Below are 53,040 nucleotides of genomic sequence, written 5' to 3' on the forward strand. Positions count from 1 at the left end.
ATGGTCAGGACTTCGAGCCGCACGACGCGGTCGAGGCCGTGGTGCCGGTGATCCCGATCGTGCTGCCCATGGTCGGCGCGGCGCTGATGTTCCTGCTGGCCTTCATCGCCATCTACATGGCCTGAGCCTTCCCACTTCGCGCGAAAGCCCCGGGCAGTGATGCCGCGGGGCTTTTTCTTTGGCGTCGCCGAATCCGCGCCTCGGACGACCGCCACGCAGCACCGCACGGTCGAGCCAACCCGCATAAACCTATGCAGGTTTTGCATGGAATCACGCGCGGACGCACCCTCCGCCGGAGTCGGCCTCCCTACAATGATCTCCCCAGCCGACCCAGCGGTGGCGACCCGCAGCCGACTGACCGAGGCCTGTTTTGAAAGGGCGCGCATCGGGCTGCCACCCCTACGCTCCTTTGAAAACACGCTTTTCAAACTAGGAGCTTCGAGGATGAACTCACCCGTGATGCGCGGCCTGAACCTGCAGGTCCCCTCTTACGTCAAGAACGCCCGGCTGATCGCCTGGGTTTCCGACATGGTGGCCCTGTGCAAGCCGGACCAGGTCTACTGGTGCGACGGCAGCAAGGAAGAGTACGACCGCCTCTGCCAGCAACTGGTGGACGCCGGCACGTTCAAGAAGCTCAACCCGGCCAAGCGCCCCGGCTCCTTCCTGGCCAACTCCGACCCGAGCGACGTGGCCCGCGTGGAAGACCGCACCTTCATCTGCTCGAAGAAGAAGGAAGACGCCGGCCCGACCAACAACTGGGTCGATCCGAAGGAAATGCGCGCCACCCTGCAGCCGCTGTTCGACGGCTGCATGCGCGGCCGCACGATGTACGTCGTGCCGTTCTCGATGGGCCCGCTCGGCTCCAACATCGCCCACATCGGCGTGGAGCTCTCCGACAGCGCCTACGTCGCCGTGAACATGCGCCTCATGACCCGCATGGGCAAGGCGGTGTACGACGTGCTCGGCGTCAACGGCGAGTTCGTGCCCTGCCTGCACACCGTGGGTGCGCCCCTGCAGCCCGGCGAGAAGGACCAGACCTCCTGGCCCTGCAACAAGACCAAGTACATCGTGCACTACCCCGAGACGCGCGAGATCTGGTCGTACGGCTCCGGCTACGGCGGCAATGCGCTGCTGGGCAAGAAGTGCTTCGCGTTGCGCATCGCCTCCACCATGGGCCGCGAGCAGGGCTGGCTGGCCGAGCACATGCTGATCCTGGGTGTCACCAACCCGCAGGGCAAGAAGTACCACGTCGCGGCGGCGTTCCCGTCCGCCTGCGGCAAGACCAATTTCGCCATGCTGATCCCGCCCAAGGGCTTCGAAGGCTGGAAGGTCACCACCATCGGCGACGACATCGCCTGGATCAAGCCGGGACCGCAAGGCCGCCTGTACGCGATCAACCCGGAGGCAGGCTACTTCGGCGTCGCCCCCGGCACGAACTACAAGACGAATCCGAACTGCATGGATTCGCTCAAGAAGGACGTGATCTACACGAACGTCGCCCTGACCGATGACGGCGACGTCTGGTGGGAAGGCATGGACGGCGAGCCGCCTGCGCACGCCATCGACTGGCAGGGCAAGGACTGGACGCCAAAGCTGGCCAAGGAGACCGGCGCCAAGGCCGCGCACCCGAACGCGCGCTTCACCGTGGCCGCCGCGAACAACCCCGCTCTGGACCCGGCCTGGGACGACCCGGCCGGCGTGCCGATCGACGCCTTCATCTTCGGTGGCCGCCGCTCGACGACCGTGCCGCTGGTGACCGAGGCGAACGACTGGGTCGAGGGCGTGTACATGGCCGCGACCATGGGCTCCGAGACCACGGCGGCCATCATCGGCCAGCAAGGCGTGGTGCGGCGCGATCCCTTCGCCATGCTGCCCTTCACGGGCTACAACATGAGCGACTATTTCCAGCACTGGCTGAACCTCGGCAAGAAGCTGGAGGCCTCCGGCGCCAAGCTGCCCAAGATCTTCACGACCAACTGGTTCCGCAAGGACGCCAGCGGCAAGTTCGTGTGGCCCGGCTACGGCGAGAACATGCGCGTGCTGGCCTGGATGATCGACCGCATCGAAGGCCGCGTGACCGGCGAGCGCCATCCCTTCGGCATCAGCCCCAGCTACCAGGAACTGAACTGGGAAGGCCTGCCCTTCACGCTGGAGCAGTTCCGCCAGGTCACCGACATCGACCTGCCGGCCTGGGAAAAGGAGCTGCAACTGCACCATGAGCTGTTCCAGCAGCTCGAGCAGGGGCTGCCGGCGGAGCTGAAGGCGACCAAGGCGCAGATCGAGAAGCGCCTCGCTGCGTAAGCACGCGCCGGCGCAGGGTCCGCTTCGGCGGACCCGCCAAAACAAAAAGCCACCTCGCGGTGGCTTTTTGCTTGCTGCTGCCCTTTACTTTGGGTGGGTGGCGGTGGCCGCGCGGCGCTGTTCCCAACGCTGCAGCCGCTGTTCCCGCCGGCGGCGGGCCACCCGCTGCGACCAGCCGTCCAGGGCGCGCAGCAGCGGCCCCGGCAGCAGGCGCAGCACCTGCGCGATCATGGATGGCTGCACGAGCGAAGCCATTGCGGCAGTCCGCTCAGAGGTAGCCGCGGGAATCGCGCAGGGCGTCCTGGCTCATCGCGCGGCTCAGGTCGGCCATGACGCGGGCGTCGCTGAGGGCCACGGCCCAGAGCTTTTCGTCGTCGCGGCGCTGGCGGCGCGCCGCCGTCCAGGACGTGTAGCCGCGGGCCAGCGCGCTGCCGGCGCGGGTGAAAGGCTTGCCGATGAAGGCGAGCAGGCCGACGAGGACGTCGGCGAAGAGGTTGCCGGCAGCCTGGGCGCCTTTGGAGGAGCGGCCGTAGCCGGACGCCGGAAATTCGATGTGGATGGTGCGTGCCATGACTTTTTTTCTCCCAGTGACTCCGGGCGGAACTGCCCGAAACGATGAGTGAATACTAGGGTTGTCCCTGATATTTAGCAACTTTTGAATAGTGATGGATATCATTCACCATGGCGATGAAAGGACCGAACTTCCGGACGCTGGACCTGAACCTGCTGCGGGTGTTCGACCAGGTCATGGCCGAGCGCAACCTCACCCGGGCGGCGCGCAACCTGTCCATGACGCAGCCGGCGGTGAGCAATGCACTCAACCGCCTGCGCGATGCGCTGGGCGACCGGCTGGTCACCCGCAGCGGCTACGGCGTCGAGCCGACGCCCCGCGCGCTGGCCCTGTGGCCGGCCGTGGCCGATGCCTTGCGGCAGCTCGAAAGCTCCATCGTCCCGGGGGACTTCACACCCGCCCAGGCCACGAACAGCTTCACGCTGGCCATGGCCGATGCGACGGCGGCCGTCATGGCGCCCGGGCTGGTGGAGATCCTCGAGCGCGAGGCGCCGGGCGTGTCCGTGCGTGTGCTGCCGCTGACCACGCGCGACCCGCGCCGGCTGCTCGACGAAGGCACCGTGGACCTGGCCGTCGGCTTCTTCCCCGCCGTGCTGGCGGACCTGACCGCGCAAGCGCAGGGCGGCGCCATCGCCGCCTTCGAACATGAACGCCTGTACGACGGCGTCTACGTCTGCGTCATGCGCAAGGGCCACCGGCTGGCCAAGGGCGCGCTCACGCTCGACCGCTTCTGCGACGCGCGCCACATGCTGGTGAGCTTCTCCGGCCGGCCCTTCGGCTTCATCGACGAGGCGCTGGCTTCGCGCGGTCGCAAGCGGCGGGTGGTGCTGACGGTGAACCAGTTCTTCACCGCGGGCCGCGTCGTCGAGACCTCCGACCTGCTCACGGTGCTGCCGCGGCACTTCATCAGCGTCACCGGGCGCGCCGACCAGCTCGCCTTCCGCGACCTTCCATTCGACGTGCCGCCGGTCCACGTGGACTCCTTGTGGCACCGCCGCCAGTCACAGCGTCCCGATCACGCGTGGTTGCGCATGGCCGTTGCGACCGCCGCCCGCAAGGGTTTTGGGCAAAGCGCGCTCTAGCATTGAGCTGCCGTTCGTGGCATCTTGCTTGCGTGCTGCCTGGGCAGCAAGGAGCGCCCCATGAACCGCACCACCAGCCGCCGTCGTTTCCTGCAAGTCGCAAGCGCCGGCGCCGCGACGTTGAGCCTCCCTGCCTTCGCGGCGTGGCCGGAGAGGCCGATCCGCATCATCGTGACCTTTCCGCCAGGAGGCGCAAGCGACATCGTCGCGCGCCTCATCGGCGACCAGCTCGCCACCAAGCTGGGGCAGGCGGTGGTGATCGACAACCGTCCGGGCGCAGGCGGCAGCATCGGCGGCCAGCTGGTCGCGCAGGCGGCGCCGGACGGCTACACGCTCATGCTGTCGAACTCCACGCCGATCTCGATCGGGCCGTTTGCACTCGAGAAGCAGCCGTATGACCCCGTCGAGGCCTTCACCCACATCGCAATGATCGGCAGTGCGCCGTGCGTGGTGATGGCGAATCCGAAGTCCGGATTGAAGTCCATGAACGACCTCGTCGCGGAAGCGAAGAAGTCGGGGCGGCTCGACTTCGGCTCGGGCGGCCCCGCCTCCATCGGCCACATCTACGGCGAGCTGATGAAGAAGGAGCTGGGCATCAACATGGTCCACGTGCCCTACCGCGGCGGCGCGCCGATGACCACGGACCTGGTCGCCGGCATCGTGCCGGTGGGCATCGACGTGATCACCGCGTTCGTGCAGTACTTCAAGAGTGGGCAGATCGTGCCGCTCGCTGTCACGTCGGCGGCGCGCTCGCCGCTCGCGCCCGACGTGCCCAGCGTCATCGAGACCGGGCACAAGAACCTGCTGCTGGACAACTTCTTCGGCGTCTCCGGCCCGGCACGTATGCAGCCCGACGTCGTCGCCCGGATCAACACGGCCGTCAACGAGATCGTTGCGGGCGCCGAGATCCGCCGCAGGATGACGGAGCTGGGCATCGCCGCCATGCCCGGCACGCAGGCGTCGTTCGCGAAATTCGTGAAGGACCAGGTAGCGCAGCTCGCGCCCACCGTGCGTGGCGCCGGCGTCAAGCTCTAGTCCGACAGTGCGCGTCAGGGACGGCGCGGCCCGGACGCGGCGCGGCCCCGTACCATCGGGGCCGTGAAGATCCAGCTGATGTCCGACCTGCACCTGGAAGGGCACCCTTCCTATGCCCCGCAGCCTGCGCCCGAGGCCGAGATGCTCGTGCTCGCCGGCGACATCGGCTCCTACCAGCGGGGTTCGCGCCTGCAGGACAGCGACTTCGGGCTGGAGCGTTTCTCGCCCCGCCAGGGCTGGCCGGTGCCCGTGCTGTACGTGCCGGGCAACCACGAATACGACGCGCTCGACTTCGACGAGACGCACGCCCGCTTGCGCGAGACCTGCGAGCGCCTCGGCATCACCTGGCTCGAGCGCGAGGAACACATCGTCGGCGACGTGCGCTTCGTCGGCACGACGCTGTGGGCGGATTTCGATGCGCTGGTGCTGCAACCCGGCAGCCCGGAGCCGACCGTGCAGGAGCAGTTGAAGCAAAGGCACAAGGCGTACCGTGCCGCCAATTACTACCTGAGCAAGGCGGCGGCGCTGCGCCACGGCCGGCCCATGCTCGCCGAGGAGTGGCGCGAACAGGCGCTCGTGTGCGAAGCCTGGCTGCGCGAGGCGCTCGCGCGTCCTTTCGCGGGCACCACCGTCGTGGTGACGCACTTCGCGCCCAGCCTGCGCAGCGCCGACCCGCGCTACGGCGTCACGCCCGCCACCGCGGGCTTCTGCAATTCGCTCGAGGACCTGCTCGCGCAGGCGCGCTTCTGGTTGCACGGGCACCTGCATTGCCAGCACGACTACGTGGAATCCGGCTGCCGCGTTGTTGCGAACACGCTCGGGTATGCAAGCAAAGGTGAGCAGGAAGGATTTCGCGAGCAGTTCGTCCTCGACCTCGCCAGCGAGCACGCGCGAGCGTGAAGCCCGCCGCGTGCACCGCGCAGGGGCACAGCAAACCGGCACACTTCGCGCAGGGACTTTACAAGAGCGACGCTTGCGCGTGCGCTGCGCGGCGCACACTTCATCGAGGCGTGATCGCCACGCCTCGGGAGGCCCTCATGAAACCGCTTTGGATGCAGACGCTCGTCTGGATCGCCGCCATCGTGGCTGCGGTCCTGCTGGCGTGGGCCAGTCCGGACAGCCTCGGTTTCGGGATGGACAGCGACTACCCGCAGGGCGGCATGGCTCCGCGCTGAACGGAGGCGGCGCGCCGCGGGCTGCGCGGCTTGCCCGCGCCAGCACCGCAGCGCCCGTGTATCAGTCCTGCAGGATCTCCCACAGCTTCGGCGCGGTCAGCGGCATCTGCAGCAGCGGCGCCGCTTCCGGCTTGCCTGCCCGTGCCACTGCATCCGCCACGGCGTTGACGATGCTCGGGGCGGCGCCGATCGTGCCCAGCTCGCCGACGCCCTTCACCCCCAGCGGATTGTTCTTGCACGGCACCGTCTCGTTCATCTCGGTGACGAACTCGCAGGCGATCGCATCGGCGCGCGGCGCGGCATAGTCCATCAGCGTGCCCGTGACCGGCTGGCCGCTGTCCACGTCGTACACCATGTGTTCCATCAAGGCCTGGCCGATGCCCTGCACGGCGCCGCCATCGAGCTGGCCGCGCACGATCATCGGGTTCACCACGCGCCCGACGTCGTTCACGCTCGAATAACGCACCACCTGCACCGCGCCCGTCTGCGGATCGATCTCGACCTCGCTGACATGGCAGCCATTGGGCCAGCTCGGCCCCGCGACCGCGCTGGTATGGTCGGTGAAGATGTGGCCGTCCGGCTGCTTGCCAGCGAGCTCGAACAGGTCGATGCCCAGGTCCGTCCCCTTCACCGTGAAGCGGCCCGCCGCGTACTCCAGGTCGGCCGCCGCGGCCTCCAGCGACTTCGCCGCGAGCTGGCGCGCGGTGTCCAGCGTCTTCTCCGCGCCCAGGTGCAGCGCCGAGCCGCCGGTGAACAGCGAGCGCGAGCCGGCGCTGCCGAACCCTTCGCCGCGGTCGGTGTCGCCCAACACCACGCGCACCTTCTCGATCGGCACGCCGAACACGTCGACCACCAGCTGCGCGAGCGTGGTCGCGATGCCCTGCCCCATCTGGTTGACCGCGGAGAACACCTCGATCATTCCGTCGGCCCGCACTTCGACGGTGACGCGCTCCTCGAACACGTTGCCGCTGGTCCACTCCAGGAAGGTCGAAATGCCCAGGCCGCGCAGCTTGCCTTGCGCCTTGCTCTGCGCGTAGCGCGCTTCGAAGCCGCTCCAGTCCGCGAGATCCAGCCCTTCGTCCATGATCTTCTCGAAGGCGCCGACGTCGTACACCTGTCCCAGCGGATTGGTGTAGGGCATCTGCTCGGGCCGGATGAAGTTGCGCCGGCGCAGCGTGATGCGGTCGATGCCGGTCTGGCGCGCCGCTTCGTCCATCAGGCGCTCCATGATGAAGATGGCCTCGGGCCGGCCGGCGCCGCGATAGGCAGCGGTCGACGCCGTGTTGGTCATGACGCAGCGGATCTGGAAGTCCACCAGCGGCACGTCGTACACGCTGGTCTGCACCCACGGGCCGACCACCATCGGGATCACCATGCCGGTGGCGGTCGCATACGCGCCGACGTTGGCCAGGGTGCGCAGGCGCAGCGCGAGAATGCGTCCGTCCGCCGCCAGCGCCAGTTCGGCCTGCGCGCGCTGGTCGCGCCCGTGGAACGAGGAGAGGAATTCCTCGCTGCGGTCCGCAATCCACTTCACGGGCTGCTTCAGCGTCCAGGCCGCCCAGGAGACCGCGGCGTCTTCCGGATAGATGCCCGTCTTCATGCCGAAGCCGCCGCCGACATCGCCGACCGTGACGCGCACCTTGTCCGGGCCGATGCCCAGCACGTCGTTGGCGAGCGAACCCTTCACGCCCGAAGGCATCTGGCTGCTCAGGCGCACCGTGAGCCGGCCGTCCTCGGCCACCCAGGCGAGCACCGAGCGCGGCTCGACGGTGAGCGCCGCGACACGCTGGTTCACCACGGTGAGCTGCACGACGTGCGCAGCCTGTGCAAACGCCGCGGCCGCCTTCTGAGCGTCGCCGATGCGCATCTCCGCCGCCACGTTGTCCGGCGCCTGCTCGCAGATCACGGGCGCGCCCGGCGAGGTGGCCGCCTCGAGGTCGACCACGTGCGGCAGTTCCTCGTATTCCACTCCGAGAGCCTCGGCTGCATCGCGCGCCTGCTGCAGCGATTGCGCGACCACCAGCGCAACCGGCTCGCCGACGTAGCGCACGCGCTCGTGCGCCAGCGCGCGGCGCGGCGCCGTCGCCATCGGGGAGCCGTCGCCGCGCCGAAAGGCCGGGTTGCTGGGGATAGGCTGGACGCCTGCCTGCACGAGGTCGGCGCCGGTGACGATCTTCACGACGCCGGGCAGCGCCTGTGCGTTCGCCTTGTCGATGCTGGCAATGCGTGCGTGCGGATAGGGCGAGCGCACGAAGACGGCGCGCAACTGTCCGGCAGGCGCGAGGTCATCCGTGTACTGGCCCTTGCCCTTGAGCAGGCCTTCGTCTTCGATACGCTTCACGGCCCGGCCACTGCCGAAGCGCGCGGGATTGTCCAGGGTGTCGGTCGTCATGGTGGCCGCAGTCTCGCCGATTTCCGGCGAACCTGCAGCGGTGCTTCAACGCAGCGCCGGTCCGTCGCCCGCGACCTTCGCGGCCGTCCAGCGCAGCAGGTCGACCCACATCTGCCGCATCTCCGCGTCGAGCGGCGTGCGCAGCGCATTGGGCAGTTCGATCGTCACCACCGGCACGCCCTTGTGGACGCCGCCGTAGTTGCCGAGCGAGCCCGGGAAGATGCCGACCTGGTCCAGGTAGAGGCGCCCGAGCCGGGACGGCGGCACCGACGGCCCATCGAAGTCGAGCACGCCGTAAGGCGCATGGATGGACACGATCAGGTGCGGCCTGAAGCGGTCCATCTGCTCGAACAGGAAGCGGCTCTCCGGCTCCGACAGCGGCCGCGGCCCGGGCCAGCGGCGCGGATCGCGGCCGGTGCGCCGCTGCCAGTAGCTGGGCGCATCGTGCTCCCACTGCGGCGTCGGGAAGTTGCGATTGAGGTCGACGCCGTTGGCATTGGTGCGCCGGGGCGGCCGCGCGAGCAGGCCGTCCGGGTTCATCACGGGAATGAAGCGCCAGTGCACCGGCTGCGGCATCGCCATGGGCTCGTTGCTCGCCAGCCCGATCCAGTGCAGCGCCACCGACGCCGCCGAGAGTTCGTCCCCGTGCATGGCGCCGATCACCAGCACGCGCAGCTTCCCCTCGCCGACGTCACGCACGTACAGCGGCGTGCCCTGCACGGACCTGGCGCCACTCTCGGACAGCCGCGCGAGCTCGCACTGCATGCGCGTGAGGTTCGGCAGCCGACCGACCAGCTGCTGGCAAGGCTCCGGCGCCGCCGCATGCGCAGCCCCTGCGAGCGCGAGCAGCGCCGCCCAGCTCATTCGTCTCACGCGTCCCTCCTCTTGCTCGATGGCGCCCGGAGCCGCCGCGCCTCAGTGCAGCAGTTGCTGCGGCAGCGCCAGGAAGTTCAGCACCAGGCCGTCGAAGTCGTCGGGCGCCTCGAGGTTCTGCAGGTGCCCGATGCCCTTCATCTCCACGTACGTGCCGCGCGCGATGCCGTCGGCCATCTGCTTCATCACGGCGGGCGGCGCCTCGCGGTCGTGCTCGCCGGCGATCACCAGCGTGGGCACGTGGATGTCGGCGAGGCTGCTGCGCCGGTCGAAGGTGGCGACGCACTCCACCGCGCGCCGGTAAGTCGCTGCCGGCACCTGTGCCATGCAGTGGGTGGCGAGCCGCACGCCCTCGGGCAGGGAACCGGGGCCGATCATCCGCGGGACCAGGGTCTCGGCGAGTTCGGCCATGCTCCGGCCCGCGTCCAGCGGCGCCGTGCGCTGCGCAATGAAGTCCTGCTGCGATGCGCCCTGGGGATCGTCGAACGCCGGCGAGGTGCCGCACAGGATCAGGCGGCTCACCAGGTCGGGCCGGCGGGCCACCACCTCCTGCGCCACCATGCCACCCATGCTGTGCCCGAGCAGGATCACTCGTGGGCACTTGAGTGCCTCGATCAGCTGCACGCAGCTTTGCGCCAGGCCCTTGAAGGTGTAGGGCTCGATCGGTGCGCTGCGGCCGTAGCCGGGCATGTCCCAGGCGACGGCGCGGTAGCCGGCAGTGGCGAAGGTTTCCACCTGCGGCGCGAAAGCGAGGTGGCCCCCGCCGATGCCATGCAGCATCAGCACGGTGGGGCCGCCGCCCAGGGTGGTGAAGGCGGGAACGGAGGTCATGGAGAAAGTCCCGGCGGCACGAAGGCGTTGCCCACGGGCCGGCGGTGAATGGAGAAGGAGAAGGACAAGGGGAAGTCGAAGCGGCCCGGCAACGCGTGCAGCCACGCGGGAACGTTGGGGTCCTGCAGCATGTCCGTGACGAGCCTTTCCCTTGTGGGCCATACTACATGAAATTTCATGCAATCCTGCCCTCCATGAACCCGCCGCAGCAGGCCCGCCCGCCGAGCTTCTCCGCCCACGAATTCCGGGTGGCGCTCGGCATGTTCGCCACCGGCGTCACCATCGTGACGGCGCGCAGCGCCGAGGGCCAGGTGATCGGCCTCACCGCCAATTCCTTCAACTCGGTCTCGCTCTCGCCGCCGCTCGTGTTGTGGAGCCTCTCGCAGGCCGCGGCCTCGCTGTCCGTATTCAGCGCGGGCTCGCACTATGCGATCAACGTGCTCGCCTCCGACCAGAAGGCGCTGGCGGAGCGCTTCGCGAGCAAGGGGGCGGACCGCTGGACCGGCGTCGCCTTCGACGAGGGCGCCGGCGGGGCCCCGCTGCTGCATGGCGCGGCCGCGACCTTCGAGTGCTTCAACCGCAGCCGCTACCAGGAAGGCGACCACGTGATCTTCGTAGGCGAAGTGGAACGCTGCACGCATCGGCACGGCGCTTCGCCCCTGCTGTTCCACGGCGGCCGCTACTACACCGAGCACCCGCTATGAATCCCGAGAGCGGCGCGCGTTTCGTCCATGGCCATCTCGGCTACCTGCTGGTGCAGGCGAACCATGCGCTGTACAAGAACTTCGACACGCAGGTGCGCGCCGCGGGCCTGAGCGCGATCGAGTGGCGCGTGCTGGCCACGCTGCAGGACGGGCCTGCGCTGACGGTCAGCCAGCTCGCGCACCAGGTGTTCTCCAAGCAGCCCACCGTCACGAAGCTGGTGCAGCGCATGGCGGACCAGGGCTGGGTGCAACTGCGCGCGGATCCCGAGGACCAGCGGCGCACGCTGGTGGCGGCGACCGCGGCCGGCCGCAGGCTGGTGCGCCCCTTGCTGCAGAAGGCGCGCGCGCACGAGTCGGACGTGCTGCGCCACCTGGGCAGCGCCGAACAGGTCGCGCTCAAGAAGCTGCTTGCCAAGATCGCCCAGGCCACCCGTTAGCACCTTCTTCTGCATCCCTGCACGGCCGCTACCATCGCGCGATGCGCGAACGCAAAGAACACCTCGACGCCCTGGCCGTTGCCCTGCTGGTCGCCTGCTGCATGTTCTGGGGCTTCCAGCAGATCCTGATCAAGGCCACGGTCGGCGAGGTGCCGCCGTTGTGGCAGGCGGCGATCCGCTTCGTCGGCGCGACCGTCATCCTGGGAGCCTGGTGCGCGGCGCGCGGCGTGAAGCTGTTCGAACGGGACGGAACGCTGCCGGCCGGCCTGCTGGCCGGCGCGCTGTTCGCCGGCGAGTTCACCTGCATCTACCTGGGCCTGCGCGACACGGCGGCCTCGCGCCTCACGGTGTTCCTGTACACCTCGCCCTTCGTGGTGGCGGTGCTGATGCCGCGCGTGGTGCCTTCGGAGAAGCTGCGGCCGGCGCAATGGGTAGGGCTGGTCATCGCGTTCGCCGCCGTGGCCGTCGCCTTCAGCGAAGGCTTCACCGGCCACAGCACGGCGCGGCAACTGCGCGGCGATGCACTGGCGCTCTCCGCGGGTCTGCTGTGGGGCCTCACCACGCTGGTGATCCGCGGCACGCGCATGGCCACCGCCAGCGCGGAGAAGACGCTGTTCTACCAGGTGGCCGTCACCGCAGTGGTGGCCCCGTTCCTCTCGCTGGCCTGGGGCGAGTCGTGGTCGCTGCACTACTCAGCCCACGCGTGGGTTTCGATTGCGCTGCAGACCGTGATCGGCGCGTTTGCGTCCTACCTGGCCTGGATGTGGATGCTGCGGCACTACCCTGCGACGCAGCTGTCCTCCTTCACCTTCCTGGCGCCGCTGTTCGCACTGCTGTTCGGCGTGCTGCTGCTCGGCGAGCATCTCACCGTGCAGCTGCTGCTCGCGCTGACGGCCGTCGCGACCGGCATCGTGCTGGTGAACCGCAAGAAGCCGGTGCGCGCGGCCTGAACCTGCCGCGTGCAGGCATGGCCGCTCAGGCCATGCCGACCTGGTGCGGCTTGCGCACGGCGACGGGCACCGCAGCCTGCTGCGTGGCCGCCAGCGCCTGCTCCTGCGCGACCAGCTCCGCGAAGATGCGCCGGAAGTGCGACAGCGCGGCGTCCGATGCGATCGCCTGCAGCTCGAAGGCCGGGTCGGAATCGATCACCACCTGCTGCGCTTCGATGAGGTGCTTGTCTTCCAGGAAGCCTTCGATGAGGCTCTGGTGCAGCGAGCGCGAGATGTTGTGGTCCTCGCCCTCGTAGTTGTTCAGGTAGGTCCAGAAGAAGTGCGTGGTGCGGCGCGTCTCCGGCGTCATGAACTGGCAGTTGCGGTACTCGCGGCTGCCCTCGCGGTTGCCTTTCTCGGCGCCGGTGCCCGCGGGCGAGAACAGGGTTTCCAGGAAGAAGGTGCCCGGGATGTGCATGTGGCCGATGTTGCGGCGGTCGACGTGCCGGTCCTTCTCCGCGGCCGGCAGCACCTTGCGGTGGAACGGCGGCGGCGGCGCATCCATGTGCCAGCGCTCGACGCGGAAGCCGCGCGGCAGGCGCTCGATCGCCACGGGCTTGGTCTTGTACGCGTACTCCTCGGAGCCGCCCAGCGTTTTCGTGTGCACGAACGCGAGGTGAGCGAAGTCGGAGAGGTTGTCGACGATCAGCAGCCAGTTCGCGGCGTAGTGCATGTAGTCGGGCACGCCCTTCCACTGCGGATCGCGCAGGTAGGGGAAGTCGATGATGTCGTCCGGGTTGGCCTGCGCGGGGTCGCCCATCCAGATCCACACCAGGTGGTCCTTCTCGATCACGGGATAGCTCTTGACACCGAGCTTCGCGGGCACGACTTCCTGGCCGGGAATCTGGATGCACTTGCCCGTGGGATCGAACTTGAGCCCGTGGTACATGCAGCGCACGCAATCGCCCTCGCGCCGCCCCAGATGCAGCGGCACCCCGCGATGGCAGCAGCGATCGCGCAGCGCGACGACCTTGCCCGATTCGGACTTGTAGAGAAGCACCGCCTCTTCGAGGATGGTGCGCGCGAGCATGCGGCCGTCGATCAGTTCATGGTCCCAGGCGGCAACGTACCAGCAGTTCTTCAGGAACATCGGGTTCTCCAGCAGGTGTGCCCCCGTGCGAGGGCGTGGACAATGCTAGGCACAGCCTCGGTCCGGGGCAAGGAAGCGGCGTGGCCGCTGTGTTCCGGATCCTGAACAATGAACTGGGACGACTTCGACGCCTTCTGCCAGGTGGTGGACCATGGCGGCTTCACGGCAGCAGCGCGTGCGCTGGATCGGCCGAAGTCGAGCCTGAGCGCGTCCGTGTCGCGGCTGGAAAGCGAGCTCGGCACGCGCCTGCTGGAGCGCACGACGCGCCAGCTGCGGCTGACCGACGCGGGCGATTCGCTGTACCGCGACATCGCGCGGCCGCTGGCGCAACTGCGCGAGCGCGCGGTGGAGGCGCTCGCGCAGGGCGCCACCGTGCAAGGCACCCTGCGCGTCGCCGCGCCCTACGAATTCGGTGCGCATCATCTGGCCGCGGTGGCGTGCCGGCTGCTGCGGGACCATCCCCAGCTCAAGGTGCACATCGATGTCGAACACGCGAGGGTGGCGCTGTTCGAGCGGCAGTACGACATCGTCTTTTCTTCGCTCGAACACACGGTGGCGCCCGCTACCGTCGTGACGAAGCGGGTGTATTCGCTGGAGCGGGGACTGTTCGCCGCGCCGTCGCTGCTGGCCGGGCGCGCTGCACCTGCGCACCCGGACGATCTCGAGGCCCTGCCGCTGCTGGCGGGTGGCGAGGACCAGCGCTGGGGTTTTCGCGGCGCCGGCGGCGCGGAGGCGGACATCGAGCTGCGCAATCCGCGCATGCGCAGCGGCAACGCGGAACTGCGGCTGAAGGCGGCAATCGCCGGCATCGGTGTCCTGCGCATCACCTCCACCTTCTGTGCGCAGGCCGTGGCGCAGGGCTTGCTCCAGCCCGTGCTGCAGGCGTGGACGCCGGAGCCGCTGAAGATCTATGCGCTGCTGCCCGGGCGCAAGCTGGTGCCGGCGAAGGTGCGCGTTTTCCTGGAGCTGCTGGAACAGGAGGCGGCGGGGAGTTTGTGAGCGCGCCGGCCAGCGTGCCTCTCTCGCTCTGGCTCTCGTAGGCTGGCGGTGAGCGCAAGCGAACCCCAGCGACCCAGTGAAGCGCAGCGAGCTGGGGTTCGGCTGCGCCTCACCACCAGCCTACGAGCCCGATGGAGCGGTCCGCGAGGCCGATGCAGCGGTCCGTCTTCCGGCAAACGCCACGTACCACTCGAGGCATTGCGGGTTCGCCATCGCATCCCGGTTCACCACCTTCTCCAGCGGCTGGCCCAGCAGCAGTTTCTTGATCGGCAGTTCCTGCTTCTTGCCGGAGAGCGTGCGCGGCACCTCCGCGACCTGCACCATCTCGTCCGGCACGAAGCGCGGGCTCAGCGCCGTGCGGATCGCCCCGGCGATCTTTGCCTGCAGCCCCGCGTCGAGCGTGAGGCCGGGACGCAGCACCACGAACAAGGGCATGTAGCTCTCGCGGCCCAGGAATTCCAGATCCACCACCAGCGAGTCCAGCACCTCCGGCAAGGCCTCGACCGCGCTGTACAGCTCGCTCGTGCCCATGCGCAGGCCGTGGCGGTTGATCGTCGCGTCGCTGCGGCCGTAGATGATGCAGCCGCCCTCGGGCGTGATCCGCAACCAGTCACCGTGCCGCCAGACGCCGGGGTACATGTCGAAGTAGCTGGAGAGATAGCGAGCGTTGTCCTGGTCGTTCCAGAAGTAGATCGGCATCGATGGGATCGGCTTCGTGCACACCAGCTCGCCGACTTCGCCGATCACGGGCTCGCCCTGTTCGTTCCACGCCTCGACCGCGCAGCCCAGCTCGCGGCATTGCATCTGGCCCGGCACCTGCGGCAGTTCGCGGTTGCCGCCGATGAAAGCGCCCGCGAAGTCCGTGCCGCCGGAGATGTTGCACCACCAGATGTCGGGCGTTCCGAGCTGCTCGAACTGCCGCGTGCCCCAGCGCTGCACGTCCTCCGACAGCGGCGAGCCGGTGGTGCCCAGCGCCCGCACGGTCTTCAGCCCGGGATGCTGGCGCAGGTCCACGCCGGCCTTCATGCAATTGGCGAAGAAGGCCGCGCCGGCGCCGAAGAAGGTGACGCCCAGGTCCGCGGCGAAGCGCCACAGCACGGTCCAGTCCGGGTTCTCCTTGCTGCCGCCCGGGTTGCCGTCGTAGATGCAGCAGGTGGTGCCCGAGAGCAGGCCGGCCATCTGCGCGTTCCACATCACCCAGCCCGTGGAGCTGTACCAGTGGTAGCGCTCGCCCCAGCTGTTCGGGTCGTAGCTGCAGCCGACGTCGTTGTGCAGCGCGCCGGCGCCCATCATCACCAGCGTGATGCCGCCATGCCCGTGCACGATCGGCTTGGGCAGCCCTGTGGTGCCGCTGGAGTACACGATCCACAGCGGATGATCGAACGGCAGCCACATCGGCTCGAAGGCGTCGACTTCCGCGCCGGCGGCCGCGGTGGCCTGCGCCAGGTCCGTGAAGGCCGGCAGCGCCGCATCCAGGCCGAGATTGCGGTGGACCAGCAGGTGCGTGACGCTGGGCAAGGCCGCGACCAGCTGCCCGACCACGTCCGTGCGGTCGTGGTCGCGGCCGCCGTAGCTCACGCCATCGCAGGCGATCAGCATCTTCGGCGCGATCTGCTTGAAGCGGTCCAGGACCGCGTTGGTGCCCATGTCCGGCGCGCAGATGCTCCACACGCCGCCCAGGCTCACCACCGCCAGGAAGGCGACCATCGCCTCCGGGATGTTGGGCAGGTAGGCGGCCACGCGGTCGCCTGGCTGCAGGCCTTGCGCGCGCAGGTGCAGGGCCAGCGATGCGGCCTGGCGCCGCAGCTCGGGCCAGGACAGCTCGCGCTGCCGCCCCTTCTCGTCGCGCGCGATGATGGCAGGGAAGCCGGCGGCATGCGCCGGCTGCACGTGCCGGAACACCTGGCGCGCATAGTTGAACTGCGCGCCTTCGAACCAGCGCGCGCCGGGCATCTTTTCCTCCGCGAGCACCTGGCGGTGCGGCGTGGGCGATTCCATCCCGAACCAGTCCCACAGGCTTTGCCAGAAGCCGGAGAGATCGCGCACCGACCACTCCCACAGCTGCTGGTAGCTGTCGAACTGCAGGCCGCGGTGCGCGCGGAGCCAGTCCTGGTAAAGCCGGATCCGGGGAACGTACGGTGCTGCGCTCATGCGCGTCAGATTAGCATCGGGGCCACGCCGGCCCCAACGGAGGTTTTCCCATGGCACGCCAGTTCGTCGACCTGTCCATCTATCTCGAGAACGACGTGGTGTCGGACCCACCGGCGTTCGCGCCGAGGATCGAGTACTTCACGCACGACAACACGTTCCCGCAGATCGCGCCGTTCTTCCCCGGCCTGCAGCAAGGCGACCTGCCCGATGGCGAAGGCTGGGCGGTCGAGAAGGTCAGCCTGTCGACGCACAACGGCACGCACCTGGACGCGCCCTACCACTTCCACTCGACGATGAACCGCAAGCTCGGCGAGAAGGAGCGCGCGATCGCCATCGACGAAGTGCCGCTGGAGTGGTGCTTCCAGCCCGCGGTGAAGCTGGACTTCCGGCACTTCGCCGATGGCTACGTCGTCACGGCTGCGGACGTGCAGGCGGAGCTGGCCCGCATCGGCCATGCGCTGCAGCCGCTGGAGATCGTGGTGGTGAACACGCGCGCGGGCTCGCGCTACGGCCAGCCCGATTACGTGGCCGCCGGCTGCGGCATGGGCTACGAGGCCACGATGTTCCTGCTGGAGCGCGGGGTGCGATTGACGGGCACGGACGCCTGGAGCTGGGACGCGCCCTTCGTGCACACCGCGCAGAAGTACGGCCAGACGCATGACGCGTCGCTGATCTGGGAAGGCCACAAGGCGGGCCGCGACATCGGCTACTGCCATCTCGAGAAGCTGCACAACCTGGAGGCGCTCCCGGCGGACGGCTTCTACATCAGCTGCTTCCCGCACAAGATCCGCGGCGCCTCCGCCGGCTGGACCCGTGCGGTCGCGATCTTCGACGACCGGCTGTTCGCGTAGGGCCGGCCGGCGCGGTGCCTTGCGGCGCCGGGCCATTGTCCCTAGCATCCGCTCGAACCAACGAGAGGAGAAGAGGATGGCCTTGTTCCAGTGGACGGAAAGACCCGCTGCAGTCCTGCAGCAAGGAGGCGTGATCGCGCCCGACGAGCGCCTGCCCTGGCCGCAGACCGCGGCGATGGGCGTGCAGCACGTCATCGCGATGTTCGGGGCCACGGTGCTGGCTCCGATCCTGATGGGATTCAACCCCAACATCGCGATCCTGATGAGCGGGATCGGCACGATGATCTTCTTCCTGATCACCGGCGGCCGGGTCCCGAGCTATCTCGGCTCCAGCTTCGCCTTCATCGGCGTCGTGATCACGGTGACCGGCTACAAGAGCGGCGCCAACGCGAACATCCCGGTGGCGCTGGGCGGCATCATCGCCTGCGGGGTCGTGTATGCGCTGATCGGCGCGGTGGTGCACGCGCTCGGCACGGGCTGGGTCGAGCGCCTGATGCCGCCGGTGGTGACCGGCGCGGTCGTCGCGGTGATCGGGCTGAACCTCGCCGGCGTGCCGATCAAGAACATGGCGTCCAACAACTTCGAGAGCTGGATGCAGGCCGTCACCTTCGTGTGCGTGGGAATCGTGGCCGTGTTCACGCGTGGCATGGTGCAGCGCCTGCTGATCCTGGTAGGCCTGGTGCTGGCGAGCATCGTCTACGCCATCTTCACCAACGGCATGGGTTGGGGCAAGCCGATCGACTTCTCCGGCATCGCGAACGCCGCCTGGGTAGGCGCGCCCGCCTTCAACGCGCCGACCTTCTCCGGCCCGGCCATGCTGCTGGTCGCGCCCGTCGCGATCATCCTGGTCGCCGAGAACCTGGGACACATCAAGGCGGTGACCGCGATGACCGGCCGCAACCTGGACCAGTACATGGGCCGTGCCTTCATCGGCGACGGCGTGGCGACCGTGGTGAGCGGCTTTGCGGGCGGCACCGGCGTGACGACCTATGCCGAGAACATCGGCGTCATGGCGGCGACCAAGATCTACTCCACGGCCGTGTTCCTGTTCGCAGCGCTCATCGCAGTAGTCCTCGGCTTCTCGCCGAAGTTCGGTGCGGTGATCCAGGCGATCCCGCTGCCCGTGATGGGCGGCGTGAGCATCGTGGTGTTCGGGCTCATCGCCATTGCCGGCGCGAAGATCTGGGTCGACAACCGGGTCGACTTCTCCCAGAACCGCAACCTGATCGTCGCGGCGATCACGCTGGTGCTGGGGACGGGCGATTTCACGCTGGGCTTCGGCGACTTCAAGCTGGGCGGCATCGGCACCGCGACCTTCGGCGCGGTCCTGATCTACGCGCTGCTCAATCGCAATGCCTCGCCGGGGGTTTCGGTGGCCGACGCTCCGAACGTCGAGGCGCCGACCCGCTAACATCCTGCGCATGCCGATCTGGACCCGTCCCATCACGATTGAAGCGCTCACCGAGAGTCACAGGAACACCGCCCCCGAGCACCTGGGTCTCGAGTTCCTCGAGGTGGGCGATGACTTCATCCGGGCCCGCGTGCCGGTGGACCACCGCACGCGCCAGCCCTTCGGGCTGCTGCATGGCGGGGTCAGCGTGGTGCTGGCGGAAACGCTGGGGTCTTGCGGAGCGGTCTACTGCGCGCCGCCCGGGCACCGCGTGGTGGGGCTGGACATCAATGCCAACCACATCCGCGCGGCCACCTCGGGCTGGGTCACCGGCAAGACGACGCCGGTGCATGTCGGGCGCAGCACGCAGGTGTGGGCGATCGAACTGCACAACGACGCCGGCGAACTGACCTGCGTCTCGCGCATCACGATGGCGGTGCTGGCGCCGCGCTAGCGCCGGCCGCTCAGCTCGCCTGCGAGCGGGAGAGCCGTTCGCTTTTCCAGTACACGTCGTCGCCGCCATGCATGCGGTTGCACACGCGCGCCAGCACGAACATCAGGTCGGAGAGGCGATTGAGGTACTGGCGCGGCGCGGCGCGCAGGCTGTCCTGCGCCCCGAGCGCGACCACCGCCCGCTCTGCGCGGCGCGCCACGGTGCGGCACACGTGCGCCTGCGCCGCGGCACGGTTGCCGGCGGGAAGGATGAACTCCTCGAGCCTGGGCAGCTGCGCGTTGTAGTGCTCCAGCGCCTGGTCCAGCGCCAGCACGGCGTCGCCCTTGAGCAGCTCGAAGCCCGGAATCGACAGCTCCCCGCCCAGGTTGAACAGCTGGTGCTGGATCTCCACGAGCAACTCGCGCGCATCGGCCGGCAGCTCCTCGCACAGCAACAACCCGAGGTGCGAATTCAGTTCGTCCACGTCGCCCATCGCGCGGACGCGCAAATGGTCCTTGGGCACGCGGGTGTTGTCGCCGAGGCCGGTGGTGCCGTCGTCTCCGGTGCGGGTGGCGATCTGGGTCAGGCGCTTGCCCATCTGCTTTCTCCTGTTGCCCCATTGTCCGCCATGCGCCTGACCGGTCCTACAGCAACTGGAGCCGCGGTCGGCTCGGCCTTTGGCCGCTGCCGGGCCACGATGATTGGAGGCCACGCTGGCGCCTCGGCGGCGGCCCCTCCAGGAGTTCCGCCATGCAACGCTTCGCACCCTTGTTCGCCGCCGGCCTCTGCGCCCTCCTCGCTGCCTCTGCCGCGCAGGCGCAGAGCGGCAGGACCGTGAACCGCACCATGACGCCCGCCGCCTCGACGTACAGCGCGACGCGCACGCCCGGACAGGCCGGCCGGATCCCCATCCACGTTGACGGCAGCGTCGGCTTCACGGGAACGCTGCCTTCGATCAGCGGCGACTCCGGCTCGTCTCCGTCGACGACCGCGGCCGTCCCGGCGACCAGCTCGAACCCGGGCGGCGGCTTCGTCGTTCCCGGGGAAGTGGCACCGGTCGGGGTGAACACGGCGGTGCTCGGGGCAGGCGCTTCGACGATGGGGCCGAGCCAGTACGCGAGCGACTCGGGCGCCGGCGGCTACAACGCCACGGACGTCGCGCGCTCCTTCTTCTTCGCCGACGCGAACCACGACGGGGAGCTGACGCGCGCCGAGTTCCGCCGGCTCAGCATCGTGACCATGCCGTTCGAGCAGATGGACCGCAACTTCGACGGGGTGATCTCGCGCTTCGAGTACGAAGATTCGGTGCGGTGAACTCCCGCGGTCGCGCTCCGGGCCGGCGCACTACACTGGCGGCTGCTGCCGGAGCCCCCCATGAACGCACCCACCACCCTCGCCCACCTCGTTCCCGACGTCCACCAGCGTGAGGTGCCTGCCGCACTGATCGCGGCGCTGAAGGCCCGTTTCGCCGACCGGTGCTCGACGGCGCTGGCCGTGCGCGAACAGCATGGGCGCGACGAGTCCTCGTTCCAGTGCCCGCCCCCGGCCGCGGTGGTGTTCGCCGAGAGCACGCAGGACGTCGCCGATGCCGTGCGGCTGGCCAGCGAATACGACACGCCCGTCATTCCCTTCGGCGTGGGCTCGTCCCTGGAAGGGCACCTGCTGGCCGTGCAAGGCGGCATCAGCGTGGACGTCCAGCGCATGAACAAGGTGCTGTCGGTCAACCCCGAGGACCTGACGGTGACCGTGCAGCCCGGGGTGACGCGCAAGCAGTTGAACGAGGAAATCAAGAGCACGGGCCTGTTCTTCCCGATCGATCCGGGCGCCGACGCCTCCATCGGCGGGATGAGCGCCACGCGCGCGTCCGGCACGAACGCCGTTCGCTACGGGACGATGCGCGAGAACGTGCTGGCGCTGGAAGTGGTCACCGCCAGCGGCGAAGTGATCCGCACGGGCACGCGGGCCAAGAAGTCCTCGGCCGGCTACGACCTCACGCGCTTGTTCGTGGGCAGCGAAGGCACGCTTGGCGTGATCACCGAAGTCACGGTGCGCCTGTACCCGATCCCCGAGGCGATCTCCGCCGCGATCTGCTCCTTCCCGAGCATCGAGGCGGCGGTGCGCACCACGATCCAGATGATCCAGCTCGGCGTGCCGATCGCGCGCGTGGAGCTGATCGACGTGAACACCGTGCGCATGGTGAACGTGCACAGCAAGCTCGGGCTGCGCGAGGAGCCCATGCTCCTGATGGAATTCCACGGCTCGCCTTCGGGCGTGAAGGAGCAGGCCGAGACGGTGCAGGAGATCGCGTCGGAGTTCGGCGGCAAGTCCTTCGAATGGGCCGAGACGCCGGAGGAGCGCACGCGGCTCTGGACCGCGCGCCACAACGCCTACTTCGCGGCGGTGCAGTCGCGTCCGGGCTGCCGCGCCATTTCCACCGACACCTGCGTGCCGATCTCGCGCCTCGCGGATTGCCTGCTCGACTCGGTGGCCGAGGCGGATGCCAGCGGTATCCCCTATTTCCTGGTCGGCCACGTCGGCGACGGCAACTTCCACTTCGGCTACCTCCTGGATCCCGAGGCCCCGAAGGAGCGCGAGATCGCGGAGGAGCTGAACGACAAGCTGGTGCACCGCGCGCTCGCGCTCGGCGGCACCTGCACCGGCGAGCACGGCGTCGGCCTGCACAAGATGGGCTTCCTGGTGGACGAGGCCGGCGCCGGCGCCGTCGACATGATGCGCACCATCAAGCGGGCGCTCGATCCGAAGAACATCATGAACCCGGGGAAGATCTTCTCGATCGGCTGAGCCCGATCCCGCTGGGGCTGGGTCCGGCAAGCTGGCGCCGCTCTAGTTGGGCGGCAGCGCCACCGTCGGGGCGCCGCCCAACTCGGTGATCTTCCATTCCTCGTTGATGTTGCGGAAGGCGATGCCGACCGCGCGGTTCTCGACGTCCGCGACCAGTCCTTCCTTCTCGTAGTCGTCGCCCCATTGCACCTTGAGCGCGCGGATGGAGGCGGCGATGCGCCGCATCTCGTCGTCGTTCAGCTGCTGCGAGCGCGCCTGCCAACGCAGCAGCGCCGGGCCCGACAGGCAGTTCAGCACGGTCGCGCGGTCACCCGTCATCAACGCGCCCAGAAACACCTGCCACGTCTTTTCCACGGTCTGGAAGCGCGTGTCGGGCGTCCGGGCGAGCGGCTCGATCGCATGCAGCCAGTCGTCCGTGCACAGGCGCAGCGGCAGCGTCATTTCGCCGCGGCGGCCAGCGCGCACCTTGGCCGCGAGCAGCCGGTCGTACTCCGCCAGGGTCGGGCCGTGCCGGTGGATCCACGCGTCATAGACCACGGCGCTCTTCTCGGCAAACCCTGGCACGTCCGCCCGGCAACGCTGGAATTGCGCCGTGAGGTCGAGGATCTCGCGCTTGCGTTTCGTCGGCTTCACGAACGGCTCGTCCGGGGACGCCATTTGCGCGGCGGCGGCGAACCTGGCGGGGATGGAGACCAGGGCCGGCGTGCTCACCGATCGCTCGCTGGCCGGTGATGCGGCCAGGGCGGATCTGACGGCTGGTGGCGCTAGGGCCGGCGCCGGCGCTGCCGCGGGGTGGTCCGCTGATGCCGCGTCTGCCGCAGCGGGAACGGGTTTCACCGCCGGCCGGGCCGGGGCATCGCCAACGAGCTCCGACAACGCGCAGGGGTTCCGCTGGAAGCTGATGCTGCCGTCGGCCATCTGGCAGCGATAAGGCTCGGTCCCCTGGGCCGCGACCGTGCCCGTCACTCCCGCCAACACCAGGGCCAACAGCCATGCCCTCTGACGCGTCTTCATCGGATCTCTCCGGCCAAGCACATGCATGGCATGCTAGGCAGGTGCGGCGGAGGGCGTCCACTTCCAAAGGCTAACGTATACAATATTTCGGATATGCTGCCTTGGGAGACGAGCGCCGAGCCCGACCATGCCCTTGCGGCGACCGTGCGCGCCACGTCGCTGGGCAAGCTGGTGCGCGACGACGTGCTGGGCATGATCCTGCGCGGCGAGATCCAGCCCGGGCAGCGAATCAACGAGCCTGACGTGGCCGCTCGCTTGGGCGTCTCGCGCGTGCCGGTGCGGGAAGCGCTGCGGGAGCTGGAAAGCTCCGGGCTGGTGGAGGCTCGCAAGCACTCCGGCGTTTTCGTGCGCAGGCTGGGCGCGGACGAGATCCGCAGCCTCTATGAGATGCGGGCGCTCCTGGACGGCTTCGCCGGGCGGCGCGCGGCATCGCTTCCCGCAGGCCAGCGCCAGCGGCTCGCCCAGGCGCTGGATGCTTCCGTCAGTCGGATGCAGGACGCCGCCCAAGCGGAGCAGGTGAGCACCTACTACAGCGAGAACCTGCGATTCCACTGGATGCTCGTGGAGGCGGCCGGCAATCCGGCACTCACCGAGACCTACCGCAACATCATCCAGAAGCTGCACCTGTCGCGGCTGACCAACCTTTCCCACGGCCTCGGCATGCAGGCGTCGGTGGCGGACCACCGTGAGATTGCCGCCGCGCTGCGTGCCGGCGATGCGGGCCGCTGCGAGCGACTGCTGGCCGACCACGTCGAGCGCGCCCACGAGCGCCTCGCATCGCACACCCATTCCAAGCAAGGAGACTGAATCCATGGCCCGCAACACCCAGGTCCCGGCGGACCACAACGCCCCGCCGATCACGCGCATCCTGGCCGAGTACGTCGCCCAGCATCCCTCGCGCGGCTGGAGCGACGCCGTCGACCACGAGGCGCACCGTACCTTCCTGAACTGGCTGGGCTGCGCCGTCGGCGCGGCAAGGCACGAGGCCGCCGACGCTGCGCTGGCCGCCGTTGCCGAACTGCAGCCGGCCCCGCAAGCCACGGTTGCCGGCCGCAGCGAGCGGGTCGACATGGCGAGCGCGGCGCTCGTCAATGGCATCACCTCGCACACCTTCGACTTCGACGACACGCACCTCAAGACCATCATCCATCCGGCCGGACCGGTGGCGAGCGCGCTGCTCGCACTGGCCGAGCACCAGGGCATGAATGGCCGCGCAGTCGTCGACGCGCTGGTGTTGGGCATCGACGTGGCGTGCCGACTGGGCAACCTCGTCTATCCCGAACACTACGACCGCGGCTGGCACATCACGGGCACGACCGGCATGCTGGGCGCCGCCGCCGGCTGCGCGCGCCTGCTGAAGCTCGATGCGCACCGGACGCAGATGGCGCTGGGCATTGCCGCGTCGCAGCCGATCGGCCTGCGCGAACAGTTCGGCACGATGACCAAGCCCTTCCACCCGGGCGCTGCCGCGCGTGCCGGCCTGATGTCGGCGTTGCTGGCTGCCAAGGGCTTCACCGCCAGTCCGCGCGCGCTGGAAGCGCCGCGCGGCTGGGCGCAGGTCGTGTCGACCAAGACCGCCTGGAACGAGGCCACCGACGAACTCGGCCAGCGCTTCGAGATCTCGTTCAACAGCTACAAGCCGTTCGCCTGCGGGATCGTGATCCACCCCAGCATCGATGCCTGCGTGCAGTTGCGCGACCAAGGCGTCCGCGCCGAGGACGTGGAGCGCATCGAGCTGCGGGTGCACTCGCTGGTGCTGGAACTCACGGGCAAGAAGGAGCCGGCCGACGGGCTGCAAGGCAAGTTCAGCGTGTACCACGGCTGCGCCGCCGGCCTGATCTTCGGTCGTGCCGGCGAGGACGAGTACCACGACGACATCGTGAATCGCCCCGACATGGTGGAGCTGCGCCGCAAGGTGGTCGCGACGGTGGACAACAGCATCGACGAGGCCAGCGCCGACGTCACGGCGTTCATGAAGGACGGCCGCAAGGTGCACGTGTTCGTCGAACATGCGATCGGTTCGCTGCAGCGGCCGATGACCGACGCGATGCTGGAAGCGAAGTTCACGCAGCTGGCCGATCCCGTGCTGGGTGCGGGGCGGGTGAAGCAACTGATCGCCGCGTGCTGGGGTCTCGGGCAGGCCCAGGACGTGCGCGCGCTCGCGGCACTGGCGCGTCCCTGAGCAGACGTCGCCGCAGGAGGGCCGGGGGGCGGTCGCTGCCGCCCAGCACTCAACCCGCGAGCTGCAGCAGCAGCGCTCCCAGCGCCTGCACCGAAGCCACGTCGTCGTAGAGCGCGCCACGGCGAGCGACGATCTGCTGGCGCACGCGCTCACGCAAGGCCGCGTCCTCGCACAGCCGCACGACCCGGTCGGCATAGGCGGCGTGGCTGTCGGCGATCCACTCGTCCAGCTGCAAGCTGCGCAGGATGCCGCTGGCGAAGCGGCCGCGCAGGAACCGCCCTTCCCACGCCACCACGGGCGTGCCGCATTCGACGGCCTGCATCGCGATGTCGAACCCCGAACAACCCACGGTGTCCAGAATGACGTCGGTTCGCTGCAGCAGGCCGGAGAAGGCCGCTTGCGATAGCCGGGGCACGAAGCGCACGTGGGCGTCGAACTCCACCTGCGCCGCGGCGAAGGCGGCGCGCAGCCTTTGCTCCAGTCGCGCGGCGAGCCCGTCCTCGCGGCGGAGGAAGAGCAGCTTGCAAGGCGCGCAGCGGCGCGCGATCTCCACCCACAGCGCATCCTCGCTCGGGCCGTACTGGAATGCGAGGCCGGGCGCGACCAGCAGCCGGTCGCCGGGCGCGATGCCCCAAGTCGCCAACGGCGGCGCCTCGGCCCGCGTGCCATGCGGACGATACGCACAGCCCAGCCCGGGCAGCGCGTGCAGTGTTTCGCTGTAGTGCTCCGCCGCAGCGACCGGCTCGAAGGCCTGCGCGCTCAGGTAGCCGTCGATGGTGGGCAGGCCGGTCGTGAGCGGATGGCCCCAGCCCGCCAGTTGCACGCGGGCGAGCCGCAGCGACGCGAGCCGCAGCGTGCTCGCATCCCTGCCGACCTCGGGATAGATGACCACGTCCAGGCGCGCGTCGCTCACCGCCTTCGCGCACGCGCTCCAGTCGCGCAGCCCTTGCTGCAAGCTCGCTACGTGGCCCTGGGCCCAGCGCATGGCGTCATTGGCGATGCTGCCGACGTGGAACAGGTGCAGCTCGAAGCGCTCGCGGTCCAGGTGCCGGACCCAACCGCGCAGCAGCGCGTGCGCGAGGGAGGGACCCGATCCGTGCGCCGAGACGATGCCCACACGCAGCCGCTCGCCCGTGCGCGCTGCGGCCGGCGGCGGCACCTTCGCGCGCTTCGCCCAGGTCGCCATGAGTTCCGCGCAGAGCGCACCGTAACGCCGCAACACTGCGGCGTGGTTCTCTTCGATAGCCGCGAGCTGCAACGGCTGCTGCGCGCCCACCGCCTGCCACGCATCCGCCCTCGTTTGCGTGCGGCACCAGTTGCACAGGCGGTCGAGGTCGCGCTCGAACGCTTGCAGCCCCTGGGCCTGCTCGTGCTCGCTCGCCGCAACCGCAGGCAGCTGCGCCACGACCGCGCCCCAGCGCGCGCGCACGTGCTGGCTGTCGATGCGCACTGCCGCTTCATACGCCGCGCGCGCACCAGCTGCATCGGCGTCGCCCATGAGCGCCTGGCCGAGCCAGTAGTGCGCCTCGGCGTCGCGCGGATGCTGCGCAAGATAGTCGCGCAGCAAGGCTGCCGCTGCGCCCCACTCCCGACGGTCGATTCGCAACATTGCCAGGTTGAACGCGGCCTCGGAGAGCTGCGGCTGCAGCACCAGGGCACGCTCGAACGACTGCACCGCTTCGTCGCTGCGACCCAGGTCCTTGCGCACGGCGCCGAGATTCGCGTGCGCAATGGCGTCGCCGGGGTGCGCTGCGAGCGCCTGCTGGAGCTGCCGCTCGCTGGCGGCGACCTGGCCGCGTTGCAGCAGGAAGCCCGCCAGCTCACGGTGCGCGAGCGCGAGCCGCCTGGCCTTGCCGCGGGCGCGAGAAAGGTGCTGGGCCGCCATATCCTGCCGCCCCTCGGCGAGCGCCAGCAAGGCCGCTTCCGCCAGGATCGCCGGGTCGCCCGCGTCGCGCTGCAACGCTGCCTCCAGCGCTTCGCCTGCCGGCTTGCGCCGCCCTGCGACCACATGCGCGCGGCCGATCGCCAGCCAGGCTTGCGCATCGCGCGCATTGCCCGCGAGCAACTGCTGCGCGATCGCGATCGCATCCTTGCCCCGGCCCCGGTCGGTGAGCAGGAAGGCGCGCGTCAACAAGGCGCCACGGTCGCTCGCCGCACGGGCCAGCCGGTCGCTCGCGACCCGTTCCGCCTGCTCGATCTCGCCCGCGTGGTACAGCGCCAGCGGCTCTTCGGCCGTGATGGAACGACTGCGCCAGTACGAGACGAGCTTGTCCAGCATGCGCGCGCGTGCGTCAGGCCTGCCCGCGCAGGCGGTCGATCAGGCCGTTGAGTTCGTCCAGCGAGCCGAACTGGATGGACAGCTCGCCCATCTCCTCGACGCGCCCGTGCCGCTTCACGCGCTTCTTCACGCGCACTTCCACTTCCGCGGTGAGCAGGTCCGAGAGTTCCTCCTCGATGCGGCGCATGTCGCGCGACTTCTCCTTCTTGGGCTTGGGCGAGACCAGCGAGAACTCCGCGCCGATCCTCTTCACCAGGCTTTCCGCCTCGCGCACCGAGAGCTTCTTCTGCGCGATCTGGTTCGCCGCCGTGATCTGTGCCGCGCGCTCCAGCGCCAGCAGCGCGCGGGCGTGGCCCATGTCGATGTCGCCCGCCATGAGCATCGTCTGCACGGCGTCCGCAAGATTCAGCAGGCGCAGCAGGTTCGACGCCGCGCTGCGCGAGCGACCCACCGCCTGCGCCGCCTGTTCGTGCGTCAGGCCGAAGTCCTTGATCAGGCGTTGCAGGCCTTGCGCTTCTTCCAGCGGATTGAGGTCCTCGCGCTGGATGTTCTCGATCAGCGCCATCGCGGCGGCGGCCTCGTCGGGCACGTCGCGCACCAGCACCGGCACGCTGTCGAGACCCGCGAGCCGCGCTGCGCGGAAGCGGCGTTCGCCCGCGATGATTTCGTATTTGCCGGCGTTCTCGCCTTCGGCCAGCCTGCGCACGAGGATGGGCTGCATGATGCCCTGCGCCTTGATGGACTCCGCGAGCTCGTAGAGCGCACCCTCGTCCATGCGCGTGCGCGGCTGGTACATGCCGGGCACCATGTCGCCCAGCATCAGCGACGCGGGCTGGCCGGGACCGGGCCCCGTGCCATCGCCGCCAGCGCCCGCGTTCTCGTCCACCTTGGGACCGAGCAGCGCTTCGAGGCCGCGGCCCAGGCCCTTGGGTTTCTTCGTCACCATCGGAAAACCTTCTTCAGTCTTTCATGAGGTCCTGGAGCAGCACGTGGCCCTCGGGCCAGCTCGCCAGGCCGGAATCGGCGTTGATGTGGCCGCAAGGGCCGTAGTCCATGAACTGCGCGCGCCATGCGTGCGCGAACAGCTTTGCGCGTTCCAACGCGCAGTACGGGTCGTCACGGCTGGCGAGCAGCACGCTCGCGAAGGGCAGTGCGCTCAGCTCGATCGGCGTCCACGAGGGAAGCTGCTCGCGGAGCTCGGGACGCTCCACGTCGGGGGCCGCGACGAGCAGCGCTGCCTTCACGCGATGCGTGTTGCGCGAGTGCGCGGCCCACGCTGCGGCGAGGATGCACCCCAGGCTGTGCGCCACCAGCACCGCGGGCTCGTCGCAGGAGAGCACCATGTCTTCCAGGCGGGCGATCCAGTCGCCGCGCAGGGGATGCTTCCAGTCGTGCTGCTCCACGCGCCGGTAGCCGTGGCGCTGCTCCCAGATCGTCTGCCAGTGCTTAGTCCCGCTGTTTTCCCAGCCGGGCAGGAGCAGGACGTTGGCCGGTTTCACTGCTCTTTTTTATGTAGCAGGCCACCGAGGCTGACCGTCTGTTCCGTCTTGGCGGCGGGACGCGCTCCGGTGCCGGGGCGCGCGCCCCCGAGGCGCTCGACCATCTCGTTGGCGAACTCCACGAAGGATTGGCTGCCGCGCGCACCGGGGTCGAAGGCAAGGCCCGGGAGTCCGTAGCTGGGTGCCTCGGCGAGCCGCACGTTCCGCGGGATGACCGTGTTGAACACCTTGTCGCCGAAGTGCGATTTCAGCTGCTCGCTCACCTGCTGCTGCAGCGTGATGCGCGGGTCGAACATCACGCGCAGCAGGCCGATGATCTCGAGGTCGCGATTCAGGTTGGCGTGCACCTGCTTGATCGTGTTCACCAGGTCCGACAGACCCTCGAGCGCGAAGTACTCGCACTGCATCGGCACGATCACGCCGTGCGCGGCGCACAGGCCGTTGAGCGTCAGCAGCGACAGCGCGGGCGGGCAGTCGATCAGGATGAAGTCGTACTCGCCATCGACCTTGGCCAGCGCCTCCTTCAACCGCGTCTCGCGCCGGTCCACGGCCACGAGTTCCACTTCCGCGCCGGCGAGGTCGCGGTTGGCGCCCAGGATGTCGTAGCTGCAGCCGGCCTCCTTCAGCCGCTCGCTCACCACCCGCGCTTCGGCGATGCTCGCGGATTCGAGCAGCACGTCATAGACGGTGTGCTGCAGCTTGCGCTTGTCCACGCCCGAACCCATGGTCGCATTGCCCTGCGGGTCGAGGTCCACCATGAGCACGCGCTGCCCGATCTTGGCGAGGCCGGCGGCCAGGTTCACCGCCGTGGTGGTCTTGCCCACTCCGCCCTTCTGGTTGGCGACGCAGAAGATCTTGGCCATCAGCGTGCACCCGCCGGGCGAGCAAAGACTGGGCAGGAAGGACGACGAGGGCAGGACATATTCATTTGCTGACCGCCAGCTTCACGCCGAAACCGATGAGGCACACCCCGGCAAGTTTGGTGAGCGTGCGCCCGATCAGCGGGTTGGCGCGCATGCGCTCGGCGAGGAAGTGCGTCAGCAGGACGGCCGTGAGGCCGTAGAGAAAGGTGAGGACGGCCACCGTCACAGCCATGGCGGCGAAGGTCAGCAGGCCCGCGTGCCGCGCCGGGTCGACGAACAGCGGGAAGAAGGCCATGTAGAACACGATGGCCTTGGGATTCAGCAAGGTGATCACCGCCGCCTGCTTGAAGTAGTGATGCGGCTCGATGTGAAGAATGGGCGCGGAGCCGGGCTTGGCCAGCAGCATCCTGGCGCCGAGCCAGGCGAGGTAGACGGCACCCGCCCACTGCACCGCATGGAAGGCGGCCGGATACGCGACCAGCAAGGTGGCCACGCCTGCCACCGCAGCCCACATCAGCACCTGGTCACCGGCGATCACACCGAAGGTCGCCCCCAGTCCGCCCTTGATACCGCCCTTCCCTGTCGAGGTGATCAGCGCCAGGTTGCCTGGGCCGGGGATGGCGAGAAAGATCAGGATCGCGACGACGAATGCGCCGTAGTCTTTAACGCCGAACATGGACCGCCTCCAGGTGAAGGCCGAGTTTAACTGCCGGCAGCCGGCGATCCCGGCTCGATGCGGCGACGCATCCAGACGATGCAGCGTTCGGCCGACAGTTCAGGCACGATCAATTGTTCCACGTGGAACGCTTCGGCTGCCGGCGGCAGCGCGGCGAGCTCCGCGTCGGGCCGCTTGCCCTTCATGGCCAGCCAAACGCCGCCTGCGGCGAGGGCGCCTTCCGACCAGGTGACGAAGTCCGCCAGCGAAGCGAAGGCGCGGGAACTCACGACCTCATAGGGGCCGGCCAGCTGCTCCACCCGGTCGTGCAGGCCGCGGAGGTTAGGCAGCCTCAGCTGCACGGCCACTTGCTGGATAAAGGCGGCCTTCTTGCCCACCGTATCGACGCAGTCGACGTGGATCTCCGGGCAACAGACGGCGATCACCACGCCCGGCAACCCGGCCCCCGAGCCCACGTCCAGCAAGCGGACCGCCCTGCCCCCGGTCTGTCGCCGCAAGGCAGGCACGGCCGCCAGGCTGTCGAACAGGTGCTGCACGAGCATCTCGTCCGGGTCACGGACAGCCGTGAGGTTGTAGACCTTGTTCCACTTGGCGATGAGCTCGAGATAGGCGAGCAACTGCTCCTGCTGGCGCACGCCGAGCTCGATACCAAGGGCGGCCGCCGCGGCAACCAGTCGGGCGCTCGGATCCGATGCCGCACTCATTCCGGGAGACTCCGCACCGCGCGTCGAAAGATGGGCCGGCGGTTCATGCCGCCTTCTGCCCGTTCTGGTTCGCAGCTTCGGCGAAGCCCTTGAACTTGTTCTTCTTCAGGTGGACCAGCAGCAGGGAGATGGCCGCAGGCGTCACGCCGGAAATGCGGGAGGCCAGGCCCAGCGTTTCCGGTCGATGCTTGTTCAGCTTCTGCCGCACCTCGATGCTCAGCGCCGGCACCTGCATGTAGTCGAGTTCGGGCGGGAGCTTCAGGCCCTCGTAGTACGCGGCGCGCTCCACTTCGTCCTTCTGGCGCTCGATGTAGCCGGAGTACTTGGCGCCGATTTCGATCTGCTCCACCACCGGCGCGTACAGCACGTCCAGCGTTTCACGTGAAACAGCGTCGCTCCTCCAGCGGCCACCCTCCATCGAAACCAGCGCTTCGTAGCCCACGTCGGGCCGGCGCAGCAGGTCGCCGAGGTTGTACTCATGGTCGATTGAGACGCCGAGCACCCTCTTCGCTTCCGCGTCGGAGAGGATGCGCGGATTCACCCAGGTCGCCTTGAGCCGCTCGGTTTCACGTGAAACAGCGTCGCGCTTGCGGCAGAAAGCGTCCCACTGCGCGTCGCCGACCAGTCCCATCGCGCGCCCTGCCTCTGTCAGCCGAAGGTCGGCGTTGTCCTCCCGCAGCTGCAACCGGTATTCGGCCCGGCTGGTGAACATGCGGTAAGGCTCGGTCACGCCCTTGCTGATCAGGTCGTCGACGAGCACGCCAAGGTAGGCCTGGTCGCGGCTCGGCAGCCAGGCTGCTTCGCCCCTGGCCTGCAGAGCCGCATTGAGTCCGGCGAACAGGCCCTGGGCCGCGGCCTCCTCGTAGCCGGTGGTCCCGTTGATCTGGCCGGCGAAGAACAGGCCTGCGATCGCCTTGGTCTCGAAGCTCGCCTTCAGCCCGCGCGGATCGAAGTAGTCGTACTCGATCGCATATCCGGGCCGCAGGATGTGGGCCCGCTCCAGCCCGGGCAACGTGCGCACGAGGCCCAGTTGCACGTCGAAAGGCAGGCTCGTCGAAATGCCGTTCGGGTAGAACTCGTTGGTCGTGAGTCCTTCCGGCTCCAGGAAGACCTGGTGGCTGTCCTTGTCCTTGAAGCGGTTGATCTTGTCTTCGACGCTGGGACAGTAGCGGGGCCCCACCCCCTCGATGCGGCCGGTGAACATCGGGCTGCGGTCGAAGCCGGAGCGGATGATCTCGTGCGTTCGCTCGTTGGTGTGCGTGATCCAGCACGGCACCTGCCGCGGGTGCATGTCGGCGCGGCCCATGAAGCTGAACACAGGCACCGGGTCCAGATCGCCGGGCTGCTCCTCGCATCGCGAGAAATCGATCGTGCGACCGTCGATGCGCGGCGGCGTCCCGGTCTTGAGCCGGCCCTGCGGCAGCTTCAGCTCCTTCAGCCGGGCCGACAGGGACACCGCCGGCGGGTCGCCGGCCCGCCCAGCCGCGTAGTTCTGCAGGCCGACGTGGATCTTGCCGTCGAGAAAGGTCCCCGCGGTCAGGACCACCGCCCTGCCCCGGAACCGGATGCCGACCTGCGTCACGGCGCCGACCACGCGGTCGCCCTCGACCATCAGGTCGTCCACGGCCTGCTGGAACAAGGTGAGGTTGGCCTGGTTCTCAAGCCGGCGCCGGATCGCGGCCTTGTAGAGGATGCGGTCCGCCTGCGCCCGGGTGGCGCGCACCGCCGGTCCCTTGCTGGAGTTGAGGATGCGGAACTGGATGCCGGCTTCGTCGGTGGCAATCGCCATCACGCCGCCGAGGGCGTCCACCTCCTTCACGAGATGGCCTTTGCCGATCCCGCCGATCGAGGGGTTGCAGGACATCTGTCCCAGCGTCTCGATGTTATGGGTGAGGAGCAGGGTCTTGCAGCCCATGCGCGCAGAGGCGAGGGCCGCTTCGGTGCCGGCATGGCCGCCACCGACCACGATGACGTCGAATTCTTCGGGATACAACATGGGAGGAGCGCCGAACCGGGCGCAGGGGGCCACTCTTGGCCTGTGGCAGGGAGGGGCCGATTTTACGGGGCTGCGACGAAAGCTGCCGGCCGTGATGCAATGCGCCCATGAAAGTCCTCGTGTTCGCGGGCAGCACGCGCAGCGGCTCCTTCAATCGCAAGCTGGCGCGCGAAGTCGCCGCCATGACGCGCGAGCGCGGCGCCGAAGTCACGCACCTCGAACTGGGCGACTACAACATCCCCATGTACAACGCGGACCTGGAAGCCAGCGGCACGCCGGACGACGTGATGAAGCTGAAGTACGTGTTCCATGAGCACCCCGCCTGGATCGTCTGCACGCCCGAATACAACGCGAGCTACCCGGCCCTGGTGAAGAACACGCTGGACTGGCTTTCCAGCCCGGTGAAGAGCGACCCGGTCTGGAACGACGACTTCCGCTTCAGCCGCGGCAAGGTCGTGGGCGTGCTGAGCGCCTCGCCCGGTGCGCTCGGCGGCCTGCGCTCGCAGAGCCACCTCATCCCCTTGCTGCTGAACCTGCAGTGCTGGGTGGTGCCGCGCACGTTTGCGCTGGGCCATGCGGGCACGGCCTTCGACGCGCAGGAGCGGCTGGCGGACGACGCCAGCCGGCGCCGCGTCGCCGCCGTAATCGAACAAACCCTCTGGGCTGCGAGTCGCTTGCAGTCAGAGCAAACCGCTACGAAATAAAGAGCATGGACTGTCGTCCGGGATGCGGTGCCTGCTGCATCGCGCCCTCGATCACTTCCCCGATCCCGGGCATGCCCCACGGTAAGCCCGCGGGCGTGCGCTGCGTGCAACTTGATGACGCGAACCGCTGCCGCCTGTTCGGCCGGCCCGAGCGGCCCGATTTCTGCGGCGGCCTGCAGCCCTCGAGCGAGATGTGCGGAAGCTCCAGCGCGCATGCGCTCACGTGGCTGGCGGCACTCGAACGCGCGACTTCGCCGGCCTAGACCCCGACGCCGAACTGCTCCAGGCGCGGCACCGACGCGATCGCGATACGGCCGTAGCCCAGTTCGATCGCCCCTTCGCGCATCAGCCCGTGCAGCTCCTTGCTGAGCGTCTGGCGGGAGACGCCCAGCATCATCGCGAGCGCCTCCTGCGACACCGGAACGACCCGCCGCGGATCGCGCGCCTGGCTCGCATCGCCGCGCGCGAGCAGCAGCAGCCGGCGCGCCACACGCGCGCGCGTGGATCGCAGCGTCGCATCCTCCACCATTCCGTACAGCGAGCGCACGCGGCCCGCCAGCAGGCGGCACACGCCGAGCGCGAACGCCGGCCGCTTCATCATGCGATCGAAGTCCGCACGCGCAAGCGCCAGCACTTGCGTGTCGCCGGCCGCGGTCGCATCGTGGGTGCGCGCCTGCCCGTCGATCAGCGAGATCTCGCCGAACCAGTTGCCCGCTTCCAGCACCGCCAGGATCGCTTCCTTGCCGTCTTCGCGCAGGCTGGACGCCTTGATGCCGCCCGAGAGCACGCCATAGAACGCGCCCTGCCCCGGCGGCACCACATCGCCCTGGCGGAACAGCATCTCGCCCGCCGCGTAGTGCTGCCGCTCGCACGCCCCAACCAGGGCCTTGCGGTCCGCGACCGGCAAGGCCGAGAACCACGGGTTCACGGACATGCGGCGCAGCAACTCGGCCGGCGTGGGGAGGGTCACGAGAGGGACAGTCAGGAGGTGGGACTTCCCTGCATTGTCCAAATCTTGACAGTGAGGGGTCAAGCCCCGGCGAAGAATGGCCGCCAGGAGACTGCTTCATGAACGCACGCGCCCGCTTTCTTCGCATGCAGGACAGCACTGCCGCCGACTGGCAGGTGATCGCCGGCGAGTTCATGCCGTTCGCGCAGGCCCTGCCCGATCGCGTGGTGAAGCACCTGCAGATCCTGCAGGGCGACTACGGCGGCTTTCCGGTCGACCGCTACACCCACTCGCTGCAGACCGCCACGCGGGCGCTGCGCGACGGCCGCGACGAGGAGTACGTGGTGTGCGCCCTGCTGCACGACATCGGCGACACGCTGGGCGCCTTCAATCATCCCGACATCGCGGCCGCCGTCCTCAAGCCCTTCGTGAGCGAAGCGAATCACTGGATGGTGCAGAACCACGGCATCTTCCAGGGCCACTACTTCTTCCATCACCTGGGCCTGGACCGCAACATGCGCGACCAGTTCAGGGACCATCCGCACTACGCGCGCACCGAGGAGTTCTGTGCGCTCTACGACAACCCCGCATTCGACCCTGAAGCGGAGACCCTCCCCATCGAGGAGTTCCTGCCCATGCTGCGGCGGGTCATGGCGCAGCCGCGCAACTCGATCTACCTGAAGAAGGAGAACCCATGAACATCGCATCCCTGCGCGAAGTCGTCAGCGCCGAGGAGTGGCAGCTGCGCGTCGACCTCGCCGCCGCCTACCGCCTCGTCGCGCACTACGGCTGGAGCGACCTCGTCTTCACGCACATCAGCGCGCGCATCCCCGGCCCGGAGCATGCGTTCCTGATCAACCCCTACGGGCTGATGTTCGACGAGATCACCGCGTCCTCGCTGGTGAAGGTCGACCAGGACTGCAACAAGCTGATCGACGCGCCCTTCCCCGTGAACCCGGCGGGCTTCGTGATCCACAGCTGCATCCACCAGGGGCGCGACGACGCGGGCTGCGTGCTGCACACGCACAGCCGCGCAGGCGTGGCCGTGAGCGCGCAGAAGGCGGGCGTGCTGCCGATCTCGCAGCAAAGCACCTTCGTGCTGGCTTCGCTCGCGTACCACGACTACGAAGGCGTGGCCCTGCGCGACGACGAGAAGCCCAGGCTGCAGCGGGACCTCGGCGACAAGAATTTCCTGGTGCTTCGCAACCACGGCCTGCTCACCGTGGGCCGCACCATTCCCGACGCCTTCCTCTCGATGTACACCTTCGAGAACACCTGCCGCATCCAGATCGACGCGCAAGCGGGCGGCGAACTGGTCTACGTCGACCCGCGCATCCTCACCGGGATGGAAAAGGTGATGAAGACGGTGACCGCGGGACAGGGCGCGAACATCGCCTGGCCGGCGCTGCTGCGCAAGCTGGACAAGCTCGACCCCTCGTACCGGACCTGAGCGGCTAAGCAGCCGCCCTCGCGGCGGCCTGCCGCGCCAGCGCGGGCGCGGCCACCGGCGGGATGACGTGCCCCGGCCTGGGATCGTGCTCCAGCACCATGACTTCCTTGCGCGTCATCCGCAGCTGGCCGAACATGGTCGCGAACGCCACGTCCTTCGCGTCGCGTCCGGTGCCGATGCGCACCACCCGATCCACCGGCGCCATGCCGGTCGGATCGAACAGCATCCATTGACCATCCAGCCAGGCTTCGAAGACCGCATGGAAGTCCTGCGGCGGCTCGTCGAACCAGACATAGCCCACCACGAGGCGCGCCGGGATGTTGAGCGCACGGCAGAAGGTGATGCCCAGGTGCGCGAAGTCGCGGCACACGCCCGTGCGGTGCTGGAACACCTGTTGCGCGGTGCTGTTCGAGTCGGTGCTGCCCGGCTTGTACGCGACGTTCGCGCGGATCCACTCCTCGATCGCGTGCACGCGCGCATAACCCGGGGCGAGCTCCCCGAACAGGCGCACCGCTTCGTTGGACAGGAGGTCCGACTCGCAATAGCGGGTGGCGAGCAGGTAGGGGAAGATCTCGTCCGGCACCTCGGCCACCGGGCGCTCGCGCAGGCTCGTGTCCGGCGCCGGCGTGTGCACCTCGACCTCGGCCTTGTACTCGACGCACAGGGGTCCGGGTTGCGCGTCGAAGCGCAGGAGGCGATTGCCGCTGCGCGGGTCCACGTAGCGGTGCGGCGTCACGCCCGAGGAGATCGCGAGCGACTCGCTCACGATGTCCTGCGTGGGCCAGTGCGCCGCTTCGATGTTGAAGCAGAAGTGCGTGGGCGACTCGACCTCGTACTCCAGGAGGATGTCGACAGTGGAGAGGTGCATCCGGCGCCTTGGCAAGGGAGATACCTCATCATAGGCAGCGGCCCCTCCGCCGCGAAGCGTCTGGGACCAGCGCCGCGTGTAGGACGGCGCGCAGCCGCGTTACTTGCCGAACAGGCCGCGCAGGCTTTCGCCGATCCGGTCGCCCGCACCCGCCCCCGCGGCCGTCCCGGCCCCGGGCATCACCAGCGTGCCGATCGCTGCGCCGACCATGGCGCCCCGGGTGAGCATGACGCTCGGCTCGTCCACCGTTCCCCTGACCTCCAGCGGAACGCCCAGCGCACCCCGGCTGCTCGCCACGTCCACGTTGACGCGGCCGCTGAGCGCCTTCGCCGGCGAAATGGACACGCTGCCGGTCGCCGACAGCGCGCCGGACGTCGCGACCAGGTTGGTCAGATGCACCGCCTTGCCCTGCGTGTTCACCTGCCCCGCCAGCTCATCGAGGCGGGTCGTGCCACCGCGGCTCAGGCCCACCGTCTGCACGGCCTTCTGCAGGTCGATGCCCTGAACCACGGCGTTGTGCACGGTGAACCGCGTCTGCGTGGCGAGCACGTCCGCGATCTGGCCCGGCTCGTGGTATTCGGCGCGCAGGGTGGTCTGCGCCTGCAGCTTGCCGGTGAGCGGCTTGCTCGGCGCGGTGAGCGCGGCCACTTCGACGTTCTCGGTCGCAAGCTGGCCCGTGAGCAGCTGGCCGCCGGCCTTCCCGGCCTGCAACTGCAGCTTGCCCGTGATGCGTCCGCCGCCGATGTCCACGTGCAGCGGCCACTGCGCGCCAGCCCGCTCGATGTGCCCCTGCGTGCCCGCCAGGCGACCCTGCACGATCTTGAACGCGGCCTCGTCCAGCAGGCCGTCGCTGCCCAGTTCCGCCTGCACGTCGGCGGTCATGCGCATGCCCTTCTCGTCGATCCACGTGATGTCGTCGAACACCGCACGGTGCGGCACCAGGTCGACGGCGCCGTGGCCCTGCGCCCGCGCGGGGGCAGCAGCGCCCCTGGGAGCCGCCTTCTCGCGCCGCTGCATCGCTGCACCGATCGCGGCGATGCCCGTCTGCGGCAACACCGCCTTGCGCACGGTTAGCGTCGCGATCTCGAGCCGTCCGGACAGGAGCGCCGCATAGACGGGCCGCGCCTCCACGCGGGCGATCGTGAGCGGCGCCGGCCGCGTCTGCACCTGCACGTCGTCGGCCGCCACGGCGGGAAGCGGCCACAAATCGATCGACAGGCTCCCGAGCTTCAACGGGACGCCGAGCGCTTCGCTCGCCTGCCGCTCCACGCGTCCGCGGAAATCATCGGTGCGCAGCCACTGCTGCAGCGCGACGGCGGCGCCAACCACCAGCAACAGCAGCGCGACCATCAGCACTGCCACCCACTTCAAGACCTTTGCCATGCCCCATTGTCCCCATGCGGAGCAGCAGCCCCAAGCGTGCACGATTCGCGTGCAACGGCTAGCATCGATTTGTTCACATCCGCCACAGCGCAAACCAAGGAAACAACGATGAAGCTGTATTACTCCCCCGGCGCCTGCTCCCTGTCGCCCCACATCGTGCTGCGCGAGGCCGGCCTGGCCTTCGAAGCCGTGATGGCACCGACCAAGACGCACCAGCTCCCCGACGGCACCGACTACTACACCATCAACCCCCTGGGCTATGTGCCGCTGCTGGAGCTGGACGACGGCACGCGCCTCCGCGAAGGCCCGGCGATCGTCCAGTACATCGCCGACCAGGTCCCGAACAAGAACCTCGCTCCCGCCAATGGCACCCTGCCCCGCTACCGGCTGCAGGAGTGGCTGACCTTCATCGGCACGGAGATCCACAAGAGCTTCTCGCCGCTGTTCAATCCCAACATGCCGGAGGAAGGCAAGAAGATCTACCGCGAGCGCCTGGCCAACCGCTTCGGCTTCGTGAACAACGAGCTCGCGGGCAAGGACTACCTGATGGGCGACCACTTCACCGTGGCCGACGCCTACCTCTACACCGTCACGCGCTGGGCCAAGCCCATGGCGCTGGACCTCAGCGCCTTCCCCAACCTGCAGGCGCACCAGCAGCGTGTGGGTGCCCGTCCCGCGGTGCAGGAAGCACTCCAGGTCGAAAAGCTGGCCTGAGCCAGCTCTCGCGTCCAGCGCGCGGCGGCGTAGGCGCATGCCGCGCACCGGGGTTGCGCGCGGAACCCCGGCCTCCCTCACCTCACCAACAGTCCATGAAATCCCTCTTCGAACCTGTGCAGGTGGGTAGCCTGCACCTTCCCAACCGCATCGTGATGGCGCCGCTCACGCGCAACCGCGCGCCCGACGCCATTCCCACGCCCCTCATGGCCGAGTACTACGCGCAGCGCGCGAGCGCCGGCCTCATCATCAGCGAGGCCACCGCGATCACGCACCAGGGCCAGGGCTACGCGGACGTCCCGGGCCTCTACGGGACCGAGCAGCTCGATGGCTGGAAGCGCGTCACCCGCGCCGTGCACGAGCGCGGCGGCCGCATCTACTGCCAGCTGTGGCACGTGGGGCGGGTCTCGCACTTGGACCTGCAGCCGCAGGGCCAGAAGCCGGTCGCGCCCTCCGCGATCGCCGCGAAGACAAAGACGTACGTGATCCACCAGGGCAAGGGCAGTTTCGTCCCGACCTCCGAGCCGCGCGCGCTGGACGCGAAAGAGATCCCGGGCATCGTGCGCGATTTCCGGCACGCGGCGCGCAATGCGATCGCCGCAGGCTTTGACGGCGTGGAGGTGCACGGCGCCAACGGCTACCTGCTGGACCAGTTCCTCAAGAGCAGCTCCAACCACCGCACCGACGACTACGGCGGCTCCATCGAGAACCGCGCGCGCTTCCTGCTCGAGGTGATGCGCGAAGTCTGCGAGGAAGTGGGCCGCGAACGCGTGGGCCTGCGCCTGTCTCCCGTCACGCCCGCCAACGACGTCGCCGATGAGGATCCGCAGAAGCTGTTCGACTACGTGGTGCGCCAGGTCGCGCCCCTGGGCATCGCCTACCTGCACCTGATCGAAGGTGCGACCGGCGGCCCGCGCGAGGTGGAAGGCCGGCCCTTCGACTACGACAAGATGCTGCACGCCTGGCGCGCCACCGGCGCGAAGGGCGCCTGGATGGTCAACAACGGCTACGACCGCGCGCTCGCCGGCAAGGCGCTCGAGCAAGGCGCCGACCTGGTCGCCTTCGGGCGGCTGTTCATCGCCAACCCGGACTTGGTGCAGCGCCTGCGCACGAACGCAGGGTTCAACCCGCTCGTGAAGGAGACGCTGTACGGCGGCGGCGCGGAGGGTTACACGGACTATCCGGCGCTGCAGGCGCAACCGGCCTGAGGACCGCGGGCCGGGCTATTCCGGTCCGACGCCGATCGGCGCGGGCGCCCGCATGACGATGCGCGTGAACAGGCGGTCGTACATCGGGTCCCGCACGCCGGACACCAGTGGGTCGCCTTGCGCGCTGAAGGCGGCGTTCAGCTGCTCCCAGTCCGAGGCGCTGAGGAGTTTCTGCGCGACCGGCAGCAGCTCGGTTTCCTCGGTCCGCATGTGGTGCAGGTAGAAGTCGGCGTACGCGCGCGCCGCCTGGTCGAAGGCCGGCCGGCGGCTGTCGCCCAGCAGCTCCCACGCGAGCAGCAGGTGCTGCAGTTCGCGCACGCGGTGCTCGCCGGACATGTGGTCGTCTTCCAGCTTCTTGATCACCGGCATCAGCTGCGGCGCGACGCGCGCGAGCTTGGGGAACAGCAGGTCCGATTCCTTGGGGTGGTGGCGCCGCTCGGGAAATTCGTCGATGTAGAACAGCATCGCGCGCAGCACGTCGAAATAGCGCTCGGGCTCCTGGTCGGGATCGCGGTCCAGCATCTGCAGCATGGAGCGCAGGACGGCAGCGACTGCGGCATGCTCGTCGCGGATGGTTTGCAGGGCCGAGGTGGTATGCATGGCAAGTCTCCTGCATCCAGATTGGCACGCAGCCGCGCCACCCCCCTTGACCTGCGTCAACGCGCGTGCAGGCGCCAGCGCTTGAGCAGCAGCGCGTTCGTGAGCACGCTCACGCTGGAAAGCGCCATCGCCGCGCCGGCGACCACCGGGCTCAGGTAGCCCAGCGCCGCAAGCGGAATGCCCGCCACGTTGTACGCAAAGGCCCAGAACAGGTTCTGCCGGATCTTGCGCACGGTGCGCCGCGAGATGTCGAGCGCACCGGCCACCAGCGCCACGTCGCCGCGCATCAGGGTGACGCCCGCCGCGTGCATCGCCACGTCCGTGCCAGTGCCCATCGCGATGCCGACGTCGGCCGCGGCGAGCGCGGGCGCATCGTTGACGCCGTCGCCCACCATCGCCACGACATGGCCGCCCTCGCGCAGCGCCGCCACGCGCGCTGCCTTGTCGCCGGGCAGGACCTCGGCCTGCACCTCCTGCGGCTGCAGCCCGAGGCGCGCGCCCATGGCCAGCGCGGCGGCGCGGTTGTCGCCCGAGATCATCGCCAGCCGCAGCCCCCGCGCACGCAAGCGCGCGAGCGCTTCCGCCGCTTGCGGCTTGGGCTCGTCGGCGAAGGCCATCAGGGCGCGCACGGCCAGCCCGCCGGTCACGCGCTCCACCAGCACGGAGAGCGTGGCGCCTTCGGCCTGCAGGCGCTGCACGTCGGCCTGCAGCTCGCCCAGCGGCACCTGCAACTCCTGCAGCCAGGAGAGGCTTGCGATCAGGTAGCTGCGCACGCCGACCTCGCCTTCGGTGCCGCGCCCGGCGACCGCACGCACGCTGTCCGGCGGCGTGACTGCGATCCCGCGCTCGCCCGCCGCGGCCACCACGGCGCGCGCCAGCGGGTGCTCGCTGCCGCTTTGCAGGCTCGCGGCAGCGGCCAGCTGCGCGTCGCCATCGACACGCGCGGGCGCAAGGAAAGCCACCAGGCGCGGCTGTCCCACGGTGAGCGTGCCGGTCTTGTCGAAGGCGACGGTGTCCACCCGATGTGCGAGCTCCAGCGCCTGCGCATCCTTGATCAGGATCCCGTTCCGCGCGGCGACGCCGGTGCCCGCCATGATCGCCGCCGGCGTCGCCAGGCCCAGCGCGCACGGACACGCGATCACCAGCACCGCCACCGCGTGCACCAGCGCAACCTCGATGCCGGCGCCGAAGATCAGCCAGGCCGCTAGCGTGATCGCCGCGACCACGAGCACCACCGGCACGAACACCGCCGCCACCTGGTCCACCAGGCGCTGGATCGGCGCCTTGGCGGCCTGCGCGTCCTCCACCAGGCGGATGATCTGCGCGAGCACGCTCTCCTGGCCCACTGCCGTCGCCCGCATCACGAAGCGCCCCTCGCCGTTGATGCTGCCGCCGGTGACGCGCGCGCCCGCGGCCTTAGCCACCGGCAGCGGCTCGCCCGTGAGCATGGACTCGTCGACGTGGGTGTCGCCCTGCTCCACGACGCCATCGGCCGGGACGCGCTCGCCCGGTCGCACCACCAGCCGGTCGCCGGCCATGACTTCGGCCAGCGGCAGGTCGGCCTCGCCGCCCGCGCGCAGCATGACGTGCGCAATCTCCGGCCGCAGCGCCTGCAGGGCGCGGATGGCCGTCGTGGTCTGCCGCTTGGCGCGGGCCTCCAGCCACTTGCCCAGCAGCACCAGGCTCACGACGACGGCGGAGGCTTCGAAGTACAGGTGGGCATGGCCCTGGGCCAGCCACAGCCACATCGACAGGCCCCAGCCGGCGCTGGTGCCGATCGCCACCAGCAGGTCCATGTTGCCGGTACCGGCCTTCAGCGCATGCCAGCCCGCCTTGTAGAAGCGGGCGCCGAGCACGAACTGCACGGGCGTGGCCAGCAGGAACTGCAGCCACGGCGGCAGCATCCAGTCGCGGCCCGCCAGCTCGCCCACCATGGGCAGCACGAGCGGCAGCGAGAGCAGCAGGCCGATGGCGACCGGCGCGAAGCCGGCCCAGGGCGACAGGTCCTCCACCGCGCCGGCCGCCATCGCACGGGGCTCGTAGCCCGCGTTGCGGATCGCGCGCCGCAGCTGCGCCTCGAGCTGGCTGGAGGGCGCGTAGGTGACACGCGCCGATTCGGTGGCGAGATTCACGACCGCGTCGCTGACGCCGGGCACCTTCTTCAGTGCGCGCTCGACGCGGCTGACGCACGAGGCGCAAGTCATCCCGCCGACGCCGAGGTCGATGGTCGCAGGTGCGGTGGTGGAGCTGTCCATGGATCGAGGGTGGACCTTGCCACGATGGCAAGGTCAAGCCTTGCGCTGGGTCAACCCGGCGGCCAGCAGGGCCACCCGGCAGTGGGTTTGACCTTACCATGGTGGCAAGGTCTACGCTTGTCCATGAAAGGATTTCCCATGAACCAGACATTCCAGGTGCAAGGCATGAGCTGCGGCCACTGCGTCAACGCGGTCACCCAGGCCGTGCGATCGGTGGACCCGCAAGCCGAGGTGAAGGTCGACCTGCCCACGGGCAAGGTGGACGTGCAATCGGCGCAGGACCGCGCGGCCATCGCGCGGGCGATCGAAGAGGAAGGCTACCGGGTCAGCGCGTGAGCTCCGCCGGACCGACGACCCGCTGGCCGGTGAACATCGGCGAGGCCGCGCGCCTGTCGGGTGTCTCGGCCAAGATGGTCCGGCACTATGAAGGGCTGGGACTGCTGCCACGCGTGCTGCGCACGGAGGGCGGCTACCGCCAGTACAGCGAGCCGGAGGTGCACACGCTGCGCTTCATCAAGCGCGCGCGCGACCTGGGATTCTCGATGGAGGAAATCGGCGCGCTGGTGAGCCTGTGGCAGAACCGGCGGCGTGCCAGCGCCAGCGTGCGCCGCATCGCGCAGAAGCATGCCGAGCACTTGGCGCAGCGCATCGCGGACTTGCAGCAGATGCAGGACGCGCTGCTGCACCTGATCCACTGCTGCCAGGGCGACGAGCGACCCGACTGCCCGATCCTGGAGGAGCTCGCCCGCTGACCAGGCGCTCCCCCGACGCCTGTCACTTCGGCGTGCCGCGCGCGCCCTGTCCAGCCTCCATTGCGCGCTGCTGGCGGATCTCGTCGATGGTGATCGTGCGTCGCTGGATGCGCGCTGGGCCCGCGCCCATGGACCGCGTGTCCAGGTCCCCGCGCTCCCGCACGGCCTGCATGGCTGCACGCTGGGCAAGCACCGGCTCGTCGATCAGGATCACGGCGCCCATGCTCCCGCGATCGTTTGCGGGGCTAGGCGCCGTGTCGGTCATGGTGGCGGGCTCGGGCAGCTTGGGCGTCTGGGCGTGGGCGCCCGCGGCGGCGAACAGCGCGGTGGCCAGCACCCCGGCCGCGGCACGCAATGATTCCTGCACCCTCATGATGAACTCCTGTGATGGCTTGGGCTGCGCTCACTGTGGCCCTGCCCTTCCGTTGGCCGCGTCATTGCCGGTGGACGCTTGCCGTAGGACGCCCCCGACCGCACGTGTAGCCCGTGCGAGGCGCGTGATCTTTACGCGCCCGCAACGCTGGCGAGATGGATGAGACACAGCGGCGGCCCAGACTGCGCAGCATCGGGCCCGCAACGTGGACCGCCACCCTGAAAGGATCGAGCATGACACCGCATCGTCGCAACCTCCTGGCCGCCGCCGTGATCGCTGCGGCAGGCTTCGGCGCCCTGGCCCAGGCGCAGAGCCCCGCCGCTCCCGGCTCCAACGGTCGCCCCGACGCCGCGCGCATGGAGCAGTTCCGCGCAAAGATGCAGCAGCGCATGGCGGAGCGCCTCGGCGAACTGAAGCAGAAGCTGGCCATCACGCCCGCGCAGGAAGGCTCCTGGGCAACCTGGACGGCCGCCCTGCAGCCCACGCCGCACCAGCGTCCCGATCGCGCGCAGTTCGCGTCGATGACGACGCCCGAGCGGATCGACCAGATGCGCGCCCTGCGGGCGCAGCGCGAGGCCCAGATGGACCGCCGCATGGACGCCACCAAGGCCTTCTACGCCTCGCTCAGCGCCGAACAGAAGAAGGTGTTCGACGCGGAAAGCCTGCGCTTCCTGGGGCGCGGCGGCGAGCACCATGGGCACCGTGGCCATCACGGCGGCGAGCAGCAGCGCGGCTGAGCCTTCAGCGCGGACCCAGAAAGCCAGGCGATCGCCTGGCTTTCTTCATGGCGCGGGGAAGCTCAGTACGAGAACACGTAGTACGGGCCGTCCACGCTCATGACGCTGTAAGGGATGGTGTAGCTGCCGACCACGAGCGCGCCGTTGTCCGTGACCGCATTCGGCGCGCCGCCGGTCATGGTGCTCGCCTCGCCCGAGCGGTCCGGCACGTTGAAGGTCGCGGCCGCCTGGTGTCGCACGCCGTGCAGGTGCGAATTGCGGTGCATCTGCATCAAGGCCGTATCACGATCCCAGTTGATGTTGGGCTGGACGTAGACGTGCTCCACGACCGTCGTGGTGGTGGTCGCCGGGCCGGCCCCGAGGGTCGTGGTGTCCACCGGGGGAGTGCTCGTCATGCTGTCGCTCGAGCCCAGCGCCAGGCTGTGGGCGCCGTTCGGGCCGAGATCGATCATGGTGCCGTTGGGATAGAAGATCGCGTCGGCATGGGCGGCTCCTGCAACCGCCATCACACCGGCGGCCAGCAGGGACAGGGACATCTTCTTCATCGAAACCTCCGTACTGTGCGTTGGTGAGGCCCGGCGCCTGGCCGGGTGCGTTCACCCAGTGTGGAGGGCCCGCATCCCGACCGTATCGGACGGCCTTTGCAGCCGCCGTAGGAGCGGCCGGGCGAGCACCGGACTGCGCGGGCCATGAAAAAAGCCAGGCGCTGCCTGGCTTCTTCGTGGCTGGTGAGCTGCCTCAGGAGCCGTAGTACATCGACTGCGGCGAGCTGTACGGGTTGGACGGCACGCTCCACACATCCACGGCGCGGTCGCCGGAGAGGCGCGTGTTGTCGGTCAGCATGTTGGGCGCGCCCCCGGTCATGGTGCTGGCTTCACCGGCACGCGCAGGAGTGTTGAACGTCGCTGCGGCCTCCTTGCGCTGGTGCTCGCTGCCGGACCAACCCGGCTGGACGTAGACCGAGTGGTCCATCATGTTCGGGCCGGCGCCCATCGTGGTGGTGCTGTCGACCTGGGCAGACGGCATCACAACCGTGCTGTCCCCATAGGGAGAGTTCGTGGTCAGCTGGTTCGGCTGGCCGGTGGTCATCGTGCTGGCCTCGCCGGCCTGCGTCGGGGTATTGAAGGTTTCGGCCTGGGCGATGCCCGCCAGGCCAAGAGCGCCGGCGACGATCAGGGAAAGGGTGGTCTTCTTCATGCAAGAGCTCCGTACGGTTCAGTGTTGTGGAAGACCCGGCAATGCACCGGGCCGCTTTGGAAGCAGTTTGGACCGCTGGCGCCCCGGTCGTATCGGACACGGGGTCCGCCGGTCGTAGGACACGGCAAGGCCGCCTTGTCTCAGAACCGCCGGGCGAAGCGCAGCTGCACGCAGGTCTCGCCCGGATTCGGGCTCTCCAGTCCGGCGTTCGAGAAGTGGGCCAGCCGCAGCTGGATCTCGTCGCGGCCCTTCGGCCCGCCGATGGTGTAGCCCGCTCCCAGCACGTCCTGGAAATTCCACTGCGTGCTGAAGGTGTGGCCCGGCGTCTGGAAAGGATGGTCGGTCCAGCTCAAACCGAGGCCGACCTCCAGGAACCAGGGAGAAGCGCCTCGGGCCAGCCGCATGCGCAGCGTCGGCAGCAGAACCAGCTGCGTGTACTGCACGACGGCGCTGCGGTCCGCCAGCTCGGCGCGCCACTGGTTTGCCAGCAGCTCGGTGTGGGCGGTCAGTTCCGCGGATCTGCGCATGCTCTCGAAATCCCAGGCCCAGCGCAGTCCGGCACCCACCATCCGCACGCTGTGCTCGCCTGCGCCCGACTGCAGCGTGAACGCGTCCGGCCGCAGGTCGAATGCCCGGGCCAGCGGGAGCACCGCGACCAACGCGCTGGCCACGCAAGCGCGTGCGAGTGACCGGGGCTGCATGGCGCTGAGTTTCACGCGCACTGCGCACAACGTGAGGAACACGGCCCCGCGCGTTGCGCGAAATTGGATCGCCGACGACACGCCGGTGCGCCACTAGCCGGCACGCCGGTCGGACGGGTTCCTACGCCGGGCTGCACAGCGCGCGCGCCTGGAGTGCTCCCGAATCGGCTCGCGGCCACAGAGCGCGCCGCCGGGCAGCAACACGAACTTGGCCTCGCGTCCTACCCGTCGAGCCCGACGCGGACCCTACAACTGGGATCCACCGACAACGAGCCAGCAAACGCCCCCATGAGCGACATGAGCGAGCCCCTGAATCCGGCACCGCAACTCACCGTGATGACCGTGAACATCCACAAGGGCTTCACCACGTTCAATCGCAAGTTCATCCTGCCCGAGCTGCGCGACGCCGTGCGCAAGGTGGGCGCCGACGTCGTGTTCATGCAGGAGGTGCTGGGCATGCACGACGATCACGGCAAGCGGCTGGAGGACTGGCCCGATGCGGGCCAGTACGAGTTCCTGGCCGACAGCATCTGGCCGCAGTTCGCCTATGGCCGCAACATGGTCTATCCCAAGGGCCATCACGGCAACGCGGTGATGTCCAAGTTCCCTATCGTGCGCTACGAAAACCATGATGTTTCCCTGCCCGGTCCGGAGAAGCGCGGCCTGCTGCACTGCGTGCTGAAGGTGCCCAACTTCGCCCAGGAGGTCCACGCCATCTGCGTGCACCTGGGCCTTGCCGAGGCGCATCGGCAGCAGCAGCTGGACCTGCTGTGCCAGATCACGCACACCGAAGTGCCGGCCGACGCACCGCTCATCATCGCCGGTGATTTCAACGACTGGCGCCGGCGCGCCAACGACGTGCTGTGGCGCGAAGCCGGCCTGCGCGAGATCTTCGTCACCGCGTACGGCGAGCCCGCCAAGACCTTCCCGGCGATCTTTCCCGTGCTGTCCCTGGACCGCATCTACGTGCGCAACTGCTCGGTGCACCTGCCGGTCGTGCTGCCGCGCCGGCCCTGGTCGCACCTGTCCGACCACGCTCCGCTCGTGGCCGAGATCCGTCTCTGAGGCCGTCATGGAACAGAAGCACTGGACCCGCGGCAACGACATCCGCCTGCTGGAGAACGGCGAGGAGTTCTTCCCGCGCGTGTTCGCCTGCATCGCCAACGCCAAGCGCGAGGTGATCGTCGAGACCTTCATCCTGTTCGAGGACAAGGTGGGCCTGCAACTGCACGAGGCCTTGATCGCGGCAGCGCAGCGCGGTGCGCAGGTCGACATCACCATCGACGACTGGGGCTCGCCCGACCTCTCGCGGCACTTCCTGGACTCGCTGCGTGCGGCCGGCGTGCGCATCCACTCGTTCAACCCGGGGCGGCGCCCGTTCGGGCTGCGGCCGCACCTGCTGCGCCGCATGCACCGCAAGATCGTGGTGGTCGACCGCGAGGTCGCTTTCGTCGGCGGCATCAACTACTCGGCCGACCACTTGAAGGACTTCGGCCCGGAAGCGAAGCAGGACTATGCCGTCGAGATCCGAGGTCCGCTGGTGGCGGAGATCGAGCGGTTCTGCCATGCCGCCCTCGCTGAGGGCCTGCGCCATGCGCGCCAGCGCCGGCAGTGGTGGCGGTGGCGCAAGCAGTTCCGCGCCAATGCCGAGGACTTGCCCGAGGTCGGCAGCTCCGAGGCCATGTTCGTCGTGCGCGACAACCGCAGGCACATGGACGACATCGAGCGCAGCTACCGGATCGCGATCCGCGCCGCACGCAAGCGCATCGTCATCGCGAATGCGTATTTCTTTCCCGGCTACCGCTTCATCAAGGAGCTCAAGCGCGCGGCCCGGCGCGGCGTCGACGTGCGCCTGATCCTGCAGGGCGAGCCGGACATGGCGTTCGTGAAGACGGCGGCCAGCATGCTGTACCACTACCTGCTGCGCTCTGGCGTCAAGATCTACGAGTACTGCGAGCGGCCCCTGCACGGCAAGGTGGCGGTCATGGACGACGAGTGGGCCACCGTCGGCTCGAGCAACCTCGATCCCATGAGCCTCTCGTTCAACCTGGAAGCCAACGTGATCATCCGCGACCCCGCGTTCAACGCGACGCTGTCGGCGCAGCTGGACCGGTTGATGCGCGACGCCTGCAGCGAGGTGACGGTGGAGTCGGTGGGCGAGCTCGAAGGCCTGCCCCTGGTGCGCAGCTTCCTCGCCTACCACTTCACCCGCCACTATCCGCGCTGGGCGCAGTGGCTGCCGCGCCATGTCCCCCGCCTGCTGCCGGCGAAACCGACGCAGGACAAGCCGATCCTGCCGATCCTCACCAAGGAGAAGGCATGATCCGCAAGATCCTGGAGCATCCGCGATGGCCGATGATCAAGCGCGTGGGCGGCGTGCTGTTCCTGGTCGTCGTCGCGGCCCTGCTGGTGCGCTACGCGCACAAGGTCGACTGGCCCAAGGTGAAGCAGAGCGTGCTGGAACTGCCGCGGCCCGTGCTGCTGCAGGCGCTCGGCGTCGCGGCGATCAGCCACCTCGTCTACAGCCTCATGGACCTGGTGGGGCGGAACTACACCGGCCACCACATGAGCAAGCGGCAGGTGATGCTGGTGAGCTTCATCAGCTACGCCTTCAACCTCAACCTCGGTTCGCTGGTGGGCGGCATCGGCCTGCGCTACCGGCTCTACGGCAACCACGACGTCCGCTACAGCAACATCACGCGCGTCGTCACCCTTGCCCTGGTCACCAACTGGATCGGCTACATCCTGCTGGCGGGCCTGGTGTTCACGATCGCGCCGCTGCAGCTGCCGGCCAGTTTCCGTCTCGACCAGGAGGAGCTGCGCCTCGTCGGCGTGCTGCTGCTCGCCACCGCGGTCGTGTACCTGGGCCTGTGCACCTTCTCGCGCCAGCGCAGCTGGACGGTCCGCGGCCACGAGGTCGAGCTGCCGACCACCCGGATGGCGCTGGCGCAGTTCGCCATCTCGTGCACCCACTGGATGACGATGGCGGCCGTGCCCTGGACCTTGCTGCAGGGCGCGATCGACTATCCGACCGCCTTGTCGGTCATGCTCATCGCAGCGATGGCTGGCGTCATGCTGCACGTGCCCGCGGGCCTGGGGGTGACGGAGGCCGTCTTCATCACGCTGCTGGCGACCCGCGTGCCGCAGCACCAGGTGCTGGGCGCACTGCTGGCATTCCGCGCGATCTTCTACCTGGTCCCCCTGCTAGTGGGCGGATTGCTCTACGCGAAGGTGGAGATCCGGATGCGCAAGCAGGTGCCCGCTTGATGCAATTGCATACGTCGACCGCCTGCAAGAGCCATGCGTGCCGACAATGGATGCATGGAAACGAACATGCAGCGCGTGAACGCCTCGCCCGGCCACGAGAAAGCGCGCGCACGAGGTTGATGCGATGACAAGTACCGCCACGGAAGCGAAATTGGCAGGAGACACCGACCTGGCGGGTTTCCGTTCCGAGGCGACCGCCCTGCTCGCGCACCAGGTGCCACCCGAGGATGTGCACTGGCAGTTGCAGCCCACGCCGGATCTCTACTCCGACGCGCAACCGCCGCAGGCCAGCCGGCCGCGCAACGTCGCACGCGCGGCAACGGCCATCGTGCCCGCGTCCTTCACGCGACTGTGCGAATTCGTCGTGCTGCACCGGGACCCGGCGCGTTTCGCGCTCCTGTACCGGCTGCTGTGGCGGCTGGTGCACGAGCCCGGACTGCGCAACGATCCGCTCGACGACGACATCCAGCAGGCCCAGCACATGGCCCATGCCGTGCGGCGCGACATCCACAAGATGAAGGCGAACCTGCGCCTGCGCAAGGTGCGCGACCCGCAGGGCGAGGAGCTGGAGGTCGGCTGGTACGAGCCGGCGCACCACGTGGTCGAAGCGGTGGCGCCCTGGTTGGCCAAGCGCATGGTGGCGCCTCGCTGGGCGATCTTCACGCCACAGCGCAGCGTGCGGGGCGACGGCGGGCGGCTGCTGTTCGGTCCGGGCGTCCCCGCCCAGGAGGTGCCCGGCCCGGGGGCCTCCGACGCCGACTGGCTGGCCTGTGACCAGCGCGTGTTCGCGGCCGGCCGCCGGCCTGCCGGCGGTGGCTGAGCGTCCCGATCCGGACATCCGCTCCCTGGCCGCACTGAAGGCGGCCACCATGGCCTGCCGCGAGTGCCCCATCGGCGAGTTCGCCACGCAGTCCGTGATCGGAGAAGGCCACCTGAAGGCCAGGCTCATGCTGGTGGGCGAACAGCCCGGCGACCAGGAGGACCTGCAAGGCCATCCCTTCATCGGCCCCGCCGGCAAGCTGCTGGCCCGCGCGCTGGAGGAGGCAGGCATCCCGCGCGAGCAGACCTTCGTCTCCAACGCGGTGAAGCACTTCAAGTTCGAGCTGCGCGGCAAGCGCCGCATCCACAAGAGCCCGACCCAACGAGAGATCGCCGCCTGCCATCACTGGCTGGAAGACGAGATCGCGCTGGTGCGGCCCGCCGCGCTGGTGGCGCTCGGCGCGACGGCAGCACGCTCGCTGCTCGGGCGGGCCGTGCCGGTGACGGCGAACCGCGGCCAGTGGCTACCGCGGCCGGACGGCCTGGAGGTGCTGGTGACCCTACATCCGTCTGCGCTGCTGCGGGTCGATCCCGAGTCGCGCGTAGCGGCGTTCGAGGCCTTCGTCGTAGACCTGCGCCAGGCACAGCGGGTCTTCCGCCGCTGAGACCCGCGGCACCAGCGGACACGGCACCTGCGGCGGCTTGGCCGCCATCTGCTCCTCGATGATGCGCGGGCGGCGCAGGTTGAGGCCCGCACCTTCGCTGCCCTGCAAGCCGATGCCGCCTTGTGGCGGGCCGGCGAGAGCGCCGATGCCGGCCTGGGCGCCCGCCATCGCGGGACGGCCCTGGAAGGTCGCCGACGCACCCGGGTTCAGGTGCCTGGGAATCTGCTGCGCGGCGGACTCGAACGCCAGCAAGCCGAGCCCCAGCACGAGGGCGACGCCCAGCCAGTGGGTGCGATGGTGAGGATGGCGGTTCATCTGCGACTCCTTGCGATCCAGGCAGTGTGCTTCGCCCGCGAGCGCAGGCAAGAGCGTGCGATGCGCCTCGTGCGGTAGGAGCGTGCTGGCAAGAGCCGGCCAGACCCTCGGCGGGGACACCTGCTCGCGATTGCAACCTGAAGCGTTACACCTCACTGCTAAACTTCGCGCGCCCTCCGCAACGCAGTTCCGATGACCGTCGCCATTGCAGGCCGCGCGCCTGCCACGTTCGAGATCAAGAGCGCCAACCTGCCGCTGGTTGCCTTGCTGCTGAAGTCGTGCGACCTCGACGCGCTCAGCCGCGAATTGCAGGACCGCTTCGGCGACAGCCCCGATTTCTTCGATCACGATCCTTTGGTGATCGATCTCGCCCCGCTGGGCGGCGCCGCGGTCGACTTCAAGGCGCTGCTGAAGCTGCTGAAGGCCTACCGGGTGCTGCCGGTCGCCGTGAAGGGCGGCAACGAGGAGCAGATGCGCTCGGCCCTCCAGCTGGGGCTGGCGGCGGCGCCGGAGGCTGCACTGACGCCGGCGCCCTCCCGCCGGGAGCGCGAGGAACAGCCGGAACCCGCGCCGGCGGTGGCGCAGCAAGCGCCGCGGGCCGAGCCGGTCCAGGCAGCGGCAGCAGCCACGCCACCCGCTTCCGCCCTCGTCATCGACAAGCCGCTGCGCTCCGGCCAGCAGGTCTACGCCCGTGGCCGCGACCTGGTCGTGCTGTCCATGGTGAACGCCGGCGCCGAAGTCATCGCCGACGGCCACATCCACGTCTACGCACCGTTGCGCGGCAAGGCGATCGCCGGCGCCCGCGGCGACGCGCAGGCACGCATC

59 protein-coding genes (2 of these 59 only partly in view) are annotated in these 53,040 nt (G+C 69.0%); 32 read left to right on the forward strand and 27 right to left on the reverse strand.

The annotated features are described in order from the left end of the window. Together JJB11_RS05430 and JJB11_RS05435 are read left to right on the forward strand one after the other, a co-directional pair. Positions 1 to 125, forward strand: the 3' portion of a protein-coding gene (locus tag JJB11_RS05430) for a hypothetical protein (protein ID WP_201166857.1). Its footprint begins 28 nt before the window's first position; only the last 125 of its 153 coding nucleotides appear in the window; its start codon lies beyond the left edge, outside the window; the stop codon is at positions 123 to 125. 319 nt (positions 126 to 444) lie between these two features. Then, positions 445 to 2,301 (forward strand): phosphoenolpyruvate carboxykinase (GTP), encoded by a 1,857-nt coding sequence (locus tag JJB11_RS05435; protein ID WP_201166858.1) that lies wholly within the window; start codon positions 445 to 447, stop codon positions 2,299 to 2,301. Between the two features lie 84 nt (positions 2,302 to 2,385). Here the strand turns inward: JJB11_RS05435 and JJB11_RS05440 are convergent, their stop codons facing one another. After that, entirely contained in the window at positions 2,386 to 2,556 is a 171-nt protein-coding gene (locus JJB11_RS05440; protein WP_201166859.1) for a hypothetical protein, read from the reverse strand. Between the two features lie 13 nt (positions 2,557 to 2,569). Further along, positions 2,570 to 2,872: a hypothetical protein gene (locus JJB11_RS05445; protein WP_201166860.1), complete on the reverse strand. Its 303-nt coding sequence runs from the start codon at positions 2,870 to 2,872 to the stop codon at positions 2,570 to 2,572. Positions 2,873 to 2,988: 116 nt separating this feature from the next. Here JJB11_RS05445 and JJB11_RS05450 point away from each other — a divergent pair, with 116 nt between their 5' ends. The 4 genes from JJB11_RS05450 to JJB11_RS05465 all read left to right on the forward strand — a co-directional run bounded on the left by JJB11_RS05450 (position 2,989) and on the right by JJB11_RS05465 (position 6,164). Further along, positions 2,989 to 3,954, forward strand: a complete 966-nt coding sequence (locus JJB11_RS05450) for a LysR family transcriptional regulator (protein WP_201167078.1) — start codon at positions 2,989 to 2,991, stop codon at positions 3,952 to 3,954. Positions 3,955 to 4,014: 60 nt separating this feature from the next. Then, on the forward strand, positions 4,015 to 4,989 hold the full coding sequence (locus JJB11_RS05455; protein ID WP_201166861.1) for a Bug family tripartite tricarboxylate transporter substrate binding protein: 975 nt from the start codon (positions 4,015 to 4,017) through the stop codon (positions 4,987 to 4,989). 63 nt (positions 4,990 to 5,052) lie between these two features. Beyond that, a complete protein-coding gene (locus tag JJB11_RS05460) occupies positions 5,053 to 5,889 on the forward strand; it encodes a metallophosphoesterase (protein WP_201166862.1) in 837 nt (278 codons plus the stop codon). 137 nt (positions 5,890 to 6,026) lie between these two features. Continuing rightward, entirely contained in the window at positions 6,027 to 6,164 is a 138-nt protein-coding gene (locus JJB11_RS05465) for a hypothetical protein (protein WP_201166863.1), read from the forward strand. 61 nt (positions 6,165 to 6,225) lie between these two features. On the opposite strand, the gene JJB11_RS05470 is transcribed toward JJB11_RS05465, so the two are convergent. The 4 genes from JJB11_RS05470 to JJB11_RS26315 are packed head-to-tail and all read right to left on the reverse strand — an operon-like array spanning position 6,226 to position 10,391. Beyond that, entirely contained in the window at positions 6,226 to 8,556 is a 2,331-nt protein-coding gene (locus JJB11_RS05470; protein ID WP_201166864.1) for a xanthine dehydrogenase family protein molybdopterin-binding subunit, read from the reverse strand. Positions 8,557 to 8,601: 45 nt separating this feature from the next. Next, the gene (locus JJB11_RS05475; protein ID WP_201167080.1) at positions 8,602 to 9,420 is read right to left on the reverse strand and encodes a M14 family zinc carboxypeptidase; all 819 of its coding nucleotides are present in this window, start codon (positions 9,418 to 9,420) and stop codon (positions 8,602 to 8,604) included. A 51-nt stretch (positions 9,421 to 9,471) separates the two neighbouring features. Then, positions 9,472 to 10,260: an alpha/beta fold hydrolase gene (locus JJB11_RS05480; RefSeq protein ID WP_201166865.1), complete on the reverse strand. Its 789-nt coding sequence runs from the start codon at positions 10,258 to 10,260 to the stop codon at positions 9,472 to 9,474. Beyond that, positions 10,257 to 10,391 (reverse strand): hypothetical protein, encoded by a 135-nt coding sequence (locus tag JJB11_RS26315; protein ID WP_277988760.1) that lies wholly within the window; start codon positions 10,389 to 10,391, stop codon positions 10,257 to 10,259. Before JJB11_RS26315 ends, JJB11_RS05480 begins: the two co-directional genes overlap by 4 nt. Before the next feature lie 63 nt (positions 10,392 to 10,454). Between JJB11_RS26315 and JJB11_RS05485 the strand changes: the two genes are divergently transcribed. From JJB11_RS05485 to JJB11_RS05495, 3 genes are read left to right on the forward strand one after another with little or no spacing between them, the layout of a single operon-like run. Continuing rightward, positions 10,455 to 10,964 carry a flavin reductase family protein gene (locus JJB11_RS05485; protein ID WP_201166866.1) on the forward strand — a complete coding sequence of 170 codons (510 nt, stop codon included), beginning with the start codon at positions 10,455 to 10,457 and terminating at the stop codon, positions 10,962 to 10,964. Further along, entirely contained in the window at positions 10,961 to 11,401 is a 441-nt protein-coding gene (locus tag JJB11_RS05490) for a MarR family winged helix-turn-helix transcriptional regulator (RefSeq protein ID WP_201166867.1), read from the forward strand. Before JJB11_RS05485 ends, JJB11_RS05490 begins: the two co-directional genes overlap by 4 nt. 41 nt (positions 11,402 to 11,442) lie before the next feature. Next, on the forward strand, positions 11,443 to 12,351 hold the full coding sequence (locus JJB11_RS05495) for a DMT family transporter (protein WP_201166868.1): 909 nt from the start codon (positions 11,443 to 11,445) through the stop codon (positions 12,349 to 12,351). A gap of 25 nt (positions 12,352 to 12,376) precedes the next feature. Here the strand turns inward: JJB11_RS05495 and JJB11_RS05500 are convergent, their stop codons facing one another. Next, positions 12,377 to 13,480 (reverse strand): aromatic ring-hydroxylating oxygenase subunit alpha, encoded by a 1,104-nt coding sequence (locus JJB11_RS05500; protein WP_201166869.1) that lies wholly within the window; start codon positions 13,478 to 13,480, stop codon positions 12,377 to 12,379. Between the two features lie 108 nt (positions 13,481 to 13,588). On the opposite strand from JJB11_RS05500, the gene JJB11_RS05505 reads away from it, so the two are divergent. After that, positions 13,589 to 14,479 carry a LysR family transcriptional regulator gene (locus JJB11_RS05505; RefSeq protein ID WP_201166870.1) on the forward strand — a complete coding sequence of 297 codons (891 nt, stop codon included), beginning with the start codon at positions 13,589 to 13,591 and terminating at the stop codon, positions 14,477 to 14,479. Between the two features lie 120 nt (positions 14,480 to 14,599). On the opposite strand, the gene JJB11_RS05510 is transcribed toward JJB11_RS05505, so the two are convergent. Continuing rightward, on the reverse strand, positions 14,600 to 16,630 hold the full coding sequence (locus JJB11_RS05510) for an acetoacetate--CoA ligase (RefSeq protein WP_201166871.1): 2,031 nt from the start codon (positions 16,628 to 16,630) through the stop codon (positions 14,600 to 14,602). Positions 16,631 to 16,680: 50 nt separating this feature from the next. Here JJB11_RS05510 and JJB11_RS05515 point away from each other — a divergent pair, with 50 nt between their 5' ends. The 3 genes from JJB11_RS05515 (at position 16,681) to JJB11_RS05525 (ending at position 19,325) form a co-directional block, all read left to right on the forward strand. After that, complete coding sequence (locus JJB11_RS05515; protein ID WP_201166872.1) at positions 16,681 to 17,481, forward strand: cyclase family protein; 801 nt, start codon at positions 16,681 to 16,683, stop codon at positions 17,479 to 17,481. 76 nt (positions 17,482 to 17,557) lie between these two features. Beyond that, positions 17,558 to 18,892, forward strand: a complete 1,335-nt coding sequence (locus JJB11_RS05520; protein WP_201166873.1) for a solute carrier family 23 protein — start codon at positions 17,558 to 17,560, stop codon at positions 18,890 to 18,892. A 10-nt stretch (positions 18,893 to 18,902) separates the two neighbouring features. Further along, complete coding sequence (locus tag JJB11_RS05525) at positions 18,903 to 19,325, forward strand: hotdog fold thioesterase (protein WP_201166874.1); 423 nt, start codon at positions 18,903 to 18,905, stop codon at positions 19,323 to 19,325. Between the two features lie 10 nt (positions 19,326 to 19,335). On the opposite strand, the gene JJB11_RS05530 is transcribed toward JJB11_RS05525, so the two are convergent. After that, entirely contained in the window at positions 19,336 to 19,902 is a 567-nt protein-coding gene (locus JJB11_RS05530; protein WP_201166875.1) for a cob(I)yrinic acid a,c-diamide adenosyltransferase, read from the reverse strand. 152 nt (positions 19,903 to 20,054) lie between these two features. Between JJB11_RS05530 and JJB11_RS05535 the strand changes: the two genes are divergently transcribed. Next, positions 20,055 to 20,618, forward strand: a complete 564-nt coding sequence (locus JJB11_RS05535; protein ID WP_201167082.1) for an EF-hand domain-containing protein — start codon at positions 20,055 to 20,057, stop codon at positions 20,616 to 20,618. A 60-nt stretch (positions 20,619 to 20,678) separates the two neighbouring features. Beyond that, a complete protein-coding gene (locus tag JJB11_RS05540) occupies positions 20,679 to 22,106 on the forward strand; it encodes an FAD-binding oxidoreductase (RefSeq protein WP_201166876.1) in 1,428 nt (475 codons plus the stop codon). A gap of 42 nt (positions 22,107 to 22,148) precedes the next feature. On the opposite strand, the gene JJB11_RS05545 is transcribed toward JJB11_RS05540, so the two are convergent. After that, the gene (locus JJB11_RS05545) at positions 22,149 to 23,147 is read right to left on the reverse strand and encodes a hypothetical protein (RefSeq protein ID WP_201166877.1); all 999 of its coding nucleotides are present in this window, start codon (positions 23,145 to 23,147) and stop codon (positions 22,149 to 22,151) included. A 66-nt stretch (positions 23,148 to 23,213) separates the two neighbouring features. Here JJB11_RS05545 and JJB11_RS05550 point away from each other — a divergent pair, with 66 nt between their 5' ends. Continuing rightward, the gene (locus JJB11_RS05550) at positions 23,214 to 23,927 is read left to right on the forward strand and encodes an FCD domain-containing protein (RefSeq protein WP_201166878.1); all 714 of its coding nucleotides are present in this window, start codon (positions 23,214 to 23,216) and stop codon (positions 23,925 to 23,927) included. 4 nt (positions 23,928 to 23,931) lie between these two features. Continuing rightward, a complete protein-coding gene (locus JJB11_RS05555) occupies positions 23,932 to 25,302 on the forward strand; it encodes an MmgE/PrpD family protein (RefSeq protein WP_201166879.1) in 1,371 nt (456 codons plus the stop codon). A gap of 49 nt (positions 25,303 to 25,351) precedes the next feature. Here the strand turns inward: JJB11_RS05555 and JJB11_RS05560 are convergent, their stop codons facing one another. The 7 genes from JJB11_RS05560 to mnmG form a co-directional block, all read right to left on the reverse strand. Then, positions 25,352 to 27,580 carry a tetratricopeptide repeat protein gene (locus JJB11_RS05560; protein WP_201166880.1) on the reverse strand — a complete coding sequence of 743 codons (2,229 nt, stop codon included), beginning with the start codon at positions 27,578 to 27,580 and terminating at the stop codon, positions 25,352 to 25,354. Positions 27,581 to 27,593: 13 nt separating this feature from the next. Then, positions 27,594 to 28,526, reverse strand: coding sequence for a ParB/RepB/Spo0J family partition protein (locus JJB11_RS05565; RefSeq protein WP_201166881.1), 933 nt, complete (start codon positions 28,524 to 28,526; stop codon positions 27,594 to 27,596). 13 nt (positions 28,527 to 28,539) lie between these two features. After that, on the reverse strand, positions 28,540 to 29,079 hold the full coding sequence (locus JJB11_RS05570; protein ID WP_201166882.1) for an alpha/beta fold hydrolase: 540 nt from the start codon (positions 29,077 to 29,079) through the stop codon (positions 28,540 to 28,542). After that, positions 29,076 to 29,942, reverse strand: coding sequence for a ParA family protein (locus JJB11_RS05575; protein WP_201166883.1), 867 nt, complete (start codon positions 29,940 to 29,942; stop codon positions 29,076 to 29,078). The genes JJB11_RS05570 and JJB11_RS05575 overlap by 4 nt, the downstream gene beginning before the upstream one ends. Positions 29,943 to 30,003: 61 nt before the next feature. After that, positions 30,004 to 30,618 carry a LysE family transporter gene (locus JJB11_RS05580; protein ID WP_201166884.1) on the reverse strand — a complete coding sequence of 205 codons (615 nt, stop codon included), beginning with the start codon at positions 30,616 to 30,618 and terminating at the stop codon, positions 30,004 to 30,006. Between the two features lie 26 nt (positions 30,619 to 30,644). Next, positions 30,645 to 31,322, reverse strand: a complete 678-nt coding sequence (gene rsmG, locus JJB11_RS05585; RefSeq protein ID WP_201166885.1) for a 16S rRNA (guanine(527)-N(7))-methyltransferase RsmG — start codon at positions 31,320 to 31,322, stop codon at positions 30,645 to 30,647. Positions 31,323 to 31,365: 43 nt separating this feature from the next. Beyond that, positions 31,366 to 33,318, reverse strand: a complete 1,953-nt coding sequence (gene mnmG / locus JJB11_RS05590) for a tRNA uridine-5-carboxymethylaminomethyl(34) synthesis enzyme MnmG (protein WP_201166886.1) — start codon at positions 33,316 to 33,318, stop codon at positions 31,366 to 31,368. Between the two features lie 107 nt (positions 33,319 to 33,425). Between mnmG and JJB11_RS05595 the strand changes: the two genes are divergently transcribed. Together JJB11_RS05595 and JJB11_RS05600 are read left to right on the forward strand one after the other, a co-directional pair. Continuing rightward, the gene (locus JJB11_RS05595) at positions 33,426 to 34,022 is read left to right on the forward strand and encodes an NADPH-dependent FMN reductase (protein WP_201166887.1); all 597 of its coding nucleotides are present in this window, start codon (positions 33,426 to 33,428) and stop codon (positions 34,020 to 34,022) included. Between the two features lie 5 nt (positions 34,023 to 34,027). Further along, positions 34,028 to 34,285, forward strand: coding sequence for a YkgJ family cysteine cluster protein (locus JJB11_RS05600; protein WP_201166888.1), 258 nt, complete (start codon positions 34,028 to 34,030; stop codon positions 34,283 to 34,285). Here JJB11_RS05600 and JJB11_RS05605 read toward each other — a convergent pair. After that, positions 34,282 to 34,992 (reverse strand): cyclic nucleotide-binding domain-containing protein, encoded by a 711-nt coding sequence (locus JJB11_RS05605; RefSeq protein WP_201964612.1) that lies wholly within the window; start codon positions 34,990 to 34,992, stop codon positions 34,282 to 34,284. The two genes, JJB11_RS05600 and JJB11_RS05605, sit on opposite strands and share 4 nt — an antisense overlap. Before the next feature lie 98 nt (positions 34,993 to 35,090). On the opposite strand from JJB11_RS05605, the gene JJB11_RS05610 reads away from it, so the two are divergent. Next, the gene (locus tag JJB11_RS05610) at positions 35,091 to 35,669 is read left to right on the forward strand and encodes an HD domain-containing protein (RefSeq protein WP_201166889.1); all 579 of its coding nucleotides are present in this window, start codon (positions 35,091 to 35,093) and stop codon (positions 35,667 to 35,669) included. After that, a complete protein-coding gene (locus JJB11_RS05615) occupies positions 35,666 to 36,421 on the forward strand; it encodes a class II aldolase/adducin family protein (RefSeq protein WP_201166890.1) in 756 nt (251 codons plus the stop codon). The genes JJB11_RS05610 and JJB11_RS05615 overlap by 4 nt, the downstream gene beginning before the upstream one ends. 4 nt (positions 36,422 to 36,425) lie before the next feature. Here the strand turns inward: JJB11_RS05615 and JJB11_RS05620 are convergent, their stop codons facing one another. Next, positions 36,426 to 37,289, reverse strand: coding sequence for a transglutaminase-like domain-containing protein (locus JJB11_RS05620; protein WP_201166891.1), 864 nt, complete (start codon positions 37,287 to 37,289; stop codon positions 36,426 to 36,428). Between the two features lie 99 nt (positions 37,290 to 37,388). Next, entirely contained in the window at positions 37,389 to 38,672 is a 1,284-nt protein-coding gene (locus JJB11_RS05625) for an AsmA family protein (RefSeq protein WP_201166892.1), read from the reverse strand. 108 nt (positions 38,673 to 38,780) lie between these two features. Here JJB11_RS05625 and gstA point away from each other — a divergent pair, with 108 nt between their 5' ends. Continuing rightward, a complete protein-coding gene (gene gstA / locus JJB11_RS05630; protein WP_201166893.1) occupies positions 38,781 to 39,386 on the forward strand; it encodes a glutathione transferase GstA in 606 nt (201 codons plus the stop codon). 95 nt (positions 39,387 to 39,481) lie between these two features. Then, the gene (locus JJB11_RS05635) at positions 39,482 to 40,594 is read left to right on the forward strand and encodes an alkene reductase (protein ID WP_201166894.1); all 1,113 of its coding nucleotides are present in this window, start codon (positions 39,482 to 39,484) and stop codon (positions 40,592 to 40,594) included. Positions 40,595 to 40,609: 15 nt separating this feature from the next. On the opposite strand, the gene JJB11_RS05640 is transcribed toward JJB11_RS05635, so the two are convergent. Next, entirely contained in the window at positions 40,610 to 41,194 is a 585-nt protein-coding gene (locus JJB11_RS05640; RefSeq protein ID WP_201166895.1) for a hemerythrin domain-containing protein, read from the reverse strand. Between the two features lie 56 nt (positions 41,195 to 41,250). Further along, a complete protein-coding gene (locus JJB11_RS05645) occupies positions 41,251 to 43,449 on the reverse strand; it encodes a heavy metal translocating P-type ATPase (protein ID WP_201166896.1) in 2,199 nt (732 codons plus the stop codon). Positions 43,450 to 43,587: 138 nt separating this feature from the next. Between JJB11_RS05645 and JJB11_RS05650 the strand changes: the two genes are divergently transcribed. Next, the gene (locus JJB11_RS05650) at positions 43,588 to 43,785 is read left to right on the forward strand and encodes a heavy-metal-associated domain-containing protein (RefSeq protein ID WP_201166897.1); all 198 of its coding nucleotides are present in this window, start codon (positions 43,588 to 43,590) and stop codon (positions 43,783 to 43,785) included. Beyond that, positions 43,782 to 44,201 carry a Cu(I)-responsive transcriptional regulator gene (cueR, locus tag JJB11_RS05655; RefSeq protein WP_201166898.1) on the forward strand — a complete coding sequence of 140 codons (420 nt, stop codon included), beginning with the start codon at positions 43,782 to 43,784 and terminating at the stop codon, positions 44,199 to 44,201. The genes JJB11_RS05650 and cueR overlap by 4 nt, the downstream gene beginning before the upstream one ends. 22 nt (positions 44,202 to 44,223) lie before the next feature. On the opposite strand, the gene JJB11_RS05660 is transcribed toward cueR, so the two are convergent. Further along, the gene (locus tag JJB11_RS05660) at positions 44,224 to 44,574 is read right to left on the reverse strand and encodes a hypothetical protein (RefSeq protein WP_201166899.1); all 351 of its coding nucleotides are present in this window, start codon (positions 44,572 to 44,574) and stop codon (positions 44,224 to 44,226) included. A 233-nt stretch (positions 44,575 to 44,807) separates the two neighbouring features. On the opposite strand from JJB11_RS05660, the gene JJB11_RS05665 reads away from it, so the two are divergent. Next, complete coding sequence (locus JJB11_RS05665) at positions 44,808 to 45,311, forward strand: Spy/CpxP family protein refolding chaperone (RefSeq protein ID WP_201166900.1); 504 nt, start codon at positions 44,808 to 44,810, stop codon at positions 45,309 to 45,311. Positions 45,312 to 45,373: 62 nt separating this feature from the next. On the opposite strand, the gene JJB11_RS05670 is transcribed toward JJB11_RS05665, so the two are convergent. The 3 genes from JJB11_RS05670 to JJB11_RS05680 all read right to left on the reverse strand — a co-directional run bounded on the left by JJB11_RS05670 (position 45,374) and on the right by JJB11_RS05680 (position 47,209). Continuing rightward, on the reverse strand, positions 45,374 to 45,856 hold the full coding sequence (locus JJB11_RS05670) for a hypothetical protein (RefSeq protein WP_201166901.1): 483 nt from the start codon (positions 45,854 to 45,856) through the stop codon (positions 45,374 to 45,376). A gap of 193 nt (positions 45,857 to 46,049) precedes the next feature. After that, positions 46,050 to 46,508 carry a hypothetical protein gene (locus JJB11_RS05675; RefSeq protein WP_201166902.1) on the reverse strand — a complete coding sequence of 153 codons (459 nt, stop codon included), beginning with the start codon at positions 46,506 to 46,508 and terminating at the stop codon, positions 46,050 to 46,052. A 140-nt stretch (positions 46,509 to 46,648) separates the two neighbouring features. Beyond that, positions 46,649 to 47,209 (reverse strand): acyloxyacyl hydrolase, encoded by a 561-nt coding sequence (locus JJB11_RS05680; protein WP_201166903.1) that lies wholly within the window; start codon positions 47,207 to 47,209, stop codon positions 46,649 to 46,651. Positions 47,210 to 47,497: 288 nt separating this feature from the next. Between JJB11_RS05680 and JJB11_RS05685 the strand changes: the two genes are divergently transcribed. The 5 genes from JJB11_RS05685 to JJB11_RS05705 all read left to right on the forward strand — a co-directional run bounded on the left by JJB11_RS05685 (position 47,498) and on the right by JJB11_RS05705 (position 51,900). Beyond that, complete coding sequence (locus JJB11_RS05685) at positions 47,498 to 48,274, forward strand: endonuclease/exonuclease/phosphatase family protein (RefSeq protein ID WP_201166904.1); 777 nt, start codon at positions 47,498 to 47,500, stop codon at positions 48,272 to 48,274. Positions 48,275 to 48,281: 7 nt separating this feature from the next. Continuing rightward, the gene (clsB, locus tag JJB11_RS05690; protein ID WP_201166905.1) at positions 48,282 to 49,532 is read left to right on the forward strand and encodes a cardiolipin synthase ClsB; all 1,251 of its coding nucleotides are present in this window, start codon (positions 48,282 to 48,284) and stop codon (positions 49,530 to 49,532) included. Further along, positions 49,529 to 50,476, forward strand: coding sequence for a lysylphosphatidylglycerol synthase domain-containing protein (locus tag JJB11_RS05695; protein WP_201166906.1), 948 nt, complete (start codon positions 49,529 to 49,531; stop codon positions 50,474 to 50,476). Before clsB ends, JJB11_RS05695 begins: the two co-directional genes overlap by 4 nt. A gap of 124 nt (positions 50,477 to 50,600) precedes the next feature. Then, positions 50,601 to 51,296, forward strand: a complete 696-nt coding sequence (locus tag JJB11_RS05700) for a TIGR03915 family putative DNA repair protein (protein ID WP_201166907.1) — start codon at positions 50,601 to 50,603, stop codon at positions 51,294 to 51,296. Further along, the gene (locus JJB11_RS05705; RefSeq protein ID WP_201964614.1) at positions 51,289 to 51,900 is read left to right on the forward strand and encodes a UdgX family uracil-DNA binding protein; all 612 of its coding nucleotides are present in this window, start codon (positions 51,289 to 51,291) and stop codon (positions 51,898 to 51,900) included. The genes JJB11_RS05700 and JJB11_RS05705 overlap by 8 nt, the downstream gene beginning before the upstream one ends. Here JJB11_RS05705 and JJB11_RS05710 read toward each other — a convergent pair. Continuing rightward, entirely contained in the window at positions 51,796 to 52,215 is a 420-nt protein-coding gene (locus JJB11_RS05710) for a hypothetical protein (RefSeq protein ID WP_201166908.1), read from the reverse strand. The two genes, JJB11_RS05705 and JJB11_RS05710, sit on opposite strands and share 105 nt — an antisense overlap. A gap of 192 nt (positions 52,216 to 52,407) precedes the next feature. Between JJB11_RS05710 and minC the strand changes: the two genes are divergently transcribed. After that, positions 52,408 to 53,040 carry the 5' portion of a septum site-determining protein MinC gene (minC, locus tag JJB11_RS05715; RefSeq protein WP_201166909.1) on the forward strand. Its footprint extends 147 nt past the window's final position, so 633 of the gene's 780 nt are visible here — the first part of the coding sequence; the start codon lies at positions 52,408 to 52,410; its stop codon lies beyond the right edge, outside the window.

It is taken from the genome of Ramlibacter ginsenosidimutans, assembly GCF_016654015.1.
Classification (GTDB): domain Bacteria; phylum Pseudomonadota; class Gammaproteobacteria; order Burkholderiales; family Burkholderiaceae_C; genus Ramlibacter; species Ramlibacter ginsenosidimutans.

Excerpts from the sequence above, each read along its gene's own strand:
- JJB11_RS05435 (WP_201166858.1), top strand. The coding sequence starts at position 445 with ATGAACTCACCCGTGATGCGCGGCCTGAACCTGCAGGTCCCCTCTTAC.
- JJB11_RS05440 (WP_201166859.1), bottom strand. The coding sequence starts at position 2,556 with ATGGCTTCGCTCGTGCAGCCATCCATGATCGCGCAGGTGCTGCGCCTG.
- JJB11_RS05445 (WP_201166860.1), bottom strand. The coding sequence starts at position 2,872 with ATGGCACGCACCATCCACATCGAATTTCCGGCGTCCGGCTACGGCCGC.
- JJB11_RS05450 (WP_201167078.1), top strand. The coding sequence starts at position 2,989 with ATGAAAGGACCGAACTTCCGGACGCTGGACCTGAACCTGCTGCGGGTG.
- JJB11_RS05455 (WP_201166861.1), top strand. The coding sequence starts at position 4,015 with ATGAACCGCACCACCAGCCGCCGTCGTTTCCTGCAAGTCGCAAGCGCC.
- JJB11_RS05465 (WP_201166863.1), top strand. The coding sequence starts at position 6,027 with ATGAAACCGCTTTGGATGCAGACGCTCGTCTGGATCGCCGCCATCGTG.
- JJB11_RS05470 (WP_201166864.1), bottom strand. The coding sequence starts at position 8,556 with ATGACGACCGACACCCTGGACAATCCCGCGCGCTTCGGCAGTGGCCGG.
- JJB11_RS05475 (WP_201167080.1), bottom strand. The coding sequence starts at position 9,420 with ATGAGCTGGGCGGCGCTGCTCGCGCTCGCAGGGGCTGCGCATGCGGCG.
- JJB11_RS05480 (WP_201166865.1), bottom strand. The coding sequence starts at position 10,260 with ATGACCTCCGTTCCCGCCTTCACCACCCTGGGCGGCGGCCCCACCGTG.
- JJB11_RS26315 (WP_277988760.1), bottom strand. The coding sequence starts at position 10,391 with ATGCTGCAGGACCCCAACGTTCCCGCGTGGCTGCACGCGTTGCCGGGC.
- JJB11_RS05485 (WP_201166866.1), top strand. The coding sequence starts at position 10,455 with ATGAACCCGCCGCAGCAGGCCCGCCCGCCGAGCTTCTCCGCCCACGAA.
- JJB11_RS05490 (WP_201166867.1), top strand. The coding sequence starts at position 10,961 with ATGAATCCCGAGAGCGGCGCGCGTTTCGTCCATGGCCATCTCGGCTAC.
- JJB11_RS05495 (WP_201166868.1), top strand. The coding sequence starts at position 11,443 with ATGCGCGAACGCAAAGAACACCTCGACGCCCTGGCCGTTGCCCTGCTG.
- JJB11_RS05500 (WP_201166869.1), bottom strand. The coding sequence starts at position 13,480 with ATGTTCCTGAAGAACTGCTGGTACGTTGCCGCCTGGGACCATGAACTG.
- JJB11_RS05505 (WP_201166870.1), top strand. The coding sequence starts at position 13,589 with ATGAACTGGGACGACTTCGACGCCTTCTGCCAGGTGGTGGACCATGGC.
- JJB11_RS05510 (WP_201166871.1), bottom strand. The coding sequence starts at position 16,630 with ATGAGCGCAGCACCGTACGTTCCCCGGATCCGGCTTTACCAGGACTGG.
- JJB11_RS05515 (WP_201166872.1), top strand. The coding sequence starts at position 16,681 with ATGGCACGCCAGTTCGTCGACCTGTCCATCTATCTCGAGAACGACGTG.
- JJB11_RS05520 (WP_201166873.1), top strand. The coding sequence starts at position 17,558 with ATGGCCTTGTTCCAGTGGACGGAAAGACCCGCTGCAGTCCTGCAGCAA.
- JJB11_RS05525 (WP_201166874.1), top strand. The coding sequence starts at position 18,903 with ATGCCGATCTGGACCCGTCCCATCACGATTGAAGCGCTCACCGAGAGT.
- JJB11_RS05530 (WP_201166875.1), bottom strand. The coding sequence starts at position 19,902 with ATGGGCAAGCGCCTGACCCAGATCGCCACCCGCACCGGAGACGACGGC.
- JJB11_RS05535 (WP_201167082.1), top strand. The coding sequence starts at position 20,055 with ATGCAACGCTTCGCACCCTTGTTCGCCGCCGGCCTCTGCGCCCTCCTC.
- JJB11_RS05540 (WP_201166876.1), top strand. The coding sequence starts at position 20,679 with ATGAACGCACCCACCACCCTCGCCCACCTCGTTCCCGACGTCCACCAG.
- JJB11_RS05545 (WP_201166877.1), bottom strand. The coding sequence starts at position 23,147 with ATGCATGTGCTTGGCCGGAGAGATCCGATGAAGACGCGTCAGAGGGCA.
- JJB11_RS05550 (WP_201166878.1), top strand. The coding sequence starts at position 23,214 with ATGCTGCCTTGGGAGACGAGCGCCGAGCCCGACCATGCCCTTGCGGCG.
- JJB11_RS05555 (WP_201166879.1), top strand. The coding sequence starts at position 23,932 with ATGGCCCGCAACACCCAGGTCCCGGCGGACCACAACGCCCCGCCGATC.
- JJB11_RS05560 (WP_201166880.1), bottom strand. The coding sequence starts at position 27,580 with ATGCTGGACAAGCTCGTCTCGTACTGGCGCAGTCGTTCCATCACGGCC.
- JJB11_RS05565 (WP_201166881.1), bottom strand. The coding sequence starts at position 28,526 with ATGGTGACGAAGAAACCCAAGGGCCTGGGCCGCGGCCTCGAAGCGCTG.
- JJB11_RS05575 (WP_201166883.1), bottom strand. The coding sequence starts at position 29,942 with ATGGCCAAGATCTTCTGCGTCGCCAACCAGAAGGGCGGAGTGGGCAAG.
- JJB11_RS05580 (WP_201166884.1), bottom strand. The coding sequence starts at position 30,618 with ATGTTCGGCGTTAAAGACTACGGCGCATTCGTCGTCGCGATCCTGATC.
- rsmG (WP_201166885.1), bottom strand. The coding sequence starts at position 31,322 with ATGAGTGCGGCATCGGATCCGAGCGCCCGACTGGTTGCCGCGGCGGCC.
- mnmG (WP_201166886.1), bottom strand. The coding sequence starts at position 33,318 with ATGTTGTATCCCGAAGAATTCGACGTCATCGTGGTCGGTGGCGGCCAT.
- JJB11_RS05595 (WP_201166887.1), top strand. The coding sequence starts at position 33,426 with ATGAAAGTCCTCGTGTTCGCGGGCAGCACGCGCAGCGGCTCCTTCAAT.
- JJB11_RS05600 (WP_201166888.1), top strand. The coding sequence starts at position 34,028 with ATGGACTGTCGTCCGGGATGCGGTGCCTGCTGCATCGCGCCCTCGATC.
- JJB11_RS05610 (WP_201166889.1), top strand. The coding sequence starts at position 35,091 with ATGAACGCACGCGCCCGCTTTCTTCGCATGCAGGACAGCACTGCCGCC.
- JJB11_RS05615 (WP_201166890.1), top strand. The coding sequence starts at position 35,666 with ATGAACATCGCATCCCTGCGCGAAGTCGTCAGCGCCGAGGAGTGGCAG.
- JJB11_RS05620 (WP_201166891.1), bottom strand. The coding sequence starts at position 37,289 with ATGCACCTCTCCACTGTCGACATCCTCCTGGAGTACGAGGTCGAGTCG.
- JJB11_RS05625 (WP_201166892.1), bottom strand. The coding sequence starts at position 38,672 with ATGGCAAAGGTCTTGAAGTGGGTGGCAGTGCTGATGGTCGCGCTGCTG.
- gstA (WP_201166893.1), top strand. The coding sequence starts at position 38,781 with ATGAAGCTGTATTACTCCCCCGGCGCCTGCTCCCTGTCGCCCCACATC.
- JJB11_RS05635 (WP_201166894.1), top strand. The coding sequence starts at position 39,482 with ATGAAATCCCTCTTCGAACCTGTGCAGGTGGGTAGCCTGCACCTTCCC.
- JJB11_RS05640 (WP_201166895.1), bottom strand. The coding sequence starts at position 41,194 with ATGCATACCACCTCGGCCCTGCAAACCATCCGCGACGAGCATGCCGCA.
- JJB11_RS05645 (WP_201166896.1), bottom strand. The coding sequence starts at position 43,449 with ATGGACAGCTCCACCACCGCACCTGCGACCATCGACCTCGGCGTCGGC.
- JJB11_RS05650 (WP_201166897.1), top strand. The coding sequence starts at position 43,588 with ATGAACCAGACATTCCAGGTGCAAGGCATGAGCTGCGGCCACTGCGTC.
- JJB11_RS05660 (WP_201166899.1), bottom strand. The coding sequence starts at position 44,574 with ATGAGGGTGCAGGAATCATTGCGTGCCGCGGCCGGGGTGCTGGCCACC.
- JJB11_RS05665 (WP_201166900.1), top strand. The coding sequence starts at position 44,808 with ATGACACCGCATCGTCGCAACCTCCTGGCCGCCGCCGTGATCGCTGCG.
- JJB11_RS05670 (WP_201166901.1), bottom strand. The coding sequence starts at position 45,856 with ATGAAGAAGATGTCCCTGTCCCTGCTGGCCGCCGGTGTGATGGCGGTT.
- JJB11_RS05675 (WP_201166902.1), bottom strand. The coding sequence starts at position 46,508 with ATGAAGAAGACCACCCTTTCCCTGATCGTCGCCGGCGCTCTTGGCCTG.
- JJB11_RS05680 (WP_201166903.1), bottom strand. The coding sequence starts at position 47,209 with ATGCAGCCCCGGTCACTCGCACGCGCTTGCGTGGCCAGCGCGTTGGTC.
- JJB11_RS05685 (WP_201166904.1), top strand. The coding sequence starts at position 47,498 with ATGAGCGACATGAGCGAGCCCCTGAATCCGGCACCGCAACTCACCGTG.
- clsB (WP_201166905.1), top strand. The coding sequence starts at position 48,282 with ATGGAACAGAAGCACTGGACCCGCGGCAACGACATCCGCCTGCTGGAG.
- JJB11_RS05695 (WP_201166906.1), top strand. The coding sequence starts at position 49,529 with ATGATCCGCAAGATCCTGGAGCATCCGCGATGGCCGATGATCAAGCGC.
- JJB11_RS05700 (WP_201166907.1), top strand. The coding sequence starts at position 50,601 with ATGACAAGTACCGCCACGGAAGCGAAATTGGCAGGAGACACCGACCTG.
- JJB11_RS05710 (WP_201166908.1), bottom strand. The coding sequence starts at position 52,215 with ATGAACCGCCATCCTCACCATCGCACCCACTGGCTGGGCGTCGCCCTC.